50 protein-coding genes, 1 pseudogene and 1 riboswitch are annotated in these 57671 nt (G+C 41.6%); of the genes and pseudogenes, 7 read left to right on the top strand and 44 right to left on the bottom strand.

What is annotated here, in order from left to right:
- Positions 1–827: 827 nt before the first annotated feature.
- The 19 genes from FC07_RS03580 to groES all read right to left on the bottom strand — a co-directional run bounded on the left by FC07_RS03580 (position 828) and on the right by groES (position 25129).
- Positions 828–1823: a hypothetical protein gene (locus tag FC07_RS03580; protein ID WP_057903756.1), complete on the bottom strand. Its 996-nt coding sequence runs from the start codon at positions 1821–1823 to the stop codon at positions 828–830.
- A gap of 27 nt (positions 1824–1850) precedes the next feature.
- A complete protein-coding gene (locus FC07_RS03575; protein ID WP_057903755.1) occupies positions 1851–3206 on the bottom strand; it encodes a DEAD/DEAH box helicase in 1356 nt (451 codons plus the stop codon).
- Between the two features lie 16 nt (positions 3207–3222).
- A complete protein-coding gene (locus FC07_RS03570; protein WP_057903754.1) occupies positions 3223–4170 on the bottom strand; it encodes a DHH family phosphoesterase in 948 nt (315 codons plus the stop codon).
- A 4-nt stretch (positions 4171–4174) separates the two neighbouring features.
- Positions 4175–5485 carry a DRTGG domain-containing protein gene (locus FC07_RS03565; protein WP_057903753.1) on the bottom strand — a complete coding sequence of 437 codons (1311 nt, stop codon included), beginning with the start codon at positions 5483–5485 and terminating at the stop codon, positions 4175–4177.
- 78 nt (positions 5486–5563) lie between these two features.
- Positions 5564–6700 (bottom strand): DNA polymerase IV, encoded by a 1137-nt coding sequence (gene dinB / locus FC07_RS03560; protein ID WP_057903752.1) that lies wholly within the window; start codon positions 6698–6700, stop codon positions 5564–5566.
- A gap of 98 nt (positions 6701–6798) precedes the next feature.
- Entirely contained in the window at positions 6799–8298 is a 1500-nt protein-coding gene (zwf, locus tag FC07_RS03555; RefSeq protein WP_057903751.1) for a glucose-6-phosphate dehydrogenase, read from the bottom strand.
- 241 nt (positions 8299–8539) lie between these two features.
- Entirely contained in the window at positions 8540–11152 is a 2613-nt protein-coding gene (gene adhE, locus FC07_RS03550) for a bifunctional acetaldehyde-CoA/alcohol dehydrogenase (RefSeq protein WP_057903750.1), read from the bottom strand.
- Positions 11153–11617: 465 nt separating this feature from the next.
- Positions 11618–12016, bottom strand: coding sequence for a preprotein translocase subunit YajC (gene yajC, locus FC07_RS03545; protein ID WP_057903749.1), 399 nt, complete (start codon positions 12014–12016; stop codon positions 11618–11620).
- A 73-nt stretch (positions 12017–12089) separates the two neighbouring features.
- Positions 12090–13232 carry a tRNA guanosine(34) transglycosylase Tgt gene (gene tgt, locus FC07_RS03540; RefSeq protein ID WP_057903748.1) on the bottom strand — a complete coding sequence of 381 codons (1143 nt, stop codon included), beginning with the start codon at positions 13230–13232 and terminating at the stop codon, positions 12090–12092.
- A 439-nt stretch (positions 13233–13671) separates the two neighbouring features.
- A complete protein-coding gene (gene queA, locus FC07_RS03535) occupies positions 13672–14706 on the bottom strand; it encodes a tRNA preQ1(34) S-adenosylmethionine ribosyltransferase-isomerase QueA (protein WP_057903747.1) in 1035 nt (344 codons plus the stop codon).
- A 20-nt stretch (positions 14707–14726) separates the two neighbouring features.
- Entirely contained in the window at positions 14727–15737 is a 1011-nt protein-coding gene (gene ruvB / locus FC07_RS03530) for a Holliday junction branch migration DNA helicase RuvB (protein WP_057903746.1), read from the bottom strand.
- A gap of 19 nt (positions 15738–15756) precedes the next feature.
- The gene (gene ruvA / locus FC07_RS03525) at positions 15757–16362 is read right to left on the bottom strand and encodes a Holliday junction branch migration protein RuvA (protein WP_057903745.1); all 606 of its coding nucleotides are present in this window, start codon (positions 16360–16362) and stop codon (positions 15757–15759) included.
- Between the two features lie 54 nt (positions 16363–16416).
- Positions 16417–16998 (bottom strand): Maf family protein, encoded by a 582-nt coding sequence (locus FC07_RS03520; RefSeq protein WP_057903744.1) that lies wholly within the window; start codon positions 16996–16998, stop codon positions 16417–16419.
- Entirely contained in the window at positions 16995–18941 is a 1947-nt protein-coding gene (mutL, locus tag FC07_RS03515) for a DNA mismatch repair endonuclease MutL (RefSeq protein WP_057903743.1), read from the bottom strand. The genes FC07_RS03520 and mutL overlap by 4 nt, the downstream gene beginning before the upstream one ends.
- Before the next feature lie 15 nt (positions 18942–18956).
- On the bottom strand, positions 18957–21641 hold the full coding sequence (gene mutS / locus FC07_RS03510) for a DNA mismatch repair protein MutS (protein WP_057903742.1): 2685 nt from the start codon (positions 21639–21641) through the stop codon (positions 18957–18959).
- Positions 21642–21644: 3 nt separating this feature from the next.
- Positions 21645–22016: a YlbF family regulator gene (locus FC07_RS03505; RefSeq protein WP_057903741.1), complete on the bottom strand. Its 372-nt coding sequence runs from the start codon at positions 22014–22016 to the stop codon at positions 21645–21647.
- 27 nt (positions 22017–22043) lie between these two features.
- Positions 22044–22847 (bottom strand): TIGR00282 family metallophosphoesterase, encoded by an 804-nt coding sequence (locus tag FC07_RS03500; protein ID WP_057903795.1) that lies wholly within the window; start codon positions 22845–22847, stop codon positions 22044–22046.
- A 311-nt stretch (positions 22848–23158) separates the two neighbouring features.
- Positions 23159–24793: a chaperonin GroEL gene (gene groL, locus FC07_RS03495; protein ID WP_057903740.1), complete on the bottom strand. Its 1635-nt coding sequence runs from the start codon at positions 24791–24793 to the stop codon at positions 23159–23161.
- Positions 24794–24844: 51 nt separating this feature from the next.
- Positions 24845–25129 (bottom strand): co-chaperone GroES, encoded by a 285-nt coding sequence (gene groES / locus FC07_RS03490; protein ID WP_057903739.1) that lies wholly within the window; start codon positions 25127–25129, stop codon positions 24845–24847.
- 233 nt (positions 25130–25362) lie between these two features.
- On the opposite strand from groES, the gene FC07_RS03485 reads away from it, so the two are divergent.
- Positions 25363–25992 carry a CPBP family intramembrane glutamic endopeptidase gene (locus tag FC07_RS03485; RefSeq protein ID WP_057903738.1) on the top strand — a complete coding sequence of 210 codons (630 nt, stop codon included), beginning with the start codon at positions 25363–25365 and terminating at the stop codon, positions 25990–25992.
- 69 nt (positions 25993–26061) lie between these two features.
- Here the strand turns inward: FC07_RS03485 and FC07_RS03480 are convergent, their stop codons facing one another.
- Positions 26062–26694, bottom strand: a complete 633-nt coding sequence (locus FC07_RS03480; RefSeq protein WP_057903737.1) for a redox-sensing transcriptional repressor Rex — start codon at positions 26692–26694, stop codon at positions 26062–26064.
- Between the two features lie 302 nt (positions 26695–26996).
- Here FC07_RS03480 and FC07_RS03475 point away from each other — a divergent pair, with 302 nt between their 5' ends.
- Positions 26997–28943 (top strand): ABC-F family ATP-binding cassette domain-containing protein, encoded by a 1947-nt coding sequence (locus FC07_RS03475; protein WP_057903736.1) that lies wholly within the window; start codon positions 26997–26999, stop codon positions 28941–28943.
- 47 nt (positions 28944–28990) lie between these two features.
- On the opposite strand, the gene tsaD is transcribed toward FC07_RS03475, so the two are convergent.
- The 5 genes from tsaD to FC07_RS03450 all read right to left on the bottom strand — a co-directional run bounded on the left by tsaD (position 28991) and on the right by FC07_RS03450 (position 32459).
- The gene (tsaD, locus tag FC07_RS03470; RefSeq protein ID WP_057903735.1) at positions 28991–30028 is read right to left on the bottom strand and encodes a tRNA (adenosine(37)-N6)-threonylcarbamoyltransferase complex transferase subunit TsaD; all 1038 of its coding nucleotides are present in this window, start codon (positions 30026–30028) and stop codon (positions 28991–28993) included.
- Between the two features lies 1 nt (position 30029).
- Positions 30030–30494 carry a ribosomal protein S18-alanine N-acetyltransferase gene (gene rimI / locus FC07_RS03465; protein ID WP_057903734.1) on the bottom strand — a complete coding sequence of 155 codons (465 nt, stop codon included), beginning with the start codon at positions 30492–30494 and terminating at the stop codon, positions 30030–30032.
- Positions 30491–31072, bottom strand: a complete 582-nt coding sequence (gene rimI, locus FC07_RS03460) for a ribosomal protein S18-alanine N-acetyltransferase (protein WP_057903733.1) — start codon at positions 31070–31072, stop codon at positions 30491–30493. The genes rimI (FC07_RS03465) and rimI (FC07_RS03460) overlap by 4 nt, the downstream gene beginning before the upstream one ends.
- Positions 31056–31784, bottom strand: coding sequence for a tRNA (adenosine(37)-N6)-threonylcarbamoyltransferase complex dimerization subunit type 1 TsaB (gene tsaB / locus FC07_RS03455; RefSeq protein WP_057903732.1), 729 nt, complete (start codon positions 31782–31784; stop codon positions 31056–31058). Before tsaB ends, rimI (FC07_RS03460) begins: the two co-directional genes overlap by 17 nt.
- 141 nt (positions 31785–31925) lie before the next feature.
- Complete coding sequence (locus FC07_RS03450; protein ID WP_057903731.1) at positions 31926–32459, bottom strand: folate family ECF transporter S component; 534 nt, start codon at positions 32457–32459, stop codon at positions 31926–31928.
- Between the two features lie 95 nt (positions 32460–32554).
- A riboswitch (THF riboswitch) is annotated at positions 32555–32655 on the bottom strand.
- A gap of 309 nt (positions 32656–32964) precedes the next feature.
- Between FC07_RS03450 and FC07_RS03445 the strand changes: the two genes are divergently transcribed.
- Positions 32965–33939, top strand: coding sequence for an asparaginase (locus FC07_RS03445; protein WP_057903730.1), 975 nt, complete (start codon positions 32965–32967; stop codon positions 33937–33939).
- 59 nt (positions 33940–33998) lie between these two features.
- On the opposite strand, the gene galU is transcribed toward FC07_RS03445, so the two are convergent.
- From galU to FC07_RS03420, 5 genes are all read right to left on the bottom strand, one after another.
- Positions 33999–34898: a UTP--glucose-1-phosphate uridylyltransferase GalU gene (gene galU / locus FC07_RS03440; RefSeq protein WP_057903729.1), complete on the bottom strand. Its 900-nt coding sequence runs from the start codon at positions 34896–34898 to the stop codon at positions 33999–34001.
- A 172-nt stretch (positions 34899–35070) separates the two neighbouring features.
- Complete coding sequence (rfbB, locus tag FC07_RS03435) at positions 35071–36042, bottom strand: dTDP-glucose 4,6-dehydratase (protein WP_057903728.1); 972 nt, start codon at positions 36040–36042, stop codon at positions 35071–35073.
- 83 nt (positions 36043–36125) lie between these two features.
- Positions 36126–36365, bottom strand: coding sequence for a hypothetical protein (locus FC07_RS03430; protein WP_057903727.1), 240 nt, complete (start codon positions 36363–36365; stop codon positions 36126–36128).
- Positions 36366–36634: 269 nt separating this feature from the next.
- On the bottom strand, positions 36635–36874 hold the full coding sequence (locus FC07_RS03425) for a hypothetical protein (RefSeq protein ID WP_057903726.1): 240 nt from the start codon (positions 36872–36874) through the stop codon (positions 36635–36637).
- 113 nt (positions 36875–36987) lie between these two features.
- Entirely contained in the window at positions 36988–37812 is an 825-nt protein-coding gene (locus FC07_RS03420) for a sugar phosphate isomerase/epimerase family protein (RefSeq protein ID WP_057903725.1), read from the bottom strand.
- Between the two features lie 81 nt (positions 37813–37893).
- Between FC07_RS03420 and FC07_RS03415 the strand changes: the two genes are divergently transcribed.
- Positions 37894–38298 carry a GtrA family protein gene (locus FC07_RS03415; RefSeq protein WP_191981080.1) on the top strand — a complete coding sequence of 135 codons (405 nt, stop codon included), beginning with the start codon at positions 37894–37896 and terminating at the stop codon, positions 38296–38298.
- 47 nt (positions 38299–38345) lie between these two features.
- Here the strand turns inward: FC07_RS03415 and FC07_RS03410 are convergent, their stop codons facing one another.
- On the bottom strand, positions 38346–40037 hold the full coding sequence (locus FC07_RS03410; protein ID WP_155797849.1) for a glycosyltransferase family protein: 1692 nt from the start codon (positions 40035–40037) through the stop codon (positions 38346–38348).
- 331 nt (positions 40038–40368) lie between these two features.
- Between FC07_RS03410 and FC07_RS03405 the strand changes: the two genes are divergently transcribed.
- Positions 40369–40716 carry an IS5/IS1182 family transposase gene (locus FC07_RS03405; protein ID WP_057903722.1) on the top strand — a complete coding sequence of 116 codons (348 nt, stop codon included), beginning with the start codon at positions 40369–40371 and terminating at the stop codon, positions 40714–40716.
- Between the two features lie 160 nt (positions 40717–40876).
- Here the strand turns inward: FC07_RS03405 and FC07_RS03400 are convergent, their stop codons facing one another.
- The 13 genes and pseudogenes from FC07_RS03400 to FC07_RS03345 form a co-directional block, all read right to left on the bottom strand.
- Positions 40877–41809, bottom strand: a complete 933-nt coding sequence (locus FC07_RS03400) for a glycosyltransferase family 2 protein (protein WP_057903721.1) — start codon at positions 41807–41809, stop codon at positions 40877–40879.
- A 4-nt stretch (positions 41810–41813) separates the two neighbouring features.
- Positions 41814–44465: a YfhO family protein gene (locus tag FC07_RS03395; RefSeq protein ID WP_057903720.1), complete on the bottom strand. Its 2652-nt coding sequence runs from the start codon at positions 44463–44465 to the stop codon at positions 41814–41816.
- 67 nt (positions 44466–44532) lie between these two features.
- Positions 44533–45365 (bottom strand): annotated as a pseudogene (locus tag FC07_RS16380) (IS982 family transposase).
- 178 nt (positions 45366–45543) lie between these two features.
- Positions 45544–46569 carry a glycosyltransferase gene (locus FC07_RS03390; protein ID WP_057903719.1) on the bottom strand — a complete coding sequence of 342 codons (1026 nt, stop codon included), beginning with the start codon at positions 46567–46569 and terminating at the stop codon, positions 45544–45546.
- Positions 46570–46661: 92 nt separating this feature from the next.
- Complete coding sequence (tagD, locus tag FC07_RS03385; RefSeq protein ID WP_057903718.1) at positions 46662–47048, bottom strand: glycerol-3-phosphate cytidylyltransferase; 387 nt, start codon at positions 47046–47048, stop codon at positions 46662–46664.
- Between the two features lie 13 nt (positions 47049–47061).
- Positions 47062–48477: a flippase gene (locus FC07_RS03380; RefSeq protein WP_057903717.1), complete on the bottom strand. Its 1416-nt coding sequence runs from the start codon at positions 48475–48477 to the stop codon at positions 47062–47064.
- Positions 48478–48480: 3 nt separating this feature from the next.
- Positions 48481–49599, bottom strand: coding sequence for a UDP-galactopyranose mutase (gene glf / locus FC07_RS03375; RefSeq protein ID WP_057903716.1), 1119 nt, complete (start codon positions 49597–49599; stop codon positions 48481–48483).
- 77 nt (positions 49600–49676) lie between these two features.
- A complete protein-coding gene (locus tag FC07_RS03370) occupies positions 49677–50837 on the bottom strand; it encodes a CDP-glycerol glycerophosphotransferase family protein (RefSeq protein WP_057903715.1) in 1161 nt (386 codons plus the stop codon).
- Between the two features lie 137 nt (positions 50838–50974).
- Entirely contained in the window at positions 50975–52084 is a 1110-nt protein-coding gene (locus FC07_RS03365) for a glycosyltransferase (protein ID WP_057903714.1), read from the bottom strand.
- Between the two features lie 303 nt (positions 52085–52387).
- Positions 52388–53755, bottom strand: a complete 1368-nt coding sequence (locus FC07_RS03360; protein WP_057903713.1) for an O-antigen ligase family protein — start codon at positions 53753–53755, stop codon at positions 52388–52390.
- Between the two features lie 38 nt (positions 53756–53793).
- A complete protein-coding gene (locus FC07_RS03355) occupies positions 53794–54390 on the bottom strand; it encodes a YveK family protein (protein WP_057903712.1) in 597 nt (198 codons plus the stop codon).
- Positions 54391–54413: 23 nt separating this feature from the next.
- On the bottom strand, positions 54414–55181 hold the full coding sequence (locus FC07_RS03350; RefSeq protein ID WP_057903711.1) for a DUF4422 domain-containing protein: 768 nt from the start codon (positions 55179–55181) through the stop codon (positions 54414–54416).
- A gap of 75 nt (positions 55182–55256) precedes the next feature.
- Positions 55257–55883, bottom strand: coding sequence for a sugar transferase (locus tag FC07_RS03345; protein WP_235807448.1), 627 nt, complete (start codon positions 55881–55883; stop codon positions 55257–55259).
- 464 nt (positions 55884–56347) lie between these two features.
- On the opposite strand from FC07_RS03345, the gene FC07_RS03340 reads away from it, so the two are divergent.
- Both FC07_RS03340 and FC07_RS03335 read left to right on the top strand, forming a co-directional pair.
- Positions 56348–56749: a TIR domain-containing protein gene (locus FC07_RS03340; RefSeq protein ID WP_083483183.1), complete on the top strand. Its 402-nt coding sequence runs from the start codon at positions 56348–56350 to the stop codon at positions 56747–56749.
- 94 nt (positions 56750–56843) lie between these two features.
- The gene (locus tag FC07_RS03335) at positions 56844–57644 is read left to right on the top strand and encodes a hypothetical protein (protein ID WP_057903708.1); all 801 of its coding nucleotides are present in this window, start codon (positions 56844–56846) and stop codon (positions 57642–57644) included.
- Positions 57645–57671 lie beyond the last annotated feature (27 nt).

The following is a 57671-nucleotide window of genomic DNA, read 5'->3' as shown; positions in this document are numbered from 1 at the left end:
GGTGGCGGGGGCCGTGGAACGCAAGGTTAGCACGTCGAGTGCATTCCGCGCCACACGGCTTAGGTCGTGGAACGCTGTGGCTCGCTACGGAACTAACTTTTGGAAAATCACCAAAAGTGAATTTCCTCCGTCTCGCGTGACTACTAAGCGATAAATCGCTAAGTATCACTGTCACGGCTGACGACCACGCCGTGTTCTGCTCCATTCTGACTGGTATTTTTTTGTCATAAAGCGACCGAAAGTTGAATTACAAGTTGCTGAATTAGCCAACGAAAATTGTGCTAACTAACCACACCGAACAAGCAAGATCTGCTTCACAGACAATTGCTCCTATCACTATTAATAATTTTTCACTAAGTCACGTAAAACGACGTTAGCAAGTGCATTACTTTCGCAAAATATTGTGCCGCACGTCAGCACAATTCATACAAGTTCACTTACAAATCACGCTCAAAACGCCGGCACTGACCAACCAGCGCCGCCAAAACATAATCAATGTGCTGCGCCTTAATGACGAATCGAAGCGCCAACCTAATGCAGCGGAGGGTGGTGGGGCCGTCAGTGGTGAAATTGTCGTTGGTGATTTATCGCTTACGACAAGGCCGAGCTTGGAGACAAGTGATTTTCTTGGCTTCAAGTCGTGCCCACTACGTTCCACGGCCCCGCCACCCGGAGCGAAATGGGTCTTTACAACTACCCCACTTTTGCCGCCGTTACCACCAGGAAGTTTGTGATGATTTGGCGGCCGGCTGCTGGGTCGGTCATGATGGATTCGGGGTGCATTGAACGCCGTAGACTTGGTGAGCGTCGTCGGCTGTGATTGCGGTTTATGGTTCGGTTTCAAGGTGGATTGGGGCCACATCACGATATGTGGCCACTAATGGCAGTTGTGCCATGTGTGCCACGGTCGGCTGAAAGTAAGGTGACAACGGCAAATTTTCGCTTAACAAAGAGCCTTTGCTAACCGGTAGTGTGCCCAGCTTCACCTGCGCTGGGTTATGGGTTAATTCCAACGTTCGCTGGTCTTGGGCAAACTGTAAGCCAAACGGATTAGCCTCTTGGGCCCAAACCCCGGTTGGTTGGACTTGATTGCCCCAGTTAAACAGGTTCCGCGTTCCAGCACCCGCTAAATATTCCCACTGATCCACGGTAGGTAACTGAAAGCCTAACTGTTGGCGGTCTGCTTCAATGGCCGTTGCAGTGGTGTTTTCAGGATTGCGGGCAAACACCAAATAATGTTCACCGTCGGTCATTTGCACCAACTGTAAATTTTCGGTTTGTAAAGGCGGTGCTTGTTCAAAAGGATCTAAGCTAGGTTGCGGTTGTTGCAACAAGGCCTGAATCTGTGGCAACACCTGCTGCCCAAAGAAAACATTCCCGCTAAACTTGCCTGTGACGACCTCGTACAACCCTTGCGGCTGCCAAGCCAGTGGCCAAGCTTGCTGCCCGACCAGTAAAGGGGGCATGTCCACCACCCGTTGTGGCGAAGTATTGGCGTTGATCAAATCCCTGGCCTGAGCGGTTGTTAACACGGCTGTTCCTTGCTGATTCTGGATCACTTCAGCAAGGTCCAAGGCACCAAGACCTTGTTGCCAGCCTAACGTCACTTGTTGGGCGCCAGGCACCAGAACATAAGTCATCCCTTGGATCTGAACCGCCATGGTCTGTCGGACATGACCGAAAAATTGAAACTGATACGGGGTCACATTTTGAATCGTCAGCAACGGACTCACAAAATAACGGAGTAACTGCCGAAAAACTTGTTCTTGCTTCGCTGCTGTTAGTTGCCACCATGTTGGGGCCATTAATTGTGTTGTTTGCATGCCGTTGCCGCCTTTCTCAATCAACCGTTAATCTTGATGATCCCGACGATTTTTGCGACGTTCTGCTCGCGCTGATTCCCGCTTTTCAACGCGGCGCTTAAACCATTCGTCTTTTTGAATCGCTTTACGGATCCGCTTTTTATAACCTGGTTTATGCTTTTTCTTTTCTTTTTTCACCAAACCGATCATCTTCGGTTCCAGTGTTTTTTGCTGCTTAGTCCGTTGTGCCCGGCGATTACGATCATACGTATCGACGATCTCGCCTTGCTTCACCCGTTTTGGCTGGAAGGTAACCCCTAACTTTTCGATTTCAGTGACGATCTGTTCCTGTCCTGGCACGTAGAAGGTCATGGCGATGCCGCTCATGCCGTTCCGACCAGTCCGCCCTACCCGGTGAATAAAGAATTCCAAATCAGCTGGAATTTCGTAGTTGATCACGTGTGAAATTCCTGGAATGTCAATGCCTCGCGCCGCTAGATCAGTGGCTACCACGTACTGAAATTCCAAGTTTTGAATTTGACGCATGGTCTTTTTCCGGTCTCGTGGGGTTAATTCCCCAGAAATTTTAGCCACTTTAAACCCTTGTTCAATTAAGTACTGGCTCACTTCGTCAACGCGTTTTTTGGTGTTGGCAAAAATCAAGGCCATGTACGGATTAATGGCGTGTAACACTTGGGCTAACAGCGCCTTTTTGTCCTTCCCTTGGGTAGCAATCAACCAGTTATCAATGGTTGGACTAATAATCGTGGTGGTTGGAATGGTTTCAATCACAGGTGCGTTCATATACTTACGCAAGAAAGGTTCCAGCTTTTGTGGAATCGTGGCAGAGAACACCAACATTTGCAATTCTTCTGGGAACGTTGCCGCAATGAAATCCACATCTTTTAAGAAACCAAGGTCTAAGGTCATATCGGCTTCATCGACCACGAACTTAGTGACAGTGTAAGTCTTTAAGGCCTGATTCCGAACTAAATCAGCAATCCGTCCTGGCGTGCCGATCACAATTTGTGGTTGGCGATGTTGTAAATGTTGGATTTGGCGTTGCTTATCCGTTCCCCCAACATAATTGTGGATCACAATTGGTTTCGGGCTGAACTTGGCAAGCTGCCGAGCCGCAGCGTAAATTTGATCTGCCAATTCCCGACTCGGGGTGGTGATCACCGCTTGAACGGATTGATCTAGTTCATTTAATTGGTTAAAAATCGGGACCAAAAAAGCATGGGTTTTCCCGCTCCCAGTTTGTGATTGCCCCACAACGCTTTTACCAGATTGGATCACCGGAATGAGTCGCGCTTGGATTGGCGTGGGTTTGTAAAAATTTAAAGCCGCTAACGCTTTTTTCAAGTACGGCTTTAATTGATAATCTGTAAATTTAGTTTCCATAAAAGCTCCTTCAAGTTTAATCTGCTTCGGCAGTTTGTACCAAAGCATCTAATTCATGTACGATGGTTTCAGTTTCAGCAGTCCCAACTGCATGGGCACCACTGGCCAATGGATGGCCGCCACCATCATGTTGCTGGGCTAAGCCGTTGATCACGGGCCCTTTAGAACGGAAATGCACGCGGTAATCGGCTGGGGCTTGTTCCACAAAAATCACCCAAGCCACCACTTCAGCTAATTTACCTGGCAAGCTCACAATGCTGGAAGCTTCCGGTACCGTTAAGCCTAGCGCTTTTAACGTCGCCGCTGAGATCAAAACGTGTGCGGCACCACTTGGCAAAACCGTCAAGTTGCCTAACACATAAGCATAAAGCTTCGCCTGCGCGGCGGACATACTATCTAATTTTTGATTGATCAACGCTGGTTTAAAATCCGTTGCCGTTAAGGCCGCGGTCACTGCAAATGTGTGGGAAGTGGTGGCATCGTACATAAACCGCCCTGTATCCCCAACAATGCCAATGTATAACAGCCGTGCTGCTGCCGTTGAAACGGTTAACCCATTAGCTGTCGCCCAGTCGTAAACCAGTTCCGAACTGCTAGAGGCTGTTGGCCGTACCAACTGCAAATCACCGTATGGTTCATCATTGGGATGATGATCGATTTTGATGACTTTGACCCCTTTGGCATACCGGTCATCACTGATGCGTGGCGCATTTGCCGTATCCGTGACGATGACCAAGGCGCCTGTATAAGCGGTATCTGGGACTTGGTCCATTTGGGCCACCCATTTCAAGCCCGGCACTTCTTCCCCAACACAATAAATCTGTTTTGCTGGAAAAGCGGCCTTTAAAATCGTTGCCAAACCGACCTGTGAGCCTAAGGCATCTGGATCAGGGCGCTGATGGCGATGAATGATAATTGTATCATACTGTTCGACGGTTTCATAAATATCTTTTTCAATCGACATGGTTTCACCTGTGCTTTTCTAAAAGTTGACAGTTTACGATGGCTTTCGCCACTAACTGATGATTGAACTGCACTGCCACATCTAAAATAGCAGTTTGGCGGCCAAAATCCAGCACAGTTGGCACAATCGTAAGCTGTGATTCGATCTGAACGAGTTTTAAATAATGCAAGTCCACCTGTTCAATGGTGGCTGCTAAATGAAGTTGACTTTGTAAATGGCGCTGACACGCATGGGTAACCAGTTCGGTAAGAATTCCAAACGCAATGGTCCCGATTTGATTGGTCATTTGCGGCGTAACAGTCACATGGTACGCCTTGCCGCCTTCCCATTCTTGTAAGCGACTGATCACCTGACCATAATAAGTCCCTGCGATCCGTGACACATCACGGTTATTTTCCATTGCGGCCATCACGTCTTGGCGGCTAATGACCCCTAGCAATACCAAATGCTGATCCACCACGGGTAATAGGTCGTAGCCCTCATACACCATCATGTGACTAACAGAGGCAATGCTCGTGGTTAAGTTCACACTAGCTGGCGACTTGGTCATCACCTGATCGATGCGCACTTGTCCGGAGTAATCTAAAATATCCTTGCCGGTGACGATGCCCACGAGTTGCTTTGTTTCGCTGATCACTGGAAAACGTGCATGGGTCGTACTGCGGTTAAGCCGTTTATAGTCCGCAACGGTTTGGCGACTGTACAAGGTCCGGACTTCCGTCACCGGAATAAAGACATCGGCAACGGTGGTGATCTTATGGCGAATTTGCTGATTGGTCAACACCCGATCAATCATGGTCGCCACCGTATACGTATCAAACTTTGTGCTTAATACGGGTAACTGTTTCTGATCCGCCAATGCCATAATACTATCTGACACGGATAGCCCACCGGTCACCAGCACGGCTGCCCCATGGGATAAAGCCGTGCGTTGAATATCCTCACGATTGCCAACGATGACCACCGCATCTGGGGTTAAATAAGGGAGCATGCGATCAGCGGTCATGGCACCAATCAAAAAGCGATGCAACACTTTTTCCAAGCCAGCATGCCCACCGAAAACCTGACCATTGATGACCTGTAACAACATTTGGTAAGTCAGCGTGGCCTGCTGCCGATCTTGCGCCATATCCACTCGCACTGTTCCAACACGGGGAATTGTCGAAACGATTCCGCGCTCCTCAGCCACTTTAATGGCCTGATAAGCGGTACCTTCACTGACATGTAAAGACCGTGCTAACCGCCGCACCGAAACACGTTCACCGATAGGCCGCTTTTGAATGTATTGAATGACTTGTTCCCGTTTTTTTGGCATGGTTTTCCCTCACATTTGCATCACCGACTACAATCTTCTTCATTATAACCGATATTTCGGCGAAAACACAAAGGAACTTCAGCTTTCCCGCGGCGTATCATCCCGAAACAACGGCAACTGGATCTCTTCAAAACTAAGCGGCGCCAAATTGGTTACGGTAATGCCCAACAAGCGAATCCCATTTTGAAGTTGTCCGTATGTTTGCCACAATTCCTGTGCCAGTTCATAAACCTGTGTCTCAGAACCCACATACTCTGCCACAGTTAGCCGTTTGGTGGTGGTGTTGAAATCTTGATCGCGCATTTTCAGTACCACCGTTTTACCGTGTTTTTGGGCTTTCGCCAAATGAGCAGCGACACCTGCTGCTAGCTCGCGTAAAACCGGCACCACTTCTTCATCACTTCGTAACGGACGGCGAAATGTGGTTTCCCGACCAATCGACTTGCGTTGACGTTGATAATCCACCGGCCGCCCATCGACCCCTTGGGCATGGCGGTACAACTGAAAACCCATTTTACCAAAATGCTGCATCAGTTCCAGTTCTGAACTCGCTTGTAAGTCGCGCCCTTTATTGATGCCCAAAGCCTGCAATTTAGGAACCGTTTTACGCCCTACGCCATGAAATTTTTCAATGGGTAATTCCGCTAAAAATAACCGCGCTTGTTCTGGCCGAATCACCGTTAACCCAAACGGTTTGCGATAATCTGAGGCCATTTTCGCTAAAAATTTGTTATAAGAAATCCCCGTTGAACACGTTAAAGACGTGGCCTTAAGCACCGCCATTTGTAGTTGGCGCGCAATTGCCACCGCACTTGCTTGATCCAATTTATTTTCGGTAACGTCTAAATAAGCTTCATCTAGCGCAACCGCTTCGATCTTATCGGTATACTGGTGAAAAATCTCATGAATTTGCTCAGAGACTTGCCGATACAACACAAAATCAGGCGTTTTGAACTGGGCCTGCGGACACAGCTCCAAGGCTTTCGCAGCTGCCATTGCCGAATGAATGCCATACTGCCGCGCCGTATAGTTAGCCGTGGTCACCACCCCTTTCCCACCGGTTTTACGTGGATCATGGGCGATCACCAATGGTTTGCCAACATAAGCCGGCTGCTCACGCTCCTCAATGGACGCATAAAAAGCATCCATATCAATATGGATGATCTTACGACTGGTATCCTGATTTAACGGAATGGTTAACAACGTCTCACGCATGCTGGCTCACCTCGACAGTTTCGTTGTTCTCATTATAAAAGAACACACGTTTGACCGCAAAGAAAAAGCCGTGAAATTTCACGACTTTCAAAAAACAACTATTCGCAATCTGTTTGTGTTGGATCATAAACCCAATGACGGCCATCCCGTGCTAACAATTCATCCGCACAAGCCGGCCCCATGGAGCCACTTAAGTAATTTGGAAAATCAGGCGCTGGTTCACTTGCCCAAACTTTTTCGATCACATCTGCAAAGCGCCAAGTTTGCGCCAGTTCATCCCAATGCGTGAAGTTCGTTGAATCACCATTGAGAATATCCAGCAATAACCGTTCATAAGCTTCTGGTGTGTTGGTTGCTGCTTCAGAACTATGCCGGAACGTTAACGCTGCTGGCCGTGTGGCAAACCCTTGCCCCACCCGTTTAGCGTTTAACTGTAAGGTAAAGCCTTCCGTCGGTTCGATATAAATCGTCAACACGTTTTCAGCTAAATTATCTTGCTTGTTAACCGATTGGAAAATGTTCATTGGCAATTGCTTAAAGACCACATCCACGCGCGTGGCTTTTTTCGCCAAACGTTTCCCAGTCCGAATGTAAAACGGAACGCCAGCCCACCGATAATTTTCGAAGGTCATTTTACCCGCAACAAAAGTTTCCGTTTTCGATTCAGGGGCCACTTGGGCGGCGTCACGATAATTGTCCAATGCTTCACCGGCCACTGTGGCAGCGCCATATTGACCGCGAACAAAATCCTGCCGTGCTTCTTCAGGTGTCCCAATGTGCAAACTCCGCAACACTTTGATTTTTTCGCTACGAATATCGGCCGCATCAAATGAAACAGGTGGTTCCATGGCTAACAATGTGGCGATTTGAGAAATATGGTTTTGTACCATATCCCGCAAGGCCCCAGAGTTTTCATAGTACCCGCCGCGTTCTTCCACCCCTAACGCTTCACTTAACGTGATCTGAATGTTGTCAATGTAGCGGTTGTTCCACAAAGATTCAATAATGTTATTTCCAAAGCGAATGGCAGAAATGTTTTGCACCATTTCTTTACCCAAATAATGATCAATTCGGTAAATTTGATTTTCGGCAAAAGAAGCCCGAATATCTTCATTTAAGACTTGAGCTGAAGCAAAATCATGGCCGAATGGTTTTTCAATGACTAAGCGGTTAAAGCCCCGATCATCTAACACATCTTCGGACTTTAAATGGCCCGCAATGGTCCCAAAGAAACGTGGCGACATCGCCATGTAAAAAATACGATTACCAGCAAGCTGATATTGCGTATCTAATTTTTGAGCTAATTCACGCAACACCACATAATGTTCCGTATTCGTTACATCATGGGATTGGTAATAAAAATGACTGGCAAATTCTTTTGCCTGCTCAGCATCAGGGTTCAATGACGCTAATGAATCAAAGACAATTTGTTGATAGTAATCATTGGACCAAGGCCGCCGCGCCGTGCCAATAACGGCAAAGTGTTTTTGAAGATAGCCTTTTTGATATAAGCGAAATAACGATGGGTAGAGTTTACGACGTGCAAGGTCTCCCGACCCACCAAAAATAATAAACAAAGCAACCTTTTCATCCTGCATAAATGCTATCACTTCCGTTTTCAAGTCTATTGATATTGTACCTATTTCAACAAGGAACAGCAATCGAAAAAACGCTATCTTTGCAAAAAAGCCTGAAAAAGACCTTAAAAGGCTCTTATTTGGCGGTCTATACCATCAAAAAAATAATGTTTATTTTTTTGACATTTCCAGATCAAGCCCTCAAAAAAAAGGAACTGACCGTTAAGCCAGTTCCTTTTCTAGAAGGGGGTGTTCAATCGCCTTATTTTGTTTCGACGCCTTTCCCATCATATTCATCGATCAGGATTTGTTTCAATTCGCTGATTAATGGTTCTTTAGGGTTGGCTGTTGTACATTGATCTTCATAAGACAAGGAAGCTAATTCATCGACAGTTGCGTCGAAGTGTGCTTTTTCAACACGGTTTGCTTTCAAGCTTAAGGTCACATCAACAGAGTGTGCTAAGTCAACAAAGTGTTTAACCAAGCTTTCCTTCAATTCTTCGTCAGTATTACCTTCAAAGCCTAAGTAACGGGCAATGTCTGCGTAATCTTTCAAAGCGCGGAAGTGGTTGTAACGAGGCCACATTGCCAACTTAGTTGGTGTTGTCGCATTATAACGAACAACATGTGGATAAGTGATTGCAATTGCCAAACCATGAGGTAAGTTGAATTCCCCACCTAATTTATGGGCAATTGAATGGTTGATCCCTAAGAAGGCACTAGCAAATGACATACCAGCCATTGTTGAGGCATTGGCCATGTTGTAGCGTGCTTCCTTGTCACCTTCGTAAGAAGCTTTCAAGTTGTCAAACGCTAACTTCAAGGCTTGTAATGCCCAGCCACGCGTATATTCAGTTGACATCGTTGAAACATAAGCTTCGGTTGCATGGGTGATAGCATCTAACCCAGTCCAAGCAGTGGTACGAGGTGGTACCGTTTCAACGAATTGTGAATCGATAATGGCAATATCTGGTTGCATTGCATAGTCAGTGATTGGGTACTTGATATGTGTCTTGTTATCTGTGATAACGGCATATGGTGTAACTTCAGACCCAGTCCCAGAAGTAGTTGGAATCCCAATGTATTTCGCCTTGTTAGACGTAGGTACTTTGTAGGTACGTTTCCGAATATCCAAGAACTTCTGCTTAGCGCCGAAGAAGGATACGTCTGGATGTTCGTACATTAACCACATGAACTTGCCGGCATCCATTGCGGACCCACCACCAAGGGCAATGATCGTATCAGGTTTGAAGGCATCCATTTGGGCAACACCTTTTTCAACTGTTTCAATCGATGGGTTCGGTTCAACTTGAGAGAAAATCTCGATTTCAACGTTGTTTTTACGTTTGCGTAATTCGGCAAGTACACGGTCAGAGTAACCAAATTGAACCATTCCTGGATCACATACTAAGAATGCGCGGTTAATCCCTTCCATCGTCTCCAAGTAACGCACTGAGTTTCTCTCGAAGTATACTTTTGGGGGCAATTTTACCCATTGCATGTTGTTACGACGTTTTGCAACTGTCTTGATGTTTAACAGATCCCAATCAGTAACGTTATGAGAAATTGAGTTCTTACCATAAGAACCAGTCCCTAAGGTTAATGAAGGTACCATGTTATTGTAGATGTTCCCAATACCACCAACGGCTGAAGGTTGGTTGATCAAGACACGGCAGGCAGGCATTTTAAGACCAAATTCAGTGATCAAGTCTTCGTCACGTGTATGCAAGCTGGCAGTATGACCTAAGCCACCAAATTCAAGTAATTCAAGGCAACGTTTGAAGGCTGCTTCATGACCATTTGCTTTGTACATTGACAAAACAGGTGATAATTTTTCACGAGAAATTGGGTATTTAGGACCAACGCCATCTGTTTCAGCAATTAAAACTTTGGTATCTGGTGCAACGTTGATGCCGGCTAATTTAGCAATATCGTAAGCAGACTTCCCGGCGATTGGGCCTTTAACGCCGCCACGTTTTGCATCAAACATTGCTTCTTCTAAAGCTGGTACTTCGCTCTTCTTTAAGAAGTAGCAATTCCAGTATTCAAATTCTTGTTTAACTTTATCGTAGATCGAAGCATCAACGACAGCTGAGTTTTCAGACGCGCAGACCATCCCATTATCAAATGTCTTTGAAAGGACGATGTCATTAACGGCTTGTTTGATATCAGCAGTTGCTTCAATATATGAAGGACCATTACCAGGGCCTACGCCTAAAGCTGGTTTACCAGTTGAGTAAGCGGCTTTGACCATGCCAGGACCACCAGTTGCCAAGACAGTTGCAACACCGTCATGGTTCATCAAAGCCCCAGTTGCTTCAATACTAGGTTTTGAGATCCATTGAATCGCATCTTCAGGTGCGCCAGCTTCAATAGCGGCTGCCCGAATGATTTTAGCAGTTTCAACACAGCAATTTTGTGCTTGTGGATGGAACCCGAAGATAATGGTATTCCGTGTCTTTAATGAAATTAAAGTTTTGAATACAACTGTTGACGTTGGGTTGGTTACTGGGGTAACCCCGGCAACAACACCGACTGGTTCAGCAATTTTCATCATTTGCTTTTCGTCGTCGTCATCAATAATGCCGACAGTTTTATCATCACGAATACTGTTCCAGATATATTCACTGGCGTACATATTCTTGATTGCCTTATCTTCAACGACCCCACGCTTTGTTTCTGCAACGGCCATTTTGGCAATCTTCATATGGTTATCCAAAGCAGCTAATGCAACAGCCTCACAGACCTTATCGACTTGTTCTTGTGTAAAAGTCGCCATCTCTTTTAAGGATACATGTGATTTTTTGACTAACTCGTCAATCATACCATTAACGTCTACTTCTTCTTTAGGCTTAGTGATTTGCTCTTTACTCATAGGTCAAATCTCCCATCTGGATTAAGTTATGTTATTTATTTCACAAGTAGATAGTACAACGTTACACAATGTTTGTAAAGCCTAGATTTGAATTTTTTTGAATTAATTTCAATTCTAAGTCCCTATTTCTCCGATTTTCAGCCTGATATATGGAAGCGAAGCCAGTTGGTTAGACCATCAAATTCAGCTTAAAATGCTGATTTAACAGTCTTTATTCTTCATCAATGTGAAATCAAAAATCAGTTCATCAACTTTAAGCGCAGCACCGAAAAAAATTATTTTATTTTTTCGCCGGCAACCCGACATAACATTGTTCACAAAATCAGCCCAACGCTAATATCCTTGTAACCACTGGTACAAAAGGACTAGCCCATTAAAAATGAATCCGCTTACAATACTGATTCACAAGCATTTTAGGTATAAAAAAAAGAAGCCAACGTCATGCGTCAACTTCTTGAGCAGCCATTAGTCTTCTTTTTTATCTTCTGTTGGGGCTTCTGCTGCAGGTGCTTCTGTGGCGTCTGCGTCAGCCTTTTCGTCAGTTGCAGGTGCTTCTGACGTTGTTTCAGCTGCTTTAGGTGCTTCGGGCGCAACTGGTTCTTGCTTATCCACACGACCGATTGCACGGAGATCGAAGGTTAAATAAACCCCTTCAATATCTAATTCAATTGTTTGTTTTGCTTCATCGATGCGGTTGATCACACCGTGTAAACCACCGATGGTCACCACTGAGTCCCCTGGTTTCATGGCAGACATCATTTGTTTCTTTTGATCTTGTTGTTTACGTTGTGGCCGGATCATCATAAAATACATCAACGCCAACAAAATTACCATCATAAGGGTTGTACTCAAACCACTACTCATAAATTGAACACCTCATTTAATTTTTAAGTCATAAGACCAGCGTAACAAATTTACCCTTTAACTTCCAGTGAAATTAGAAATTACGCGCATTTTCCTGATTAAAGCCGTACATTTCGAAGAACTGTTCCCGGAATTCTAATAAATTATCATCCCGAATGGCTTGGCGCACTTGCCGCATTAAGTGCAACAAGAAATACAAATTATGATAACTGGTTAAATGGATCCCGAAGATCTCATTGGCTTTGATCAAATGGCGAATATAAGCCCGGCTATAATTACGACAAGCGTAGCAGTGACAATTATCGTCTAATGGCCCAAAATCATGGGCATACTTCGCGTTTTTCACCACTAAGCGGCCGTGACTGGTCATCACAGTCCCGTTACGGGCGATCCGCGTTGGCAACACGCAATCAAACATATCAATGCCCCGAATCGCACCATCAATCAAGGCATCCGCTGAACCAACCCCCATTAGATAACGGGGTTTATGTTCTGGCAGTAACGGGGTGGTAAAGTCCAACACATGATTCATTTCGGCCTTGGATTCCCCAACGGACAACCCACCAATGGAATAGCCTGGAAAATCTAAACTAACTAAGTCTTTGGCACTTTGTTCCCGTAGATCTTGGAAACCAGCCCCTTGCACAATGCCAAATAACCCTTGTGTAGCCGGATTACGATGCGCCTTTAAGCCACGTTCGGCCCAACGGCTGGTACGCGCCACAGATTTTTTAACGTAATCATAAGTTTCGAAAAAGGGTGGGCACTCATCTAAGCTCATCATGATGTCTGGGCCAAGGTCATTTTCGATCTGCATCGCTTTTTCAGGGCTTAAAAACATTTTCGCGCCATTTAAGTGGTTTTTAAAGTGAACGCCCTCTTCTGTAATATCACGCATATTGGCTAACGAGAACACTTGGAAACCACCCGAATCCGTTAAAATGCCTTTGTCCCAATTCATAAATTTATGCAAGCCGCCAGCTTCTTTAACGATTTCTTCGCCTGGACGTAACCATAAATGATAGGTATTGGCTAGGATCACACCTGCCCCCATCTCATCCAGTTCCTCTGGCGCCATCGTCTTAACAGAAGCATTGGTCCCCACTGGCATGAACATCGGGGTGGGGAAAGTGCCATGCGGGGTGATCAATTCACCTAACCGCGCACCAGTATGTTTTTCTTTTTTAATTAAACGATATTTAATTGCTGGTTCCATTTTTATCCTACTTTCTCATTTTGTCCTTAACCTTGCTATTCTAACATGTTCGGCGTTTTTCACAAAACGAACGTTCTTTTAACGCATGCTCCTCAACCATGAACCTTTTTAAAAAGTCACTGGTTTGTGTGGCCGTCAACAAGTCCTTAACTTTCAGAAAGCCACGAAGTATATTTGTAAGCGCTTTATTAATGTGCTAAAATACAATTAGAAGCCGTTCTGATACCCAAGTTTTGATTTTACTCGCTTCGATGAACAACCTAAGTTTTTCAAAATAAAGACTTTTTTCAATTCTCCATGAGCGTACAATTTTGGAAACGGCGTTTAGTGAAATTTGTAACACCCCACACTAGTTTTAACAGCTTGTGCGATACAAAATCTTGGGCCGGACAAGACTTCAAAAAAGGGTCGTGACTTAACGTCACGGCCCTTTAGCGTGTTATTTAATAAACATGGCATCCCCGAAGCTAAAGAAACGATAGCGTTCGTCAATGGCATGCTGATAAGCATTCAAAATGTTGTCCCGGCCGGTAAAGGCAGCGACGAGCATGACTAATGTGGACTTTGGTAAATGGAAATTGGTAATAAAGGCATCCACCACCTGCCACTGGTAACCTGGCTTAATAAAAATATCCGTCCAACCAGAATCTGGCTTGATCTCGCCGTCAAATTTTGTGCCAATGGTTTCTAACGTCCGAATGGAAGTGGTCCCAGTGGCAATGATCCGGCCACCGTTGGCCCGCACTTCGTTTAATTGGGCCGCGGCTTCAGGTGTGAGCCGATAAAATTCACTGTGCATCTTGTGATTATCAATATCGTCCACATCCACTGGCCGGAAAGTCCCTAAACCAACGTGTAAGGTTAAATAAACCAGCTTCACGCCTTTATCTTGCACCTTTTGTAATAATTCCTTCGTCCAATGCAAACCGGCCGTAGGGGCAGCGGCAGAGCCATTTTCTTTGGCGTAAACGGTTTGGTACATTTCAGGGTCATCCAACTTCGCCTTAATATAAGGGGGCAATGGTGTTTCCCCTAATTGTTCCAAAATTTCCATAAAGATCCCATCATAATGGAATTCGATCATCCGGCCACCATGTTCCAATTCCTCGGTAACAACGGCTTTTAATTGGCCATCCCCAAAGGTGATCTCAGTGCCGACTTTCGCCCGCTTGGCTGGCTTCATCAGCGTTTCCCAATGGTCGCCTTCGGTGTTGTTTAATAACAAGACTTCTAAGTGCGCACCCGTTTCTGCCTTGATGCCATACAAGCGTGCTGGCATCACCCGCGTATCGTTCATCACAACAGCGTCGCCGGGGTTTAATTGCTCTAACACATCATAAAAGTGTTGATCAGAATAAGCACCCGTTTTGTGATCCAGTACCAGCATCCGTGATGCGTCCCGTTCTTTTAAAGGCGTTTGTGCGATTAATTCTTGTGGTAAATCGTAATCAAAATCTTCTGTTGACAGTCCCATTGTTGATACTTCCTCTTAAATTATTTCGTTGGTGGCGTCAGCCCTAAATGCTGGTACGCCAATTCTGTTGCAATGCGTCCCCGCGGGGTACGTTTAATAAAACCAATTTGGAGCAAATAAGGCTCGTACATTTCCTCGATGGTATCCGTTTCTTCACCGATATTAGCGGCTAACGTGCTTAACCCCACTGGACCACCGTTATAAAATTCGATCATAGTGTGTAATAGCTTTTGATCCACCACATCCAGCCCGCGGGTATCCACTTGGAGTAACTGTAACGCACGTTGGACAATGCTTTGATCAATGGTGTCCTGTTGGGCGACCTGTGCAAAGTCACGGATCCGCTTTAACAGGCGGTTGGCGATCCGCGGTGTTCCCCGTGACCGCCGGGCAATTTCATGGGCACCGGTACCGGCGATCTGCGTATCAAAAATATCAGCAGACCGTTGCACGATTTCCGTCAAGGCACTTTCATCATAATAAGCCATATGCGCCACAATGCCAAATCGATCACGTAAGGGGGCCGATAAAAGTCCGGCTCGGGTAGTTGCGCCGATCAACGTAAAAGGTGGTAACGGAAAATGCACCGGGTGAGCAGTGGGGCCTTGTCCAATAATAATATCCACAAAAAAGTCCTCCATGGCAGAGTACAACATCTCCTCAACCACTTTCGGCAACCGGTGGATCTCATCAATGAACAACACATCTCCTGGTTCCAGCTCATTTAAAATCGCCACCAAATCGCCGGGACGCTCAATAGCTGGGCCACTTGTGGTGCGAATGGACACTTGCATCTCATTGGCGATCACCATGGCTAAGGTGGTTTTCCCTAAACCTGGCGGGCCGTACAATAAAACATGGTCCAAGCTTTCCTGTCGTTGTTTAGCGGCTGCAATGTACACCTGCAACTCCGTTTTAACTTGGTCTTGACCAATATATTGCGCCAACCGTTGGGGCCGTAACGACTTTTCTAAACTGGCTTCGCCATCATCTAATGTATCCGGCGTGACAAAACGCGCATCCTCTGTCATCTTGAACCCCCTTTTCTGATTAGCCTTTCATTAATAACCGTAATGCTTCACTTAAATAAGCATCCGTGGTAGTGGCTTTAAAGGACCGTAATTGCTTGGCAATCCGGTCGACTTCACGTGGTTTATAGCCTAGGGCCTTTAAAGCAGCCAGTGCTTCTGCCAGTGGCGTTTCAGCGTCTTCTGGTTCAGCTGGTGTCACCGGCAAAGGTACTTCAGCAGCCGGTGCTAAATCATCCACTTTGCCTTTTAAGTCCAACACGATTTGTTGGGCGGTTTTTTTGCCCACCCCTGGAAACTTGGTTAAATAACCAATATCATCTGATTGAATTGCCTGCACCAAGCCCACATGGTCTTGGTTGGCTAAAATGGCCAAAGCAGACTTCGGTCCGATACCAGACACTTTTAACAGGCGCTCAAACAATTGCTTTTCATTGGCCTTAGCAAACCCATAAAGCGTGCTTTCGGTTTCATGGATCGACTGATAGACGTAAATCTTCGCTTTGGCAGTTCCCACTTCAAACTGAAAGGGATTGGCCAATTGCACGCGATAGCCAACTCCGGCTACCTCGATCACCACATAAAAAGGACTCACAAAGGTGATCGCACCTACTAAATACTCATACATGCTTTTGCCTCACTTTTCCGTACATACGTTTGCCTATCTATTGTACCAGATTTTTCACTGGGTTTCTGCTGTTTTGAAAAGTTGTTCCGGCAAAATCATGCGGCTAACAGTGGCCAATGGTAGGCCCATCACATTGTAGTAGTCGCCTTGGATTGCTTTGACAAACAGGCCGCCATAGCCTTGGATGCCATAAGCCCCTGCTTTATCATCGGCTTCACCTGTTGCGAGATAATGATCGATCTGTGCCGGGGTCAAAGGATAAAACGTGACATCGGTACACACCACCGCCGTTTGTGCTGGTTGCCCTGGTTGATGATACCAAACGCCAGAGTAGACTTGATGGGTTTGGCCTGAAAGCTTGGCCAATCGTGCGCCGGCTTGCTGACGACTATGGGGCTTCCCAAAAACGGCGCCTTGAAAGCTGACGATCGTATCCGCACTTAAAACGGTCGCTGTGGGAAATTGTGTCGCCACAGCTTCCCCCTTACGAGTGGCTAAGGTTTGCACGTGCACAGCCGGGGCTAACCCATCTGGTACCTGTTCGCTCACTTGCGCAAGCTGAACCTGAAATGTGGGTAAAATGCGCTGCAGCAGCGCTTGGCGCCGCGGGGAACCAGAAGCTAAAATAAACGTCATTCTGCACCTCGTAAACTTTCATGTTGGTCTTGGATCCGCTTAAACATCTTTTCCAGATCCGTTTGGGTAAAATGCACGACAACTGGGCGACCGTGTGGACAATTAAATGGGTTCTCGCATTGCGGTAACCGTTGTAATAAGGCCTTCGCCTGCTGCTCATCTAAATGATGATTGGCCTTGATCGCCCGTTTACAGCTCATCATAATCGCCGTTTTCTCACGGAACTTGGCAATGTCCAGTTTCTGATCATCTAATACATAGTCGATCATTTCTTTGGCGGTGTCTTCTTCCTGCCCTGCTTTGAACCAAGTGGGATGCGCCCGTAAAATAAAACTGTTTTGCCCAAATGACGCTAATACCAAGCCAATCTGAGCAAACAGATCCTGCTGTGCGCGAATCCGCACGGCATCACTAGCGGGATAATCCAATACCAACGGCACTAATAAGTTTTGCTGGTCATGACTCACTTCCCCAATGGCTTGACGATAATGCTCATAGTTCACCCGTTCTTGGGCAGCATGTTGATCGATGATGTAAAATCCATCCGCACCACCTGCTAATAAGTACGTCCCATGTAACTGACCAATATAGTCTAGCGTTGGAAAACGTGGACCAGTCGGTTGAGGTGCCGCCGTTGGGTGCGCAACAGGCGCCGGTTCATCAAAGATTGGACCTGGCTGTTCGGCTTGATAGCGCTGGTCCCACTGGGCTAACCGTTGTGGGTCATCAAAAATCAGATCCTTGGTGGGGTCAGTGTCGGTTGTCACCCCATTTTGCGGTACAAATGGGGCCGGTTCTGGTTCCGCAATTTTAGCAGGGGCTTGCCGGGTAACAGGAACCACTTGCTCCGTCCACTTCTGGCTGGCATTGTTTAAGGCCATGGTTAATTGGTTGGGTTTCGCTGTGGTTTTAGACCGCGTGGCGTGATTTAAATTTTCTTGCGCATCTGGAATGAGATTTTCCTGGGCGATCCGCTTAAAAATAGTGGTTTCTAACAGTTTCCCCAGTTCCTCTTCTTTACTTAACCGAACTTCTTGCTTAGTGGGATGCACGTTGACATCTACCAAGATGGGATCCATTTCAATGGCAATCACCGCAATCGGATACCGCCCCACCATTAGCTTTGACCCGTAACCGGCAATAATGGCCTTGTTCAGCTGGAAATTTTTAATATACCGGCCATTGATCAGCACCGTTAAATACCGCCGTGCCGAGCGGGTCAATTCTGGTAGTGATACAAACCCTTGCAGCTTAAAGTCCAAGTCTTCGGCTTGAATCGCCAGCATTTTACGGGCGAGTTTCACCCCATAGATCCCCGCAATGGTCTGTTGCAACCCACCATTGCCGGTGGTGCGCACTAAAATATTGCCTTCGCTGGCCAGTGAAAACGCCACATCAGGATGGCTTAACGCCAACCGATTGATAATGTCCCCGATTTGGCCTAATTCCGTATGGGGTGATTTCACATACTTCAGTCGCGCCGGTGTATTGTAAAACAAGTCGGTGACGGTGACCGTTGTGCCAGGACGCAAAGCCGTAGTGGCGTGTTCCAATAGCTTGCCACCGCGATAATGCACCCGCACACCAGCTGCTGAATCCGTGGCCGTTTCCAGCACCACATCTGCTACAGACGCAATACTAGGCAACGCTTCACCACGAAACCCTAAGGAGTGGACTTTAAACAGGTCTTGCCGTGATGAGATCTTACTGGTGGCATGACGCCGAAAGGCAATTTCAACGTCCTCTGGCGCAATACCACCGCCATTATCGATCACTTGGATACTGGTTAAGCCAGCCCCGGTCACTAAAACATCCACTTGCGTACTACCGGCATCCAACGCATTTTCAACCAACTCTTTCACCACTGAAGCTGGCCGTTCGATCACTTCACCAGCTGCGATTTGATTGGCTAATACTTCTGCTAATTCATGAATTTGGGCCATACGCACTCACCTTTCTTAGGACTTTTTCTTTAATTGCTTCTGCCAAGCGTACAACTGATTCATGGCGGCCATTGGCGTCAGATCCATTAAATCAACTGACTTTAAATCTTGCAACACATTGGCTTCCGTAGTGGTTAAATCGCCGGCTTGGTAATTGAACAAGGCTAATTGTTCATCTACAGTGTCTGTCTGAGCCGTTACAGGTGCTGCAACCGGCGTCGCTTCTGGCGCCGACTTTGGCGCTGGTGCCGGGGTGACTTCCTGTTTAGTTGCAGCTGACTCGGTTGCAGTCGGTGCTTCAGTCACAGCCGTCACCGGTGCCGCTTCTAATTTAGTCAAGATCTCAGTGGCCCGTTGCAGTAAATTGGTGGGCATCCCAGCTAATTTCGCCACATGGATCCCGTAGGACTTATCCGCCGCCCCAGGCAACATTTGATGCAAGAATACTAAATTGCCGTTTTCTTCCACAGCGCCAACATGCACGTTACGTAAAGCGGGCAATTTGGCCTCTAACGCTATTAATTCATGATAATGCGTGGAAAATAGTGTTTTGGCATGGACGTGATCATGCAAGTATTCAATGATAGCCTGTGCTAAAGCCATCCCATCATAAGTGGCCGTACCACGTCCAATTTCATCAAATAAAATCAAACTATCCGCCGTGGCATGGGCCAACGCAGCATTGGATTCCATCATTTCGACCATAAAGGTACTTTGGCCCGAGATCAAGTCATCTGCGGCCCCGATTCGGGTAAAAATCTGGTCAAAAATCGGCATCGTCGCGGACTTAGCCGGCACAAAGCAGCCCATTTGCGCCATGATCACCATTAGCGCTAACTGCCGCATATACGTGCTTTTCCCAGACATATTTGGCCCAGTGATCAATAAAATGGCTTGGTCTGGTGCCATTTTCACATCGTTAGGAATATACTTTTGCTCGCCTAACACTTTTTCCACCACCGGATGCCGCCCGGCTTCGATCTGCAAGTCATGCTGATGGCTGGTTAGGGTTGGCCGCACATAATGGTAGGTCTCACTGACCACCGCAAAGCTTTGTAACACATCTAAGCTGGCAATACCGCGGGCTAAACGTTGCAACCGGTGAATCTGGGCCTTCACTTGTTCGCGGACTGCTGTAAATAATTCGTATTCTAAAGCCGTTGATTTTTCTTGGGCTTCTAAAATCAACGTTTCTTTTGCTTTTAATTCTGGCGTACTAAAACGTTCAGCATTGGTTAAGGTTTGTTTCCGTTCATAACGGTCTTCCGGTAACCGCTCTAAATTCGCTTTGGTAACTTCAATGTAGTAGCCAAAAACCTTATTAAAGCCGATTTTTAAATTATGAATGCCAGTGGCTTCCCGTTCTTGGGCCTGCAACTCGGCGATCCACTTTTTCCCGTTGGCCATGGCATCCCGATAGTCATCTAACTGTTGGTTGTACCCGGTCTTGATCACATTACCGTCTTTAATGGAGATCGGCGGATCATCGTTGATCGCGCGCTCAATGAGATCTGATACGTCACTGACTGGGTCTAAATGGTCTACCACATCATCAAACGTGCCATCATCGTTGATCCCCACTAAAATGGATTTCACTTTCGGTACTTGTAACAACGATGTTTTCAATTGAATCAAATCGCGGCCATTCACGTTGCCAAACGCCACCCGACCTGCTAGGCGCTCTAGATCATACACTTTGGTTAATTCATCTTGTAAACTGGAGCGCTCAAAAAAGTGGTCCAATAAGCTGGCCACTTTGGCTTGACGTTTTAAAATTGCCGGTCGATTGATCAACGGCCGATCTAACCATTGCTTTAATAACCGGCCGCCCATCGCTGTTTTGGTCATATCCAGTAGCCACAACAAGGTGCCATTGCGGGTGCCATTGCGCAGTGAGGTTACCAATTCCAAGTTGCGCTTGGCAGAATGGTCCATTTTCAAGAAATGAGACGGTTCATAAGGCACAGCCACCTGTAAGTGTGCCAAACTGCGTTTTTGCGTAATCGTCAAATACATCAACAGTTGGGCCACCACTTGTTGTTCCAAAGCATCGGTTAAACCTTGGGAGACAAAGGCCAATTCAGCGTGAGGCGTCACCTGATCTTGGTAGGACACTAAAATATTCAGTTTTGCCAAATCATCCAAAATGGACTGGGAAACTTGATGATTGGCCACCATTTCTTTGGTGCGTAAGCTGACGGCCTCGTTGATCACCGCCTCTTCATCCGCTAAGCGACTGACCTTTAATTCACCGGTGGATAAGTCCGTATACGCAAACCCATAAGCGCCTTTTGCTTCCACCAAAGCGGTTAAGTAGTTATTACTTTTCGCAGTAGCGGCCTTTTGGTCCATAATGGTCCCTGGCGTGATCAGCTGGATCACTTCACGTTTCACCATGCCCACGGCTGTTTTGGGGTCTTCCACTTGTTCACAAATCGCCACTTTATACCCTTTATCCACTAAAATATCCACGTAATTTTGAGCAGCGTGGTGGGGTACCCCACACATTGGAATGGGATCTGTGGCACTTTTATTTCGGGCCGTTAATGTGAGTTCCAATAACTGAGCCCCTTTAATGGCATCATCGTAAAATAATTCATAAAAATCACCGATGCGATAAAATAAAAAGGCATCCGGATAATCATCTTTAATGGCCTGATATTGTGCCATCATTGGCGTTTCTTTGGTTTTCTGGGGCACAAACTAGCCTTCTTTCTGAATGTCATCGTTGACGGTTGTTTCCAACCGTTCCGTAATTTGCGTGATTAATTCGTTGGCGTCACTTAGCGCATTGCGATAGGCCTGGGTCAAAGGATGATGCTCCAATTGTGACTTCAGCGCATCGGCTTGCTTTGTGGCCTGTGCTGCCAGTTTAGGCTTGCCGTAATGTTGATCATTGACGATCAACTTTTGCGTGGTCTTTAAATCAGCCTGTAACTGATCTAAGGCCTGGTTACCTTGGACTTGTGCAGCAATATTTTGATAATTTTGAATATTTTCATCTTGTTGGATCAAGGTCACCAAATGGTCTAACGCAGCGCGCGTTGCTTGATCCATTAAACTCTTTTCGACCATTTTATCACCTTCTAGCTTATCCCTTGCCTAGTCAAGGCCAAAGGGATGATCATCGTTGATCAATACTGGTTCAATGTGTTTGGCCAACCCTTGGTCATCAAGGTCGATCAAACAGCCACCTAACAAATCACGGCCATCTTCACGGACTTCATACCGGGTTGGTAACTGGGTCAGAAAACGCTCAATACTTTTTTCAGGTTTTACCCCTAACATCGCATCGTAGGCCCCTGTCATCCCAGCATCTGTTAAATAAGCGGTGCCTTTAGGCAAGATACGCCCATCACTGGTTTGGACGTGGGTATGCGTCCCCACCACTGCGGACACCCGACCATCTAAATACCAGCCCAGTGCCTCTTTTTCAGCGGTGGTTTCCGCATGAAAATCGATAAAGACAAAAGGCGTTACTTTTTCAATTTCTGTCAACATGGCATCAACCTTTAAAAAGGGATTGTCCAGGTTTTGCATCATCAACGCGTTGCCTTGTAAATTGATCACCGCCAATTTCACTTGATTCACTTGAACGTAAACCACACCTTGCCCTGGCGTTGTGCCTTCGGGAAAGTTAGCCGGGCGCACGATCTTCTTAGCATCTTGGATAAACTCAAAAATATCGCGGTTATCCCAAACGTGATTGCCCATGGTGATCACATCTGCACCGGTTTGTAGCAATTGCTTATAGATTTTCCCAGTGATCCCACGACCACCAGCAGCATTTTCGCCATTCACAATGGTCACTTGTGGACGATATTTGGCCTTTAACTGTGGTAAATAAGTGCTCAGCACTTGCCGTCCGTGTGAACCCATAACATCGCCTACAAATAAAATCCGCATCATAATCTAAATTTATCCCCTTTTTGATCAGCCTTCTGATCCTGATTGATGTCCATACTAGCGTAAATTATAGCATTTTTCAGGTGGAATAAAAAAGGATTGGTTAAGTGACACTCAATTGACATGAATGGGCTGCCAACCCACGTTATTAAAGCTGCGTCAATTCGCCTGCTGGGCCTTAATTGGTGGCTCACTTAACGTAACGGCTACCTGGTAGCCAACCTGGTTGCGTGAATCAAAATATTCACAAAACTTACAAAACAAAAAAGCCATGACTTTTCAGTCACAGCTTCCTTGTCAAGATGGTTGGCTTACATCATGCCGCCCATACCACCCATGCCGCCTGCTGGTGCAGCAGGTGCAGCTGGTGCGTTTGGTTCTGGTTTGTCAGCAACAACAGCTTCAGTTGTCAACAACAATGATGAAACAGAAGCAGCGTTTTGCAAAGCAGAACGAGTTACCTTCGTAGGATCAATGATCCCAGCGTCGATCATGTTTTCCCACTTGCCAGTAGCAGCGTTGTAGCCGACTTCTGGATCTTGTGCCTTCAAGTGTTCAACCACGACAGAGCCTTCGACCCCAGCGTTTTCAGCGATTTGACGAACTGGTTCTTCAAGAGCACGTAGCACGATGTTGATCCCAGTTTGAACGTCGCCTTCTTCTTCCAACTTAGCAACGGCACTGATCACGTTAACCAACGCAGTACCACCACCAGCAACGTAGCCTTCTTCAACGGCTGCGCGTGTAGCGTTCAAAGCATCTTCGATCCGATACTTTTGTTCTTTTAATTCAGTTTCAGTTGCAGCACCGACCCGAACAACTGCAACGCCGCCAGCTAATTTAGCCAAACGTTCTTGCAATTTTTCACGATCGAAGTCAGATGTTGTTTCAGCGATTTGAGCTTTAATTTCAGCAACACGTTGTGCTAAGGCTTCTTTGTCGCCTGCGCCTTCAACCAACGTTGTGTTGTCTTTTGTAACAGTGACTTTACCAGCTTGACCTAATTGATCAATGGTTGTGTCCTTTAATTCAAGGCCTAAGTCGGCTGTGATCAAAGTAGCGCCAGTCAAAGTAGCAATATCTTCTAATTGCGCCTTACGACGATCACCAAAGCCCGGTGCCTTAACCGCAACCACGTTGAAAGTCCCACGAATCTTGTTCAAAACAAGTGTTGGCAATGCTTCACCGTCAACATCGTCGGCAATGATCAATAATGCCTTGCCTTGTTCAACGATAGATTGTAATAATGGTAAGATTTCTTGGATGTTAGAAACCTTTTTATCCGTTACTAAGATATAAGGGTTGTCTAAGTCAGCTTCCATCTTATCGTTATCAGTCACCATGTATTGTGACAAGTAGCCACGATCGAATTGCATCCCTTCAACAACGTCTAAGGAAGTATCGATCCCTTTACTTTCTTCAATGGTAATGACACCGTCGTTGCCCACTTTTTCCATGGCATCAGCGATTAATTTACCAACATTTTCAGAAGCAGAAGAAACGGCTGCAATTTGGGCAATATCTGATTTGCCATTCACTTTATGGGAAATCTTGTGCAATTCATCAACAGCAGCTTGGGTTGCCTTTTCGATCCCGTCACGAATACCAACAGGGTTCGCGCCAGCGGTAACGTTCTTCATGCCTTCACGGACGATTGCTTGGGTCAAAACAGTAGCAGTGGTTGTCCCGTCACCAGCGTTATCGTTGGTTTTTGAAGCAACTTCGGCAACTAACTTAGCACCCATGTTTTCGAAATGGTCTTCTAATTCGATGTCTTTGGCAATGGTCACACCATCGTTGGTGATTGTAGGTGAACCATATGATTTTTCAAGGACTACGTTCCGGCCTTTAGGGCCAATGGTTGTTTTAACGGTATCAGCTAATTTATCCACGCCACGGAGCATTGCTGCGCGAGCGTCTTCAGAAAATTTTAATTCTTTTGCCATCTTTTACTTTCACCTCATAAATGAATTTTCAATCAGTTCATCGCGATTAAATTAATCAACGATTGCGAGTAAATCCTTTTCATGTAAAACTAAATAGTCAGCGCCATCATAGGAAACAGTTGTGCCGGCATATTTATCAAACATTACCGTGTCGCCTTCCTTGACGGTCAATTCAATTAATTTGCCGTTATGGGCTGTTAAGCCAGGGCCGGCTGCAACAACTTTACCAGTTGTTGGTTTTTCTTTTGCATTGGAAGCTAACACAATGCCACCCACTGTTTTTTCTTCTGGTTCTTCTACTGTAACAATGACGCGATCGCCTAATGGTTTTAACACGTTTGATCCCTCCATTAACATTAATGAGTTTTAGCACTCCTAGCAGTTAAGTGCTAATCACAATATTCATAATACCATGTTCTAAATGGAATGCAAGAATAAAGGTCAGAAAAAATCAAATTTTGTTGAAAGCAGCTGACCAAGTCTTTATTTTATAGGCCTCGCAAGGTACACTGAAAGACATTAAGACTTTATTAACACCTGATTTTATTTAAAAGAATAGAGGTTTTTCAATGTCAGCGCGTCAAACACCGATTTTAACCTTAATACTTTATTTGTTTATTTACTTGTTGCCAGCCACGCTAAATCATTGGTGGCAGCTTGGGGCGCAAACCTACCTGGTCACCACCATCGACTACATTATCGGTGCTGGCTTATTATACGCGATTTATCGCCGAGACGCACCTTTAACGTTTGAAAAAAAAGCCTTTGGTTGGACGCAGGCCTTTGGCTGGATCGTGCTAGGGGCGTTAGCGGCCTTTGTGGGCCAAATGGTCGCCCGGATGATCGAAATCGTGATTTTTCATTCCGTGACCAGCTCGGCCAACACCAACTTGATCCTAACGGTGATCAAAAGTCAGCCTTACTTCCTGATTGCCAGCATTATTGCCGCGCCTATTATGGAAGAACTCGTTTTTCGGCGGATCCTCTTTGGTTATTTACAACGTTTTACAGGGGTTGTTGGCGCCGCTCTCATTGCCAGTGTTTTGTTTGCAGCCGCCCATGCAGATGGGCATTTACTGACTTACACCGCCATTAGCCTGGTTTTTTGTTATATTTATCACCGCACCGGTCAAATTGCCGTTTCCATGGGCAGTCATATGTTAATGAATGCTGTTGTCATTTTGGTGGCCTTACACTAAGGTTCGTTTTTAAATCAAATTTTTGCGTAAAAAAAAGCTTGAGCGCAGCTTGCCTCAAACTTTATTTTTTTATTCACTGTAATGATCCAAAAAATAGATCAATGTTTGTAATTCATTGGCTAAATCAACATTTTGCACCCGAACATTCGCTGGGACAGAAATGCGCAATGGTGTAAAGTTCATCACCCCTTTAACACCTGCTGCGATCATTTCATCCGTGACTTTTTGGGCATGATCGATTGGTACTGTTAAAATGGCAACATTAATTTGTTGTTCTTCTAATTGCTTTTTCAGTTCATCCATTGGGTAAACTGGCACACCGCTTTGAATTGTGTTCACAATCGTTTGATCAATATCAAACGCAGCACTGATTCGTACGCTGTTGGTTTGCCGGAAGTTATAGTTTAATAAGGCGTGACCTAAATTACCTACCCCCACTAAGGCAACGTTGGTCAATCGATCTTGGTTCAAGGTCTTTTTGAAGAAATTCAACAAATCTTCAACGTCGTACCCATAACCACGCTTCCCAAGGGCACCGAAATAAGAGAAATCACGTCGGATCGTCGCACTATCCACTTGGACAGCTTCAGACAATTCCGTTGATGACACCCGTTTCGTGCCGGCTTCAAAAAGCATATTTAAATAGCGATAATATATTGGTAAGCGCTTGGCAGTTACCTTTGGTATTTTTGCTGCAACCATTCGCTTGGTCCTCCAGACTTCATATAATTTTTTGCAAACTGCTTGTGAAATTTGTCAACTTTGACAATTGCTATGGTACCGTAGTTACTTACTAAAAGCAATCAGAATTCGTGATTTTTTAGACGGAAGCTTGTAAGGGAACCGCCTTTTTATGTTAAACTAAGGAAGCTATTTATGATGACGTCTTAAAAAATTTCAAATCTGATGCCATCATCACTTTAATAAGGATTCCTTACTTATTACAATAATTCACAATCAAGAATTTTTCAACCCCTAATAATGCTTAGAAAGGAAGAAATAACGTGATTTTACTACAAGCTCAAAATATCACACGCCGTTTTGGAGGTGAAGTGCTTTTTGAACATGTTCATTTAGAAGTTCAGAGTAAAGCGCGGGTCGCATTGGTCGGACGCAATGGGATTGGTAAATCAACCTTGCTGAAGATCTTAGTCGATGAAAACCCACCTGATGTAGGGCAAGTGATCTATGGTAAAAACGCCAGCATCGGTTATTTGCCGCAGAACAGCGGTTTAGATTCACAAAAAACCGTCTTTGACGAAATGCTCACCGTCTTCAAAAGCTTACAAGACATGGAACAAAAAATGCACGAATTGGAAGCCAAGCTCGGTGACCCTGACTTGATTGCCAATGACGAGGCCTACCAAGCCACTTTGAAACATTATGATCAATTGCAACATGATTTTAGTGATCAAAACGGTTATGGCTATCAGGCCGAGATCCGTACCGTCTTACATGGTTTTGGCTTTGGTGAAGACTACTTTGAACGTCCGATCAACGCCCTTTCTGGTGGGCAACGTTCCCGTTTGGCCATTGCACGGCTGTTACTGGAAAAGCACGATTTATTGATTTTAGACGAACCGACAAACCATTTAGACATTGATACCATGACTTGGTTAGAAGATTATTTACAAAACTACAGCGGTGCCTTGCTAATTGTTTCCCATGATCAGTACTTTTTGGATAAGGTCACCACTGAAGTTTACGACATGAGTCAGCACACGACCACACACTACCGAGGCAATTATACTGCCTATCGCGAACAAAAAGCCGCTAATTTAGCGTCCGCCTGGAAAGCTTATGAAAAGCAACAAGCAGAGATCAACAAATTAGAGGACTTTGTGAATAAAAACTTAGTCCGCGCGTCAACCACTAAGCGGGCTCAAAGTCGGCGGAAACAACTTGAAAAAATGGACCGCTTGGAAAAACCCATCAATGATAATAAAACCGTGCGCTTCCACTTTAGCGAAGACAAGCAGTCTGGTAATCAAGTCCTAGACGTCAACGATGCCGCTGTTGGATACAGTGCCGATCAAGTCTTATCCGAGCCCATCAACTTACACGTTAAGCGCCAAGAAGCTGTTGCCATTACTGGGCCCAACGGTGTAGGCAAATCAACCTTACTGAAAAGTATTTTAGGCATGATTCCTTTCTTAAAAGGCAGTGCGCAATTAGGAACTGGCGTGGACATTGGTTATTATGATCAGGAACAAGCCACCTTAAATCGTAAAAAAACGGTGCTGGCAGAAATTTGGGATGAGCATCCTCTCCTACCTGAAGGCGACATTCGTCAAATTCTAGGCAGCTTTTTATTTACTGGTAATGACGTTGAAAAATCAGTTGCTGCCTTATCCGGCGGGGAAAAAGCCCAATTAATGCTGGTGAAGTTGGCCATGAATCACAACAACTTTTTGATTCTTGACGAACCCACCAACCATTTGGATATTGATAGTAAAGAAGTATTGGAATCCGCATTGATCGATTTTGACGGCACAATTCTATTTGTGTCTCATGACCGTTACTTTATGAATCGGATCGCCACAAAAGTGATTGAATTATCGGATCAAGGCACCAAACTGTACCTTGGTGGCTACGATTATTATGTGGATAAAAAAGCTGAGGAAACGGCAATTGCCGCCGCAAAAGCAGCCGAACAGCCCATTGAAGTGGCCCAACCTTCGACTTCTGCTCAATCTTATCAAGACAGCAAAGCCACCCAAAAGCAACAACGTAAATTGCAACGTGACATTGCCGCTCTAGAAGATCAGCTTAGCGCATTGGAACAACAAAGTCATGACCTGCAAGTTCAAATGACCCAACCGGATACCTTACAAGACCCAGCTGCCTTAACCGACTTACAAAAGCAAGTGGATGCCGTAGACGCGGAACAAGCCGCTGTTGAAGCCCAATGGGAAGCCCAAAGCTTAGCCTTAGAAGAACTGGAAAGCTAATCCCAAGCAAAAACGCCTGACCAACTGAAAATTGGTCAGGCGTTTTATTAGGCTTGAAAATCACTGGCATAGTCGAAACTCAACCCTGGATCAGCATTTAAGCGCCCGTCTGCGTGTGCCCCTTTGGCCCATAACACATGAGCCGCCGCACCGATCATAGCGCCATTGTCGCTACATAAGCGTAATGGTGGGAAGATCACATCCATGTCTGGGGTCTCAGCAGCCACCGCCTGTTGAAACGCAGCGCGTAACCCTGAATTAGCGGCTACCCCACCAGCGACGACTAATTGCTGTACAGGGTAGGCTTTCGCCGCCCGCATGGTTTTTTGAACGATCACATCAATGACACTGGCCTGAAAACTAGCCGCTAAATCAACCTTCGACAAGGTTTCCCCACGCTGTTCGGCGTTGTGCACCGTGTTGATAAAAGCACTTTTCAACCCGCTAAAACTAAAGTCATAATTTGGTTCATGTAACATGGCCCGTGGAAAATTAAACGTATCCTGGCCTTGCTTGCTGAGATCATCAATTTTTTTACCAGCTGGGTAAGTGAGATTTAACACCCGCCCCACCTTATCAAAGGCTTCGCCGGCAGCGTCATCCCGGGTATCACCAATGATCTCAAACTCACCAGCGGCTTTTAAATAAACGATCTCAGTATGACCGCCAGACACCAACAGTGCCAGCAAAGGGTACACCAACGGTTTCACAAAACGTGCGGCATAAATATGCCCCGCCATGTGATTCACTGGGATCAGCGGCAAATGATGGGCAAAAGCCACAGTTTTGGCAGCGGCCACGCCGATCAACAACGCCCCCACTAAGCCTGGCCCGTAAGTCACAGCCACGGCACTCAGGTCAGCATAAGTCACGCCAGCTTCTGTCATGGCCTCTTCGGCACACAATGTCACCTGTTCCACATGATGGCGACTGGCGACTTCTGGCACCACACCCCCAAAGCGTTTTTGACTATTAATTTGTGACGCAATGATGTTACTTAAAATTTTAGCCCCATCTTCGATTACCGCCACACTGGTTTCATCGCAACTAGATTCAAACGCTAAAATCAATTCTCGTTTTGCCAAATCATTGAACCTTCCATTCTTTTTTCATTAAAATTGCATCTTCCACTGGCACCTGATAATAGGCCTTACGGCGCCCAATCACCGTAAACCCCAATTTTTGATAAAGCTGATAAGCTGGTGTATTGCTTGCCCGCACTTCTAAAAAAAGCTGTGCACTGGGCAAACTCGCCAGCCATTCTTGCCACAGAAACCAAGCCCAGCCTTGTTGTTGCCAAGCAGGTGCCACCACAATATTCGTGATTTCAATTTCATCCAACACCTGGCTATAACTTAAAAAGCCGCACAGCGTGTCACCTTGTTTTAAAAACAAGTAATGTTGCTGGGCTGCTTGTAAATTCGACGTAAAAGTTGCCACTGACCAAGGTGAACCATCTCGATAACCTGCCATCGCCAAGTGATAGCAGGTAGCGGCCAGTGTTTCAGCCTGTGCGATCAACAGTGTTTTTTCCGGTTGCCAAATTTTCATGACAGCGATGACACCGTTTTAGGCACTGGTTGGTGCTGCCGCAACGGCAAGCACATATCCAACGCATCTTCATGGTTCGCACTATAATACGCCCGTTTGATGCCTTGATCTGAAAAACCTAATCGGTGGTATAAGTGCTTGGCAGGTTCATTGCTGACCCGCACTTCCAGCGTGACACACCAAGATGGTAAATCTTGCGCAATTTGGATCATGCTAGCCATTAAAAAGTGGCCCATGCCTAAATTTTGCCACTTAGGCAAAACAGCCAAGTTGGTAATGTGCGATTCATCTTGGGTGAACCAGCACCCAATAAACGCTTGGATCTGATGATCTAATTCCAAAACCACATACAGTGACTTATCGAATTTCCGTAATTCTGCCAAAAAAGCAAAGCGGTCCCAAGGGGTCGTCCCAGCATAACAAGCCCGCTCCACGGCTAATAACCCTTCTACATCTGCTTCAACGGCGCGACGATAAACAAAGTTCTGGCCATTTAAGGTCACGGTTTGATCTGGAAAATCAACCACTGGTTTTAAATGTTGTAACCCGTTGTACCAAGATTTAAATTTCTTCCACATATGGCTCATGCCCCTTACTTGCTGTGGGATGTTGTTTCAACCAATTAACCTCCGCTTCTGTTTGTCGGAGGTACTGCGGTGCAAATCGATGCTGGTTTGCAACTGGCTGGCCTTGTTCGCCTAACCAGGCCAACTGACGCGCTTGTGGCAATGCCGCCCAACCACTGACAAACTGTGCTTGGTCGCCGAGTGCTGCTTGGATCTGATCTTGAAAAAGTGGGACATCAGTGCCAATAAAGGTAACCGGTGCTGTTTGACTAGCAAGCTCTGCTAATAAAGGTGCTAAGTCTTGGTGCCGGTCTGGCAAGACATTCACTAACTGGCCCTGCTGCCAGCAATAGGCACCGGTGAACACCGCATTGCGCCGGGCATTAAATACTGGCACGATCAGCCCAGTTGCCTGTGTATTGCTAGCCACGACTGCTAAACTTGAGATCCCCACCAGTTCCTTTTGCAACGTCCAAGCAAAGGTTTTGGCAGTGGTCACGGCAATGCGAATCCCAGTATAAGAGCCTGGCCCTTGTGCCACCACAAAACGATCCACATCAGCAGGTTCAATATTGGCCGCCGTCATTAAATTTTCAATTGCCGGCAGCAAACTTTCACTGTGGGTTTTACGAATATTGATCGTGGTTTCCGCCAGTAGCGCCTCATCCCGCACTAACGCCACACTTAACGCCTGATTTGAGGTATCCATTGCTAAAACTAACATTGCTAACTTCCTTCATCCTATAAGATTATGTTGCTATCCTAGCATAGCTCACCGTTTTTTTCAGCTAAACTGAATCAATTCATTACCATTATAGCAAAAAAAACACAGTCGCGACAAAATGCCTGACTGCGCTTAAAGATTTTATAACAACCGCGCCTGCAACCGTTGCAAGCTGGTGTTGTGACCAAGTGAATATAATAAAACAATCTGAATCGGTGTCAGCACCAAATCCTTTAACAGCCGAATGGGAAGCATCCCCCAAAATGGCGTGTGGTACAGCAAGGTCAACCAGTAGGTATTTAACACCACATTGATCACCACCATGATCAACAGGCTAGCGCCAATTGCCCGCCACCAAGTCATCGGCTGCCGATAGAAAAATGCCCCGTAGATCAAACCACCTAAAATAGCTGATACGGTAAAACCAGGAAAATAAGGCGCCCCGGCGCCAAAAATCAGCGCATTGACAATATCCCCTAAGCCAGCCGCAATGGCAGCCCACCCTGGTCCAAACCACCAGCCCATTAAAAAGGTCGCGAGAAATACAAAATCGATCCGCACGGACCAAATTCCAATCACCGGAAACTTACCGAGTACCAACTGTGCGGCTAACAATAACGCCAGCACGGCCACTTTACGCACACTTAACCGCCAATACTGAACTGAAACCTTCATTCAAAACATCTCCCAGTGGAGCTGTCACAAACCCTTGTGTCCCGCGCAAATAAAAAAAGCCCACTTTTTTCACTCCGCGCGCTTCCCAAAAAACTTGCGGCGAATGCGACAGCGAAACCGCAATAAGTTGCCTTATTTTCGTCTGATGTTCACATTCCGTTCCATCAGCACTTAACGCTTCGCCGCCTACTCCGTTATTTAGTTACCCTGCTAGTATAGTTCAAAAAGACAGAGCTGACAAGACATCTGCCCTCATTAAATGAGTTTAAAATGAGAAAAAACTCGTTGAATTATGATGGAATTCTGGGTATTTTTTCATGTCCTGCCTTTATAGTATAGACTGTAACCAAAACAAACCAAACCTTTTTCATTTTTCAGCGCTTTTCTCACCCGGAAAGCGCCTCTCCCTGAACACCTTTCACCCAAGGTGTTCTTTTTTTTGCCAATCTTGCATTTAACCAATTGGCTCTCTATGATAGAGATAATTTATGTTAGGAGTTTTGATATGAAAAAAATTCTCGTCTTACATACTGGTGGCACGATTGCCATGTCTAAAAATGACCAAGGCGCTGTGACGCCTACGGATCAAAATCCCCTGATGGCCTTTGACCAACTGAGCACAGCTGATTATACCGTGACGGCGCAGTCTGTTTTCAACTTACCTTCCTCTCACATCACCCCTGACCATATGCTGACGTTGAGCCAAACAATTCAACAGGCCCTCACCACGGATGTAGCTGGGATTGTGATCACCCACGGCACGGATACCTTGGAAGAAACTGCCTATTTCTTAGACCTTGTGCTCGACACCCCGGTACCCGTTGTGCTCACCGGGGCCATGCGCTCGTCTAATGAAGTTGGCAGTGATGGCTTACATAATTTACAAGCCGCCATTGCCACTGCCGCTGCGGATGCTGCCATTGGCCAAGGCGTCTTAGTGGCTCTAAATGATGAGATCCACGCCGCCCGCTATGTGACTAAAACCCATACCACCAACGTTGCCACTTTCCAAACGCCTTTAACGGGGCCATTAGGGATCCTCGTTGCGGGACAGCCACAGTTCTTCCAACAGTTGCTAACCACCACGGCCTGCCCGATTTCAAAACTGGTGCCAAACGTTTACTTGTTGAAAGCCTACGCAGGGATGGACGCCACTTTATTTAACGCCATCAACTTGCCAACCACCCATGGCCTTGTAATCGAAGCCCCAGGCGCGGGCAATTTACCACCTGAAACCGTACCGGCCATTCAGGCTTTATTAGCCCAGCACATCCCAGTTGTTTTAGTATCCCGTTGCATAAATGGGGTGGCTGCCCCGATTTATGGAGATATTGGCGGTGGGCGTCAACTCGCCGAACTAGGGGTGATCTTCTGCCAAGGCTTAAACGGCCAAAAAGCACGGGTCAAACTCCAAGTGGCTGTTTCCGCTGGTTTACAAGCTGCTGCGCTGCAAACCTTCATGCAAAACGCCAATTCCTAATCAAAAAGCGTTGTGACCAGTCTCTCAATGAGATTTTGGTCACAACGCTTTTTTGACACTTATTTTTTAGCCTTCTTTTCAGCTTCCAAACGATGTGATAAGTCGATTAAATACTTTTTCAAATCGTCTTTTACTTCGGGATGGCGCAAACCAAATTCAATATTCGTTTTCACGTAACCAAACTTATTCCCGACATCAAAGCGATCGCCTTTAAATTCATGGGCGAAAACACGCTGGGTTTTGTTCAGTGTATCGATGGCATCTGTTAATTGAATTTCCCCACCAGCACCTGGTTTTTGATGGTCTAAAATATCAAAGATCTCAGGCGTCAATAAGTAACGACCGATAATGGCCAAATCACTTGGGGCATCTTCAACGGCTGGTTTCTCCACAAACTGGCGCACGTTGAACAACCCTGGAAATTCTTCTGCTTCTGGATCAATCACGCCATATGCTGAAACTTCTTCATGTGGCACCCGCTTGACCGCTAACGTCGACGCATGGGTCCGTTCGTAGTCGTTCATCAATTGCTTGGTTAACGGCACCTTATCTTCCATGAGATCATCGCCAAGCATGACCACAAAGGGTTCATTGGCGACAAACGACTTCGCCAACCGAACTGCATCACCTAAACCATTAGGATGTGATTGCCGAATGAAGAATAAGTTGACCTTCATGTTGGTGGTTTCTTGAACGACTTTTAACATGGCATCTTTATGTTTTTTGATCAAGTTTTGTTCAAGTTCAGGAACGGAATCGAAGTGATCCTCAATTGGGCGCTTGCCCTTCCCTGTAATAATTAAAATGTCATCAATACCCGAAGCCTGTGCTTCTTCGACGATAAACTGAATGGTTGGTTTATCAACGATCGGTAACATTTCTTTTGCCATTGCCTTTGTTGCAGGCAAAAACCGCGTGCCTAAGCCGGCCGCTGGAATAATGGCTTTATGTACGTTCATTCCTTGTCCCTCCAGTTTTCAAAATTATGTTTCATTATACACTACTTCCGCTGGTCCAACCTGAGAATCATCTTAGAATTGAAACCGCTTTTTGTGAACAGTTCAGTATTTTACCACAACTCCAAAAAAGATACTACCAACGCTTGATAGTATCTTTAATAAGTAAAGTTTACTAATCTTCTTTTAAAGGCAACCACCAATCATCATTTTGCTCATACCACTTGATGGTTTGTTGGACCCCCACTTTAAAGCTGGTTTCCGGCCGCCAATCCAGTTCCCGCTCCACTTTGCTAGTGGATAGCGCATAACGTTGATCAGAAAGCTCTGGCTTAGGCACGTGCTCGATCAACCGATCCGGGGCCTTCATTTGCTTGGTAATCAAGCGCACCACTTCTAAATCGGTAATTTCGTTATGCCCACCAATATTGTAGGTTTCCCCTGCCACGCCTTGTTCCATAATTATCGCAATCGCCTTGACAGCATCACCCACATACAGCCAGTCCCGTACGTTTAAGCCATCCCCATAAACTGGCAACTTGATCTGCAATAAATTATTGGTGATCATTTTAGGGATGAAATGATCTGGGAACTGATATGGCCCGTATTGGTTAGCGCTGCGCACGACCACCGCATTCAGCCCATACGCGTGGACGTAGGACCGAATCAAGAGATCCGCAGCACCTTTACTCGCCGCATACGGCGCATTTGGCCGCAGCCGATCTTCTTCGGTAAAATAATCCCGTTCTCGTGAGCCGTAAACTTTATCCGTGGATAATTGGACAAACCGCGTGTCAGGCGCTGACCGCAAAATATCCAGCACATTCAGCACGCCTTTCACATTGGTATCTAAAAACGCGCCGGGATGCGCCGGATTCGGTGCCACATGTAATTCAGTGGCAAAGTTGACGATGGCATCAAAATGTTGTGCTAAAATCAAATCCTCTAATTTCTCAATTTCACTGAGGTCGCCTTCAAGATACTGATACCGACTATCTGCCGCAACGTCCGCTAAATTATGCCAATTGCCCATATACGTCATGGCATCGTAATTGGTGACCTGCACATTCGCCTGATCCGCCAACAAGTAATGAATGAAATTACTGCCTACGAACCCTGAACCGCCGATCACTAAAATATTCTCCATTATAGACCACCTTTGCTAGACTCGATTGACCTGTCGTTTTTATTTTAGCACGGTCTGTACATTGCGCCTAGTAAAGCTGTCGCTTATAAATGAATCATCCGACTGATGGCTTGATAATCATCCGGTGTTAATTGCCGAATCACCCGATTGTAATGGGCTGGGATCTTAGTCGTTTCAATTGGCGTGAAGAAGAACCCACTGCGCGCATTTTCAACATAGGTGGCCAAGTCTGGGTACTGCCGCACCTCGGTTAAATGGTTTTTCAAAAAATCCTTAAATTGTTGTAATAATTCATAATCAGATACTGTTTCCTGTGTAAACATCTGAACACCTCATTTCAATTTGTTTTGTCACGTTTAATCTAACGCGTTCCCTATTTTGGGTCAAGCAATTAGCTGACATTTACAGGGTATTTTAATTTTTATTTAAAACACAATCTAAATGCTGGTTTAACAGCATTTAACACTAAAACGAATCTTATCATAAGCTACCATCAAAAAGTCGCTTTTTAACCCGACAAAAAACACACCATGCCATGCACGATGTGTTTTCATTGCAACGAACAAGCCACACCTTGTTCGTCTAGAAATACTTAATCATGTAGTTGTTGTTCTAAAGCTTTAAAATCATCTGGCGTTAATTGGCGAAGAACACGCTTATAACGTGCAGGAATACATTCGGAATGCGCTAAAATGTGGAGCTTTGGGCGATGGGAATGAACATAATTTTCCAAGCTTGCTGCAGCAACAACTTCAGCCCGATGGTTACGGATGAATTGTTTAAACTGTTGAAATAAGGCGTAATCAGAAACAGTTTCTTCGGGGGCTAACATGATAAAAACTTCCTTTCTTGATGTGAACACTAATAATCATTGAGACTAAGATAACACATCCATGTTAGGCTGCAACCTCTATGTGCCACTCTAAGTTAACTCTTAGAAATTTCTTAGTGAATCCCCATTTGTAATGCCACGGATTGCAAGTAACGGTAGCTGGCAATTTGTTCACGACACCTGTTTTGGTCTACCAAATTGATCTCGTAAATGTAGCTAGCACGGGGATTCAGACGTGGCAAGACACTAGACCAATTTATTTTGCCATGTCCCAAGGGCAAACTATCATGGGTTTTTCCAAAGGAATCTACTAAATGATAATGTACCACCTGTGGCGCCAATTGCATTAAAGCCTGTTGCAAGGTTTGCTGATCGCCGTTTGCCCCAATAAAACAGTGACTGGTGTCAAACGCCAAGCGGTAATGGTGCTGCAGCAACTGCTGGTTAAACGCCGGCACACTGTATGAGAACAACGGATGCATTGAGTTTTCAAACATCACCCGCTTGCCCCCGATTCGCTTTAAAGTATCCAAGCGCTGAAATAGCGTTGCTTGCGCCGTGGCAAAATCAGGATAAGTCGCAATCTGCTGCGCTGTTTGACGGGCATAGGCCCCGTGGATCAAGACCTGGACCCCCATTGTCGCTGCAATATTCAATAAATGATAGGTACTGCGCCAAATAAACCGATACAGGTCAGGATAAGCCTGCTCTCGAGTGATCAGCTCCGTAAACTGCCCTTGATAGCGCATGGGTTGATGCAGCACGATTCGTGGCGTCACCTGCTGCACCTGTGCAATGGCAGCTCTCAAACGCTGTAACCCCGTTGCCGTAAAATCTTGCTCATTTAGAAAAAATTCATAAACATCAGGACGATACCGTAAGCGGTCCGCTAATTGGACGGGATCCGTACTCCCTTTTAAACCTAATAAAATTGACATATGTGGTTCCTTTCAAAACGCATTTTCATTCAAAATTTGGCCGTGCTATAATCAAACTAACTCAATACAAGGATGGCACTTATGATTAAACTTTTCAAACAGTATTACCGCGTGATCAGTTACCTCTTTTTCGGCGTCTTAACCACCGTAATCAACATTGGCGTTTTCGCGGCTTTACAACTGCTCACAGCTTGGAACTACCAAGTCGAAACCGTCATCGCCTGGTTCCTCTCCGTTTTATTCGCCTACATTACCAATAAGCTGTGGGTGTTCAGCTCACATACCACTGGCCTTAAAGCCTTCTTCACTGAAATGAGTTCCTTTTTCTTTTTCCGCTTGCTTTCCCTGGTCATGGAACTCGTCATCATGTGGATCGGCGTCTCACTGCTCAAACAAAACGCAATCGTTGTGAAGGTTGTAGACAATGTTGTTGTGATCGTAGCGAATTATGTGTTTAGTAAGGTGTTTATTTTTCGGAAACGTTAAAAAATGGTAGGATAAACTTTTTTTGAGTTTATTTCTACCATTTTTTATTACATTTTTTTTCGAAGACCATAACGCTGCAAACTATAGTAACAAAGCACTGTAATACCTCCGATAATTGATACAAATTGGGCTAACACGTACGATTTAGGTGTTACAAACTTTATCGTTATCTTTAAGTTCCGTCGATGATGAGCATGAACTACCGGTAATGCATTTGCGTTGACCATCACTTTTTCTTTTTTACCATTCACCGATAACTGATAATCTGGTACGTGATAAATATAAAATGGTAAAACAATCTTTTGCTGATCCGCTTGCAACTGTAAATGAAAAGTCTGTGACTGATAACTAGACTTTATCTGATCAGTTCGTAATTTTACTTTCTTATCATCAATAAAAGCGTATTTTTTAAATGTATCTTTTTCACTTGATTTGGCCGATGCTGGAAGATAGTCAGTATACTGTGAACGAGACACGCCTAATTTATAGTTTTTGTCATTAAACAAGTATCCCCATGGATGAATAGTCATTTGACTAGTACTGGCAGCCCAACGATCATCTTGAGTGCTTCGATACTGTTGAAAAGCCCCAATCGAAATAATTAATACCAATAAAGTTACGAATACCACTTCAATTCTATCCAATTCAACAATTTTTTTAGCCGAAAAATATGCTAAAAAAATAATTGACATTGATAATAATCGCCATGGAAACTGAATCATTTTTACTGGTGTATTACGGAATAACCGCCACGGAAAGAGGTTCGATGACATTACCAATAGTAATATGCCACATAAATAAGTGCCTTTCATAAAAATTGAATTACGTTTAAATCCAATTATTCCAAAAAAAGCAGTCAGAATTAACCATATACCAATATTAGGCTGATTCATCTGCAACGAATTACCTAATGACCAAGATACAAGCTGATCAAAGCTTAACTTATAGTTCGAAAGATCACCAGCTGGCGGTAAAATTGTCTTATTTTGTAAGGTTGATATTATAAACGGCACTAAAAATGCAGCTGTTAGTACGAGAAAAACAATTGCACTTAATGAAATATAACCCAGTATTACTTTTTTATGCTGCTGTGCATTCCATGTTAATAAATAAACTAGGCATAATACAAAAACAGTCAACAGTGTCGTCAATAAATGGCTATATAATATACCAGCAAGTCCAAATGATAAAAGAAACATTCCCTCTAAATATTGTGACTTCAATGTGATTAATACTAACCCAGCAAAAACTAACGGAACAAAAATCAATGCCCACGCTTCACCGATATCTACCCTAGCAAAATCATTATGCATTATATAAGCTGAAAAACGTAACAGAATAGCGAATATAAATGCATGTCGTTGCTGACTACCGATTTTACGTGCTGAATAATAAGCAAATGATAATCCCAAAAATTGCATCAACAGCATGTAAAGATAAAATGCAAGAATTGGTTTCTTAATTACAATTCTGATTAAAGCATATGGTACGATATTGCCCCATGGATAATACATATTCGTAGCTTGTCCAACACTAGTTATCATATGTGTTGATATCCAAGGTACCCAGTGACCTGCTTTAAGACTTAAATAGACTTCTTCCATTCTATATAAATGAAAAATACGGTCACTTCCTACTAAAATAACGCCAGAATGTAACGGTCCCGATATATATACAATAGCCATACATAAAAATATAAGATAAATAGACTTATTTTTTGAAAAATATTGTTTTTTCAACTCTTTCCCCCTAAAAATCGGTATGAATTCAAGACTTTTATTAAATATTTCGGTATCCGCTTTATACACGGCCTTTTGTTCAGCTCAATGTTATGCTGAATACGGTTTATCTGCTATTAAATTATATCCAATTAGAGTCTATTCCTAAACATTAATTTTTAATATACCTCATCAAAAACGGATCGAAGTTTATCATGACTATACCAAAGCGCTATGAATTGGCCGATAAACGGTAAAAGCATATTAAACCAATATTTCCAGCTTACCGTATTATCCAACCTACCACTATCGACAAGTGAACTGTCTTTAACGGTATTCTAAGTGGTGCGGCTTGACACACATTCCTAAGCGTTACAGACACTGGAAAGCAATCGACGGTCGTTTTCGGCGTTGGTCGGATACTGACCTTTTTCTTAAAATACTTGAAGAACTTGCTAAAAATCCAGATATGAAAAATATCAGTTTGGATTCAACCAGTATCCATGTCCATCAAAAAGCGACTGGCGTAAAAAAATACGTTAACACAGAAAACAATCAATTCATAGGGAGAAGTCGTGACGGGCTTACGACAAAAGTGCATACACTAGTGGATGAATTAGGAAATCCGCTCAAGTTCTCACTTTCTGGTGGTCAAACACATGACAGTATCATAGCGCCTGATTTACTTGAAACAATTTAGCCCAAGGAACCTATTTCCACCAAAATCAAATAAAGAACTTTAGCTGGTTCGCAACACGCTAAAAATCTGGCTTACCAGCTTTTTAGCGACCGTACACATTTGTACGATCATAATTTTATTAAAATAGTTTAGGGATCCGCCCCTAGTTACTCCCCATTTACTATTTTTTCTCTTTAATAATGTAAATTGGTCGTTGTTTAACTTCTAAATAAATATTGCCGATATAACGTCCTACAATCCCTAAACATAGTAATTGTAAACCACCAATCATTAGTAAAATGGAAACCATTGAGGCCCAACCATTAACACTGCCACCAATTAATAATTTTCGTAAAATAATGTAAAACATTGCCGCTATTGAAACTAAGAAAGAAGTTAAACCTACAAATGATGCAATAGCTAACGGCGCTTCAGAAAATGCCACTATACCATCTAAAGAGTATTTGAATAATTTCCAAAACGACCATGATGTATTTCCGGCAACACGATCACGATTTTGATAGGTCAAATATTTTGTTTTAAATCCTACCCAACTAAAAATACCCTTAGAAAAACGGTTATATTCACTCATTTCTAAAATAGCGTCAACAACCTGACGCGTCATTAAGCGATAATCACGAACACCACTAATCATTTGTGTACTTGAAATACGATTGATGAGCTTATAAAATAAATTAGAAAAGAATGACCGAACAGGTGGCTCACCTTTTCTATCAACGCGTCGCGTCCCCACAATGTCATAACCTTCATCTTCAATTCCTGCCAACATATTCGGTAATTGTTCTGGCGGATCTTGTAAATCAACGTCCATAACTGCAATATAGTTACCTGAAGCATTTTGAAGTCCTGCATATAACGCTGCTTCTTTACCGAAATTTCTTGAAAATGATAGATAATGTACATCGTTCGGATGAGATTGCTGCAAATTACGTAATTCGCTCAAAGTATCGTCCTTAGATCCATCGTTTATAAAAAGATACTCTAACCTGTAACCACGTAATGCCGATTTGGTTTTCTCAAGTGCATCATAAAATAATGGTATGGTTTGTTCTTCATTGTAACAAGGTACAATTAATGAAATTGTTTTAGTCATGCGCTTATCCCTCTTTAAAATAATGACGTTTTTTTTCATCATAGATACCAAATATGATTAAACCTAAACAGCCTCCAAATGAAATTACCAATCCTTTCTTTAAGCCTAACGGTGAAAATGATAATGTTATTTTTTGTCTTCCCGATTTTAACGGTACTGTTAATAAGTTATTAAAACTCTTTTTCAACTTAACATTTTGTCCATTACTTACCGCATGCCAACTAGCATCATATGGAATTGTCAATAAAGCAGCTTTTTGCTTTGAACCATCCACTTTAAAACTAATCTTTGTTCCTGAAATTGATGTAACGGGTGCTGTATTTTTCATCTGTGTAAGTACTCGAGTTAATCGATTTTTATTCTCGCTTTGAACAATAGGTTGCTTTTGATAAATCAAATTAAATTGTTTCTGGTTTTTATTATCTTGTGGCCGTATTCTTAAGTTCACCTTTTGTCCTTTTTTAAAGTTACCTAAACGAACAATGCCATTTTCAGCCTGATTTCCATAACTAATCGTTTTACCATCCACTGATAAAATAGCTTGTGTACTCGTAGAGCCTATAATTGCCCAGTTTTCAGCAGGTAGATAAGCATAGGCATCACCCGGATGATGAATAACTATTTGATAATTATTTTTCCCCTTACGAATAACTTGATTCGACTGATAGATACGATTATTTTTATGATTCAAAGCATCAAAGATGCTATTTTGGATTTGAAAAACATTATCATTCCCTACAATATTTGCATTCGTTACTTTCGAACTCACTAAACTTACCAGACCTAAAGCCAGTGGATTTTTATAAACTTGATATTGCGTATTATCTCCCAATTTATTTTGCTGCCATACTGAAGTAGCATTTATTTCATTACGTGCCCCCATATCAGACATACCCTGATCGAAATTTTGATTAAAACATTTATTATTGCTTGTTACTAAATATTTAATACCCAGTAAACTATCCATACCAAGTGTTGCACCATTATTATAATTCATCCATCGCCAATAAGAATATTTTTGGAAATATCCAACCTTATTTAAAAACTGAACGTTATTGGTATTATCTGCTGAATTATAATTACTAAGTCCTACATAACCAAACATTAATGGATCAGTATCAGCCCGCATAAATGTCGTACCCAATCGATAAAATGTAGTATCTTTCGATTTTAATTTATTTATAATACCTTGAGTAGATGAATAATACCGATTAAATTGACTAACTGCCAAGCTTCTATGCGTCATTTTTTGCCAATGATACGCATTAAGTGTAATGTCAAATGTGCAAGCAATCATCAAACACAAAAAAATGGATCTGTATGACCTATTTTGCAACAAATAAAGACTTCCAATTATCAAACCACCTAAAACTAAATCAAATACCAATGCATGGAATGTTATCAAATTACTATATGTTTTAAATAATACCAGCATTCCCAAAATGTATGCTACAAGTAACTGGCTCAAAGTTCTAGATGACCATGTTTCATGGTAACACCAAGCACGAAAAGCTAAGTAAACAAAAATAAATGAAAAAATAAATGCATTACGATCTGGAAATCCGTTTGGTGCAGTCAGACCGTGCCAAATTAAATAAGTACCCAAAACAGATTGTGAAAATACAAGTAATATTAAAAAAATAAATGAAGTCATTCTCTCACGGATTGTTATTTTGCTTTTGAGAAAATAAAGTCCTAATAGTATAACAACTAACAATCCACAGCTAATACTTGGTAAGCCGCCTTTTGCAGTATCAACTGTAACGTTACTGAAAACCATTGGTAATATATCTAATGGCGAAAAACGCAGTTGATCACTGAATGAGTAAGGAACCGCGCCGTTTAAACGAACTGATTCAAAACTCGGTAGTAAAATAAAAGCAGATAGAGCGCCACTTATACTGCTTGCGACAACAAAATTAAATATCTTTTCAGATAATTTTTTCAAATTATCTTTTTTAAACTCGAAAAGAGATAGTCTGTAGATAAAAAACAGTCCCGTAAATAGACACAAAATAAAGCCAATATAATAATTTAAAATAATTGAAAAAGATAATGTGACAATATACAAATACGGTCTTTTACTATCTAAAATTTGCTCTAATCCTAACATGATCAGTGGTAATAGTATTATTGAATCAAGCCACATTATATTAGATTTATAGTTAATCACAAAAGACATCAACGAAAAACTAACCGCAAGTAAACCAGTCATTCTAATATCGTATTTTTGCAATGATAACTGCATATTTCGTCGATATTTCACTAAAAGGTACCCTAGATAAAGGTACATCGTAACTGCTAAACAACTAATTTTTATAATTGTCATAATTGTTATGACAATCGGAAACTCATTTACTGGAAAAATAATAAATAATAAATTAAAAGGACTTAATAAATAATATGTTGTAATACCAAAGAAATTGCCACCTAAACTCAATGAATATGAATAGAATAAATTATGAATACTAAAAAAGTTATGTTTTAAATAAATAAAGTAGCTAAGATATTGATTATTAAAATCATTAACAATCAAACTGTTATTTCCAAAAGGTACTATTTCAGAATATGCAAATATAACGCACAAAATAACAACCGGCATTAGAAATGTTATTAAACCAATTATTAAATACTCCCTTTTATGGCCTTTCATCATCTATGAAACACTCCCTACACCTTAATATCCTTTATTAATATGAATTATATACATACTACGCGTGTCGCTAGTTAATTCTAAAATAGGTATCGACAAACAAATATTGTTCAATTCTCGTTTGGAAACCGACCAATGATCTGGCGCGATTATGCTCAAGATCAAAACAACCGATCCATTAAAAAACTGTCTCTATATAGCGGTATTGACACTTTACAAGCGTTGATCCACTTTGGGTTATTTCATATTTTTTTGTTTTGGTGTCCAAAAATCAATTCCACTTTTAGCCAATCGCCGATGCAAGTCTTTGCATAAATAGACAACATCACCCAAACCATGAGTACATGAATATTGGTTAATTAATGTAGAGACTATCTTGATATCGTGCTTTGATGAGGCCGTAATTGTATACGCGACTGCAACACCCTGATTTATTGTATCAAAGCTGCCTTTAAAACCGTAATACTATATTTTTTTGGTCGCATTATAACCAATATCAGCATTAGATTTGAACAACTTAGCACGACGATTGCGGATGTCTTGGCAAAGCGACATTGGAAAACTATCAATGATGGTATAACTTGACTTTAGCATCATTGTTTGAATTAGGCCAACCCGAATCAATTGGAAAAGTTGATTCATACGTGCACAAACACGGCTAAAACGAGAATATTCTGAAAGCCAAAGCTAATCAGAAAGCAATAAAATCATCGTTGATTAGCCATTCCCAATTCAACTTGCCAGTATAGTGATGTCTGATAATCTAGCCTGTTTAATATTTAGTCTAAAACGAATTGAACTTGGGATGAAACATTGTTATAACTGCTTTAGAGAAGTGATCCATCGGTTTAATGGTGATTGAAATTTAATAGCATTTTGATGACACTTAACATAATCTAGCATCGACCTCACTTCCATAGTTAGGGGTAGCTAAAATATAGCCGATTCAGGCTATTTTTGTACAATAATATCTAACTAGCGCCTATTTCTATGTAGCCTACTACATATGATATTAAAACAGTTTGATTGAAAGCTGTTTTTCGTATTAACAGAGAAAAATACTAATTTAACAGTCGTTATTTCAAATCTTACTTAGCGCAGCATTAACAGCATTTTTCACAAAATAACCACTCGTAATTTTCTCACTCAATTTTTGAGCATTTCGGGCCATCATTATATAATCAGGTTCACTAATCTTTTCTAAAACTTGATCAATATCATCTAGTGACTCAATCAATATACCTATATGATTTTCACTAATAAAGCTACTCAAGGCCGCTCCAGACCACATAACAATCGGCAATCCAGAAGCCAAATATAAAGATGTTTTATGCGGATTATTATATTTTAAATAATTACCCAGCTTTCCTTCGATTGCTTTTGAACTTAACCCATCCCAAACCAATCCAAATCCCCGGTCTAAATGTATTATGAGATCTTCTGGGGTAAAGATTCCACAATATTCACTCTGTTTGGGCAGTTTAAGAGACTTATCATATAAACCAAATAAACGCAGTTTGGTTTGGAGTGTATCCGAAAAATCATACAGAAATTCAGATTTTTTTAAGTTTCCTGCAAAGTTTAGTGTTGTTTCAAATTTTGGTAATTTCGATACAGGTTTCGAATAATAATAATCGAAAATTTCTAAATCAACAACTGGCCGTTTTAATCCATTTTTTTGGAGAAGTTCTGTCATTTTTGAATTTGAAGAAATAACGACATCATATTCATTTAAATCTTCCACATCCATTTTTAGCGTTGGTATATGCGACCCATCTTTATTAGAAAAACGCAATATGTCCAAATCATGTACTAAAACAAGTAGTTTTACATGACGTTGTTTCAAACGAGTTATTAATTTACGTTCAAAACGTCTACCAAGATATGTTGGAAATTGCATTAACAGAATATCCCCCTGCTGTAAAAATCCAAATTTTTTATCAATAACAAGCCTTGTTTTAGCAAATTTTTCAAATTTATTTTTGAATTTTCTAACATTTATAGACTGAAAATTTAATTCATTCAAAAAATGATTCACATCATCTTTTGCCTTAGACATCGCATTATAACTATTTGGTTGTAGAATATTAATGACATACTTGTTCAAAAGGGAAACCTCCAAAATTTTTATTAAGATTACACACAAAATGGCTTCACACCAAATTGGAATAAAGCCATTTTACATACTACTGATTAGAATCATAATCTTAAATCCGTTCTAATTTTTGTAGTTGAGATACCTTCAGTTCGTGGTAAATAAATAACCTCACAGTACTCCTTCAAAAAATCAAATTGACCGCGCCAATCATCACCCATCACAAATGTATCGACATCGTATTTTTTAACATCATTAATCTTCTGTTCCCAATTTTCTTCAGGAATGACCAGATCGACGTAACGAATGGCTTCCAAAATATACTTACGGTGTTCAAAGCTATGATAAGCTTCTTTGTGTTTAATGGCATTAAATTCATCTGTCGATAAGCCAACAATCAGCTTATCACCTAATTTACTTGCACGTTCTAAAAGGCGCACATGGCCCCAGTGTAATAAATCAAAAGTACCATAGGTAATGACTGTTTTCAAAAGAATTCTCTCCTTATTTGCCAATAAAATGACGAAATTGTTTTAAAATTCTGGCCTGCAATACGCAAACACCAATTACATAAATAATAACACCTAACGCCACTTCTAAAATTAAAGTTTTAATGTTAAATTCGAGCTTTAGATTTAATGCATAGACTGCCATAAACATTGCCAATCCTGAAATAATATACTTCCAAATGTCACTAAATAGATTTTTAATGGAAACCTGCTTGCGCACAACATAAATCTGGTAAAGCGTCACACTGGCTTCTGACAAAACCGTTGAAATGGCCGCACCAACGGCACCCCACATCATAATCAATGGAATATTCAACACTAAATTGACAATCGCACCAATGGTTACTGAAATGGTATACGAGCGGGTCTGATTGGTCGGCAATAAATACTGGGTTCCTAATGCATTGCTCCAGGCAATCATTAAGATTGCAGGTGCCTCGCACATAATTAGCTGGTCAATGCCAGCGAACTTGGCGCTAAAGAACCAAGTTGAAAACTTAGGCGCAATCGCAGCCAATCCTAAAAACATTGGAATTGAAATGCAGGTTACAAAATCGAAGGTACTGTACAAGTAAGCATTGACCTTCTTAATATTCCCTTTCGCAAAGGTATTAGCCACCCGGGGTAACATGACCGTCCCAGTTGCTGTGACAATAGCCAGCACCATTTTGATCAACTTATCTGAATTATCAAAAAAACCAGATGAGTTGACACCTGAAATACTCCCTAACATTGTCTTGTTCAAAACTAAATAAATTTGGGTGGCAACCTGTGGTACAAATAACAATAATGCTGGTCGAAAATGACGCCAAATATGTAACTCACGTAATGGGACTTTATTCACACGACTGCGCAAGTATGGCCACAACGTCACATTCCCAAACAGCTGAGAACCGCTTAGAATCAAAATATAAAGCGCTAAGTCATGAATTGATTTAACAAACATAAAAATCAAAATCACAGATAGTACTTTCACCATGGTATTACGCATAACAGTGGTTCTAAAATCTTCAGTTCCCATAAAGAACCAAGAAATGTCTAACCCAGCCGCCACAATGAGCAACGACTGCATTAACATATAAACGTGATACTTGTGCGCCAACATCATAAAAATCAGAAACGCCGCACAAGCGCCAATAATCGCAACGATTCGTAATAACTCAATTTCCCAAAAGATTTGACTTAGCTTACGTTTATCATCCCGATGATACGCCACTTCACGATTCCCATACAAATTAATCCCAATACTACCGATCAAAACGAAGTACTGAATGATTGAATTCGTATAGGCGTTTACTCCTACCCCATGCGGTCCTAAAACACGCGCAATGTAGGGCGTTGTGATCAAGGGTACTAACAGTAAGAAAATCTGATAGCCCGCATTATAGAGATAGTTTTTAACAACTTTCATAGACTAATCACTGAATTCTTGTTTAACAATTTTCAAAGCTGCTTGCAAGACTTGATGCATGTCATAGTATTTATATTGGCCTAAACGTCCACCAAAGATTACGTTAGATTGTTGCTTGGCTAAGTCTTTATATTGTGCAAATAAGCCATTATTCCGCTCATTATTCACTGGATAGTAAGGTTCATCGCCCTTTTCCCAAGTCTTAGAATACTCACGGGTAATAATCGTCTGATAATCATTGCCTTTGCCAAATTCAAAATGCTTATGTTCAATGACTCGGGTATATGGTGTTTCAGCATCTGTGTAGTTTACAACGGCATTGCCTTGATAATTGTCTTGATCCAACATTTCAGTTTCAAACCGTAAACTGCGGTATTCTAACGTCCCCAATTGATAGTTGAAGAATTGATCAATCATCCCTGTGAAGATCACTTTTGGATAATCTTGCAAATATTGATCGCGGTTCGCAAAGAAATCCACACCTGTTTCAACATCAATCAAATCAGAAGCCAGCATCTTATCCACAATCTGCGTGTAGCCACCAATTGGAATACCTTGGTAAGTATCATTAAAGTAGTTATTATCATAGGTTAAACGCACTGGTAAGCGGCGAATAATGAACGCAGGTAATTCAGTTGCTTTTTGCCCCCATTGTTTTTCAGTGTAACCTTTAACTAACTTTTCATAAACATCCCGGCCAATGAGAGAAATCGCTTGCTCTTCTAAATTAGCCGGTTCCTTGCCTGCCATTTCTTGCCGTTGCTCATTGATTTTCGCCAAGGCTTCAGCCGGTGTGATCACACCCCACATTTTATTGAAGGTGTTCATATTAAACGGCAGGTTGTAGATTTCGCCTTTATAGTTGGCAATTGGGCTATTAGTGTACCGATTAAATTCAGCAAATTGATTAACGTAATCCCAAATATTTTTATTACTAGTATGAAAAATATGCGCACCATACTCATGAACGTTGATACCTGCTACATTTTTTGTATAAATGTGCCCTGCAATATGGTCTTCTTTTTCAATCACTTTAACGCGCTTACCACGTTTTGCAGCTTCATAAGCAAATGTGGCACCAAAAAGACCAGCACCAACCACTAGATAATCATAGTTTGACATAATTTCCTCCGTTTAATTGATTAAGAATAACTATTCAGCCTCAATACAAGTTTATTAAATAAAATAGCTAATAAAAACTAGCTTTTGTTTATTATGAATTTTTTAAGATACTGAGAATTGGAATCGAAATATTCATTAAATTTAATATTTAATGTCTTCACCGCTTTTTCATCATTACTGCTATATATTTTTTCAATTAATTCATCTTCATTATAGGCCTTAGGCAAATCTAAATGCTTTGGATTCAAATAAAAGCCTCTATATTTTTCGTACTCCTCTATATCGTTTAAATACAGAACTATTCTTTTATTCAAAAGTGAATAATCAAATATTAGGCTTGAATAGTCGCTAATAACAATATCTGAAATTTGAAATAAATCATTTAAATTACTGTAATCCGACACATTAATAATTTTTCTTTGCGATGCATTCTCAACATCCAAACTTTCAACAAAATAGTGTCCTCGAACCAATACATTAAAATCCTTTGTAATTTCATTAATAAATCGATTACTGAATGGTAAAGCAAATTCATTCAATCCATTTACATCACTATATTCTCTAAAAGTCGGCGCATATAAAATTGTTTCCTTTTCCAAACTCAAATTCAAATTATGAAACATTTTTTCTCGTTTTGTTTCTGAGAATTGATGAGTCAGTTCCAAATTCCTGGGTAGTCCTAAAACCTGTATATTCTGAGTGTTAGGAAAAATATGTTTAAAAATTTTTTGATCATACTTACCACTACAATATAAAAGATCAAAGTTAACAGTTTTAAACCAATTCTTAACGAGAAATTCCAAATTTCCTTCATCTGGTCCTAAATGCTTTAAAGGAATACCATGCCATGTATTTATATAAATATGTTTACCGTGAATAGTTGGTATAAGCCGTTCTATGCTTGAATTAGAAACCCAAAATTTCGACTCTAACAGCTGTTTCCAAAAAGAAAAAGTGTCTATTTTAACTTTACATTCGGGAGGAATTTTAGGGAAATTCTGAGGCTCTACAAATGCCCAAACCATATCATAATCCTTAAAATCAGGATCCTGTAAAAACTGCTGATATATTACGTAAGGACTATCGCTTAATTGTCGACCAGAAAAACTCGAAAAAATTATTTTTTTGTTATCAATCGGAATGAACAACTGCATAATTTTTAAAACCAATCCCATTGTCATTAGATATAATTTTCCTAATAAAGGGCTATGTTTTATTTTACTTTTAATTTTTTGCACAAAATTAACCTACCTCAATTTTTGGAAATACATTCTTCATATTACTATAAATACACACATTCATAAAAACTAAATCAAATAATAAGGATACTAAAAGGTACTTAACCATGAACCATACAATACTGATATACTTTTAATTATTGCACGGGCCAATAACCATTTTGATAGAATTTATATAGTCCTTCAATAACATCCTCTCTATCGTATCCTTTACGCTTTAAAACATCAACGGCACTCCCCCTATCAATTAACGGTTCCCCTTTACAAATTTTGTAAGCAATTTTATCATCATTTTCCTGCAAAGAAAACGATTGGGAAGATGGTAACAATTCAATTTCTTTAGTAATAGTATCTGAATAAAAGACTGGAATTCCATTAGCCTGAGCTTCAACTAACGAAATTGGAAGGCCTTCATATCTCGAAGGAAATATAATGTAATCAATAGCGTTTAAAATTTTTCCAACATCATCACGATGACCCAAAAATAAAACAGCCTCATCTAAGTTCAAATCAGAAACTAAGCGCTTAATCTCTCCCATATTAGGGCCAGTTCCAATCAAAAGTAATTTTGTCTTGAAATTATGTGCATGTATCTTAGAAAATATTCTAATTAGTCTTTCATGATTCTTTTGAAACTCAAATCTCCCAATATGACCATAAACTTCACATTTATTTAAATCCAATTCATCTCGGTACCTTTTTCGTTCCACTTTGTTAAATTCAAAATTAGCTAGATCAACTCCATTATTGACTTGTATATATTTTTTTCTCCCAAAAAGCCAATTGGCAGCCAAATCAGAGCAAGCAAAATGTATAAAATTACCGTTTTTAACAATAAACATTCCAAATTTATGCATTCTCCATTTCACACGACTGTTTTTTATCTTATCGTTGAATGAATTATGTGAATGTAAAATTATATTTTTCTTCTTCCGTAATAAGATAAGATAGAAAAAGCGAACAAAATTATCAAGATGTATATGCACATAGTCATACTCGGATTCAGCATTCCTCGAAATTTTCCACCAGTCAATCATGTATTTTATTGGGTCTTTCCTCATATCATGAACTGTTATTATTTTTATTTTTGAAGATAATTTAACACTTTTAACACTTCTATCTCCCTCTTCTGTTAAAAGTTCAATAGATAAATCATCTTTTTGAGCCATTCTTGAATAATAATTTGATACCCATTCAGAAATTCCGACACCTTGTTTTAAGCTTCTAACAACTACTAATATTTTCATGTACTCCACCTCATTAAAGCTACATTCTATTAGCAGAGATACACACCTCTGCTAATTTATTTATAAGGTTCTTGAAAAAACAAAAGCATTCATTTTGACATCTTATACATTTACTTAAAGTTAATTTATAACTTAGTTGCCATATTATAGAAAAATACGTTACCACTTTCATACAATAAGGTGGCAACGTATTTGACAGTAGCACCAATTCTTACTGTGCAATCAAATTATATTTCTAAGTACATATTTTTAATTCATCATAAATCTAATATCCTTAATTAAAAATAGAAATATTATCCCAAGCTATCCATCTATTGTTTTTGCCCGACGGATAACTTGTAAATAGACCATTAACATCAACAAATATATTTCATCCTGCCAAGAAAAGATAAAGATTGATAAAATTCCAAAAAATAATAAATAAAAATAAAAACTATCTATAACCGTTCTCAAAAATACAGCTCTCTCATTAGTTTTCATAATCAGTTTTCGTTTTAGCCTTATTGTATCTCTTACTTTATTTCTTAAAAAAACACTTAATGGTAAAATACCAAACAATCCAAAACTTGCTAATGATCCACCTAAAACAGTTAGCCATGGATATCCTATTTTAGAATATACATGTTGATATTCCCAATTATGGATCGTTGCTTGAGGAACAAATTCAATAAAGAAATGATTGGTATATCCTAGCCCAACTCCAAAAATCGGATAATGTAAGAACGTCTTAATAGCAGCGATAGTCCCACCCAAACGATTATCAGTACCCTTTTTAGCAAATACATACTGATTAAGCATCGTATGAATACCAGGAATAGCAATATACAAAAATAAAATTCCAAAAACAATCACTAAATAACTACCAAATAATAATCCCCTTGATTTTCTAGGTACTACAATAAATAAGCACAATCCGACTAAACCGATAACTAAAAATCCTGTGGAAGTTTTTGCAAAAAATAAAGTAATGAGAATTACTCCTAAGATCAACCACATAAACGTCATATGCTGCGTGGCTTTTCCTTTAAATAAATTGAATTTATTTTTTAATGCAGCTAATACAGGCGGTATAAATACAATTCCTAAAAGTGCAGCTAAATACGAAGCCTCTGGTTCAAATCCATTTACACGTCTTAATGAAGTCGTATAACTACCATTAAAATAAAAGGTTTGTCTCCCTTTGTGATGGGATTCAAAAAGATGACCAGTGAAATTAACTAGCGGATCTAATATTGTTGATGAAGTTGCAATAATTTGCGGTAATAAAACTACCACAAAGAAAATAACAAACGTAACCATTAGTGACTTAAAAAATAATTTTTCTGAACTATCAGAATCTATCACTAAGTAAACTAAAAAGTATATTAAAATAATATTTCCAAAAAATATAAAAATACTCAGTGGACCAGTTGTTAAACCACTTGTAAGTTTTTTATCAGTAGCAGTCGCGTAGCTGAAAATAATTACAATTAATTGTGCTAGTAGAATTAAACTCATCCACAAGGATACTTTATAATTAATAGGAATATTTAAAAGTGATCGCCTATTTTCCATAAATTTTATACAAAAAAGAAGCACAAAAATATAAAAGGGTAATGACTGCATTATTGCAGGTAAAGTATAGCTTAATGTTTTCGCAAAAAGACTAATAGGTAAAAGTAACGCTGGCACCGGTCTCTCTCCCCTTCCATCGCTTTATTTAGATTGCCTTACGCAAATAGAAGTTTACGTTCAAGAAACAATACCAGTAAAATACTAACAGCAAAACCAATCATGGCACCCATTAACAACTGCTTTTTACTGTTTGTCGGTGTTTTGGTAACATTACTAGTATCAGCTTTTGCCAATTGACGAACTGTTCCAGCATTTATAACATGATTAATGCGTGTTTTAAAAACAGTCACACTATTATTTGCCATAGCAACTGCTATTTTAGCTGATGGCGCATCAGCCGATACCTTGATAATCAAGGAATTAGGTGCTGTTACAGTTGTGATACCACTGCTCAAAGTGCTAACAGAGCCCTTATACCCTGAAACTTTATTCATCTTTTTCTGAACGGAGCGTAATGTTGAGCGATTTGTCAGAATACTTTCGTATGTTGGGATTGCTTTCAGATCGGACTCGATTTTCTTAGAATTTTTATGAAAAACAATAAAAGAAGTCGATGCTGTATAAACCGGATGATAACTAATTCGCGACCACGCAAAACCAGCAGCTCCGCCAATAACAGTCAAAATAATGATTAAGTACAGTTTCTTCCAGAAAATATGTATTAACTCGCCAAAAGTCAGTTGTTTTTCCATGTCTCTTTCCCCTATTTCATCACTTATTTATATTGTGGTAACAGCTTACGTTTTAAAAAGGTGCCACCCTTTTTAAACCAATTTTGTTTCTCCATAAATACAAATGGTACTTCACAGGTTTTATACTGTGTATTTTGTAGTAACCATACATCCAATAAGCGTTCGCTAATAAAGCCGTAGACCCGTGCTTCATATGTGTTGTAATCGGTCATATCCAGTTGCTGTTCTACTTTCCCTAAAATATCAAACAGCCACTGACAATACTCGTTAAACGGTCGACGTTTCATCACAAACATATTAAACATGTGCGCGCTTCGACGCTGCATTACCGTTTTAAAGGCAGCCGAGTAAGCTGGATAATCCTGTGTAATGATTTTCTCAGCTAAATCGAGCGGTGCATGATGATGTGCATGAACATAATGCGAATAGTTTGTTTCAATATAATAATGCCGCTTCGTTGGCAAAATAATATCATGATCGGCTAATAAAGCTTCTGCTTGCTGACGATTTAAGATCTGTTTCAAATCCTTCTTGCCGCTTTTGCTTAAATACCGGCGATAATGGACCAATCCGACTGCATCAGCATCTAAATTTTTCCACGCCCAATAAACAGCCGTTAATTCATTGTAATGGCTGTTCTTTTCGGAAATATTATCCCCTGTATTATCCCCTTGAAACGTCTGATTAACGTCAGGGTGAAGTGCTTTACCGACAAAAACCGGTAAATACAATGTTTGATCAGCGGGCATCACGTAATTCTTATGTGCTGCCACTAATATTTTGATATTCACAATCATGTCTCCCATTCATGCCTAATTACAAGAAAAATGTACTGACAGCTCTAACTATCAATACATTCATGTTATTTAGTAAGCACCTGTGTGTTTAAAAATACTTACAATATTCAAAAATACGATTTTAATATCAAATCCTAAGCTGGCGTGATCAATATAGTAAAGCTCCACATCACAGCGTTCTGGATATTCGATATTGCTTCGACCACTGGCTTGCCACCAGCCCATCGCCCCTGGTGTCATGGATAACAATTTATCCACTTGATTGCCATACTCTTTTAATTCATCTTTTACAACGGGGCGTGGGCCAACTAAAGCCATATCGCCTTTTAAAATATTGATAAATTGTGGTAATTCATCAATCGATGTCTTTCTGATGAAGCGACCAAACTTAGTGATTCTTGGATCTTCCTCCGCAGGCAGCTTATAGCTATTTTCAACATATTTTTTGTAAAGTACCGGGTTAGCTTTTAATTTCTCATCTGCATTAACAATCATCGAACGAAACTTCCAAATTTTAAAAGGCTGACCATGTTTACCAATTCGCTCCTGTTTATAAATCATTGGCCCTTTATTTTCACCAAAGCGGTAAAAAATAAACATCACAACAAAAACAGGAATTAGACACACAATTGCCAATAGTGACACAACAATATCAATCAAGCGTTTCGTCATCAAATAGGACATTGATTTATTCATTTGTTTTTCTCCAAAAAGTGGACTCACTGTGGTATGACTAACGTGAGTTGTCCGCCAAGGAGCAATTTCTTTCTTTTCCATTTGTTGCTTTCCTCCTCAAGAGAGTGGTGTTAAAACCATACTCTCGGTGACGCAAAGTGGAAAAATTCCGTCACATTTATGGGCCACTAGCGACCCATCCTTACAACAGGCACAATTATAACCAAAAAATCCATGAAACACAAGTTGACGCAATGTGCTGACCACTCATAGAACCAAAATTCAAGTGTTATAACATGTGATTTAAATATTCATAGAATACGGTATTTTTAAATCAGAAGCAATTAATTTCCTGGTTTTCCGCACCTATTTAATTAAATTGTAAGAAATTCACCGAATTAATTCTGGAAAAACGAACAATTTGGTCCTACTCGTAATCAATTAATGATACGATTAAGACTGAATCTAAATTTCAGGAGCGAGCCATGCAAAAAAGATTATTAGTGAGTTTATACGACGATCAAGATGAAGTGAAAGGCTACCAATATCTTCTTAAAAAGTGGAGTAAAAATCCAAATTTCCCACAAGTTTCATTTCAATCCCAACATTTAGCAGATGATGAAGTCCAGCAAGCTATTCCTAAAACTGCATATCAATCTTTAAAAGGTTCCGATGCGTTGTTAGTTTTAATTGGCAGTCAAACAATGGACAATTCTTATTGGTTGGGCTGGCAAATCACAACTGCTGTTCAGCTACATAAGCCTGTTCTCATTTATAAATTACGTTCTTCTTATTTGTCACCTTATGAAGTATACGATTTTGATGTTCATTGGATTCATGATTTTGCTTTTGATGAAATTCGAACTATTTTCCTATCAAATATTTAATTATTAACTAAAAGCACACAAAATACTTCATTGTTTTCGCCTGAAAGCGTTAAAATAATAGCATTCTAATTCAAATATTAAAGGAATGATCTTTTTGGTAATTAAAGCATCTCGTCTACAATTCATTCTCCGAAGTTTGATTGTTATAGGTTCTAGTTTACTGTTAACTGTTATACTTCAAATTTTTCAATTTCGTGACGTAAAGGCCGGAATTACTTGGTTTTTTAAATATCACTCAATCTTTGGTTTAACAACAGCAGGTATTATTTTTGTATTCTACCTAGCATTGATTGGTATTTTCAATCGTTTTTGGTATGCAACCGGACTTATATATTTCATTCTGCTTATTTTTGGTTTTGCAAACTCTCAAAAGTCAATGCTTCGTGATGAGCCACTTTTACCAAGCGACTTGGCAATGTACAAGGAAGCCGATTCACTCATTGGTATGATTAGCATTAAATCCGTTTTAATGTTGCTTGCGGTATTAATAATCGGCATTGGGCTAACTTTTTGGCTACAGCATCGCTTCAAGCGCGATAAAGGATTACCTTGGTATTTTCGTATTTTAATCTTAGTTCCTTGTTGTTTAACGATCGGTGGTATTTTCACATTAAATCACGCTAACAGTATTTCAAATAGATTTGCTACAAAAATCAAAGATTCAAGAGACTTTTGGAATCCTTTGTCTGGCGCTGTTACTAATGGTCCACTATTATCATTTATCAATAATGTTGATTCCGAAGTTATGACAAAACCAAAAAACTATAATGAAAAAAGTATGGCCGTCATTGCTAAACGTTATCAAAAATCTGCTAATGCAATCAACAAAACGCGTCCTAACAACAATCTAAATAGCCAAACACTTATCCTGAATTATGCATATGCATCAAATTGATTGGCCAAATTATCAGTTTTACGTAAT

It is taken from the genome of Loigolactobacillus bifermentans DSM 20003 (assembly GCF_001434575.1).
Classification (GTDB): Bacteria; Bacillota; Bacilli; order Lactobacillales; family Lactobacillaceae; genus Loigolactobacillus; species Loigolactobacillus bifermentans.
The sequence above is the reverse complement of the archived record's forward strand: the minus strand, read 5'-3'. Positions and strand labels throughout refer to the sequence as shown.

Bases quoted from the DNA above. Each gene is read 5' to 3' on its own strand.
- galU (WP_057903729.1), bottom strand. From the start codon at position 34,898: ATGAACGTACATAAAGCCATTATTCCAGCGGCCGGCTTAGGCACGCGG.
- FC07_RS03355 (WP_057903712.1), bottom strand. From the start codon at position 54,390: ATGGAAAAACAACTGACTTTTGGCGAGTTAATACATATTTTCTGGAAG.
- FC07_RS03380 (WP_057903717.1), bottom strand. From the start codon at position 48,477: ATGAAAGTTGTTAAAAACTATCTCTATAATGCGGGCTATCAGATTTTC.
- FC07_RS03420 (WP_057903725.1), bottom strand. From the start codon at position 37,812: ATGTCAATTTTATTAGGTTTAAAAGGGAGTACGGATCCCGTCCAATTA.
- FC07_RS03425 (WP_057903726.1), bottom strand. From the start codon at position 36,874: ATGTTAGCCCCCGAAGAAACTGTTTCTGATTACGCCTTATTTCAACAG.
- groL (WP_057903740.1), bottom strand. From the start codon at position 24,793: ATGGCAAAAGAATTAAAATTTTCTGAAGACGCTCGCGCAGCAATGCTC.
- FC07_RS03340 (WP_083483183.1), top strand. From the start codon at position 56,348: ATGCAAAAAAGATTATTAGTGAGTTTATACGACGATCAAGATGAAGTG.
- FC07_RS03345 (WP_235807448.1), bottom strand. From the start codon at position 55,883: ATGAATAAATCAATGTCCTATTTGATGACGAAACGCTTGATTGATATT.
- yajC (WP_057903749.1), bottom strand. From the start codon at position 12,016: ATGAGTAGTGGTTTGAGTACAACCCTTATGATGGTAATTTTGTTGGCG.
- FC07_RS03430 (WP_057903727.1), bottom strand. From the start codon at position 36,365: ATGTTTACACAGGAAACAGTATCTGATTATGAATTATTACAACAATTT.
- rimI (WP_057903733.1), bottom strand. From the start codon at position 31,072: ATGTGGAAGAAATTTAAATCTTGGTACAACGGGTTACAACATTTAAAA.
- FC07_RS03365 (WP_057903714.1), bottom strand. From the start codon at position 52,084: ATGAAAATATTAGTAGTTGTTAGAAGCTTAAAACAAGGTGTCGGAATT.
- FC07_RS03400 (WP_057903721.1), bottom strand. From the start codon at position 41,809: ATGACTAAAACAATTTCATTAATTGTACCTTGTTACAATGAAGAACAA.
- ruvB (WP_057903746.1), bottom strand. From the start codon at position 15,737: ATGACAGAGGATGCGCGTTTTGTCACGCCGGATACATTAGATGATGGC.
- FC07_RS03485 (WP_057903738.1), top strand. From the start codon at position 25,363: ATGTCAGCGCGTCAAACACCGATTTTAACCTTAATACTTTATTTGTTT.
- tgt (WP_057903748.1), bottom strand. From the start codon at position 13,232: ATGGAACCAGCAATTAAATATCGTTTAATTAAAAAAGAAAAACATACT.
- FC07_RS03480 (WP_057903737.1), bottom strand. From the start codon at position 26,694: ATGGTTGCAGCAAAAATACCAAAGGTAACTGCCAAGCGCTTACCAATA.
- rfbB (WP_057903728.1), bottom strand. From the start codon at position 36,042: ATGGAGAATATTTTAGTGATCGGCGGTTCAGGGTTCGTAGGCAGTAAT.
- glf (WP_057903716.1), bottom strand. From the start codon at position 49,599: ATGTCAAACTATGATTATCTAGTGGTTGGTGCTGGTCTTTTTGGTGCC.
- ruvA (WP_057903745.1), bottom strand. From the start codon at position 16,362: ATGTATGAGTATTTAGTAGGTGCGATCACCTTTGTGAGTCCTTTTTAT.
- FC07_RS03500 (WP_057903795.1), bottom strand. From the start codon at position 22,847: ATGCGGATTTTATTTGTAGGCGATGTTATGGGTTCACACGGACGGCAA.
- FC07_RS03415 (WP_191981080.1), top strand. From the start codon at position 37,894: ATGATTAAACTTTTCAAACAGTATTACCGCGTGATCAGTTACCTCTTT.
- FC07_RS03580 (WP_057903756.1), bottom strand. From the start codon at position 1,823: ATGCAAACAACACAATTAATGGCCCCAACATGGTGGCAACTAACAGCA.
- FC07_RS03570 (WP_057903754.1), bottom strand. From the start codon at position 4,170: ATGTCGATTGAAAAAGATATTTATGAAACCGTCGAACAGTATGATACA.
- FC07_RS03395 (WP_057903720.1), bottom strand. From the start codon at position 44,465: ATGATGAAAGGCCATAAAAGGGAGTATTTAATAATTGGTTTAATAACA.
- adhE (WP_057903750.1), bottom strand. From the start codon at position 11,152: ATGAGTAAAGAGCAAATCACTAAGCCTAAAGAAGAAGTAGACGTTAAT.
- FC07_RS03575 (WP_057903755.1), bottom strand. From the start codon at position 3,206: ATGGAAACTAAATTTACAGATTATCAATTAAAGCCGTACTTGAAAAAA.
- zwf (WP_057903751.1), bottom strand. From the start codon at position 8,298: ATGCAGGATGAAAAGGTTGCTTTGTTTATTATTTTTGGTGGGTCGGGA.
- FC07_RS03520 (WP_057903744.1), bottom strand. From the start codon at position 16,998: ATGACGTTTATTTTAGCTTCTGGTTCCCCGCGGCGCCAAGCGCTGCTG.
- mutL (WP_057903743.1), bottom strand. From the start codon at position 18,941: ATGGCCCAAATTCATGAATTAGCAGAAGTATTAGCCAATCAAATCGCA.
- tsaB (WP_057903732.1), bottom strand. From the start codon at position 31,784: ATGTTAGTTTTAGCAATGGATACCTCAAATCAGGCGTTAAGTGTGGCG.
- rimI (WP_057903734.1), bottom strand. From the start codon at position 30,494: ATGAAAATTTGGCAACCGGAAAAAACACTGTTGATCGCACAGGCTGAA.
- dinB (WP_057903752.1), bottom strand. From the start codon at position 6,700: ATGCGTGAGACGTTGTTAACCATTCCGTTAAATCAGGATACCAGTCGT.
- queA (WP_057903747.1), bottom strand. From the start codon at position 14,706: ATGGGACTGTCAACAGAAGATTTTGATTACGATTTACCACAAGAATTA.
- FC07_RS03445 (WP_057903730.1), top strand. From the start codon at position 32,965: ATGAAAAAAATTCTCGTCTTACATACTGGTGGCACGATTGCCATGTCT.
- FC07_RS03450 (WP_057903731.1), bottom strand. From the start codon at position 32,459: ATGAAGGTTTCAGTTCAGTATTGGCGGTTAAGTGTGCGTAAAGTGGCC.
- FC07_RS03565 (WP_057903753.1), bottom strand. From the start codon at position 5,485: ATGCCAAAAAAACGGGAACAAGTCATTCAATACATTCAAAAGCGGCCT.
- FC07_RS03505 (WP_057903741.1), bottom strand. From the start codon at position 22,016: ATGGTCGAAAAGAGTTTAATGGATCAAGCAACGCGCGCTGCGTTAGAC.